Origin of the sequence: Polynucleobacter sp. AP-Sving-400A-A2 (genome assembly GCF_018688155.1) — a bacterium.
In the GTDB taxonomy this organism is placed as follows: domain Bacteria; phylum Pseudomonadota; class Gammaproteobacteria; order Burkholderiales; family Burkholderiaceae; genus Polynucleobacter.
This window is the reverse complement of record NZ_CP061312.1, coordinates 1-57,671: the sequence shown is the minus strand read 5'-3', so window position 1 is coordinate 57,671 and position 57,671 is coordinate 1. Positions and strand designations below refer to the sequence as shown.

Below are 57,671 nucleotides of genomic sequence, written 5' to 3'. Positions count from 1 at the left end.
ACTTTTTTGTATTGAACTAAAGCTAATGGATCAGCGTGCTGTGGCTCACATACAGCAACCTTATGCAAGTTGCGTGATGCCAAATACAAATTCTCGCTAACCTGATCAACGATGATCAAGACTGAATCCAAGCCCATTGCTTTAACTTTGTCAGCTAAAACTTTAGTTTTTGGAGCATCAAGAGTAAATTGGTCTACAACATTCAAACGACCTTCGCGAGCTAACTGAGACAAAATAGATCTCATACCGGCGCGGTACATTTTCTTGTTTACTTTTTGGCTGAAATTTTCTTCAGGTGAATTCGGGAATATACGACCACCTCCACGCCACAGCGGGGAAGAGCTCATACCAGCACGTGCACGACCAGTACCCTTTTGACGCCAAGGTTTTTTGGTTGTGTGCTTAACTTGCTCACGGTCTTTTTGTGCACGGTTACCGCTACGTGCATTCGCTTGGTAAGCCACAACAACTTGATGTACCAATGCTTCGTTATATTCGCGCTCGAATACTTCTGGTGAGGCTTGAACGCCTGCGCCTAAAGTTCCGTTGTCTTGGAGAAGCTTAAGTTCCATATTCGCTCTCCTTATTTCTTCTTCAACGGTGTCTTCACCGCTGGAGTAACAATCACTTTACCGCCTGGGGCACCTGGAATAGCGCCTTTAACCATGATGAGATTGCGTTCTGCATCAATGCGTGCGATGACTAAATTTTGAACAGTACGAGTTTCGTCACCAAGGTGGCCTGTCATGCGCTTACCTGGGAAAACACGACCTGGATCTTGCGCCATACCGATAGAACCTGGCACGTTATGTGAACGTGAGTTACCGTGTGACGCACGACCTGAAGCGAAGTGGTGGCGCTTGATGGTACCGGCGTAGCCTTTACCAATCGTTACACCTTGTACATCCACTTTTTGGCCAGCAGCAAATGCAGTGTCAGCAGGAATTACTTGTCCTGGTGCCATTTCTACGATTTTTGCAGCATCTAATTGGAATTCGTTGAGACCGTTACCAGCCATCACACCCGCTTTAGCGAAGTGACCAGCCATTGCTTTGGTAACGCGAGTAGCTCTACGTGTGCCATGTGCCAACTGGATAGCATCATAGCCATCAGTTGCCTGGGTCTTGATTTGAGCGATTCTGTTGTCGCTCACGTCAATTACGGTGACAGGAATTGCTTCCCCATCGTCCGTAAATAGACGGGTCATGCCGATCTTGCGACCGATTAAGCCTAAGCTCATATTCATGCTCCACGCCGACTTCGATTGGTCGGCAAAATTAATTTAAGTGATTTACAAGTAAAAGTACTTCTAAATCAATAAGTTACAACGTTTTTATTGCTGATAAAACCTTTAAATTCGCCCAAATAATTGAGCGAAGCCTTAGATTCTATCCCGAAAGGTCAGTCTTGGCAAGCGCTAAGACTGAAAATACTAAATTACTGCAACTTAATTTCGACGTCCACACCTGCTGGAAGATCTAATTTCATCAAGGCATCCACTGTTTTCTCTGTAGGATCCACGATATCCATCAAACGCAGATGGGTACGAATCTCTAACTGGTCACGTGAAGTCTTGTTTACGTGTGGTGAACGCAGAATGTCAAAGCGCTCGATACGGGTTGGCAAAGGTACTGGACCCTTAACAACTGCACCAGTGCGCTTAGCTGTATCAACGATTTCAGCTGCAGACTGGTCGATCAAACGGTAATCAAATGCTTTAAGACGAATACGAATTTTTTGGTTTTGCATATTAATTCCAAAGAGCGTTGTGGTGCTGCCACGTTATATTTCTAAAGAGCTCGGTGACATCAGCAGCACTGATGTCACCGGTTAGCAAACCGCTAAATAATATTTACTTCTACCGCTTTAAATCTATTAAGCCAAAATCTTAGCAACCACACCGGCGCCAACAGTACGGCCACCTTCGCGGATCGCAAAACGTAAACCTTCTTCCATCGCGATTGGCGCGATGAGTTTGACGGTAATCGTGACGTTATCACCAGGCATGACCATTTCTTTGTCTTTTGGCAACTCGATTGAACCAGTGACGTCCGTAGTGCGGAAGTAAAACTGGGGACGATAGTTGTTAAAGAATGGTGTATGACGACCACCTTCATCTTTACCCAAGATATACACCTCGGCTGTAAAGTGAGTATGTGGGGTGATTGAACCTGGCTTAGCCAATACTTGGCCGCGCTCAACTTCTTCACGTTTTGTACCGCGTAACAAGATACCGACGTTATCGCCTGCTTGACCTTGGTCGAGCAATTTGCGGAACATTTCAACACCAGTACAAGTGGTCTTGAGGGTTGGCTTGATACCGATAATTTCAATCTCTTCACCAACCTTAACGATACCGCGCTCGATACGGCCTGTTACAACAGTACCGCGACCGGAGATAGAGAACACGTCCTCTACTGGCATCAAGAACGCACCGTCAATTGCACGCTCTGGAGTTGGGATATAAGTATCTAATGCTTCAGCCAATTTCATGATGGCTTCTTTACCCATTGGGCCTTCGTCGCCTTCAAGCGCTAACTTAGCAGAACCTTGAATGATTGGGGTGTCATCGCCTGGGAAGTCATACTTAGATAAAAGCTCACGCACTTCCATTTCAACGAGCTCTAACAATTCAGCATCATCAACCATATCGCATTTGTTCAAGAACACCACGATGTAAGGAACACCTACTTGGCGTGCCAAGAGGATGTGCTCACGCGTTTGTGGCATTGGGCCGTCAGCTGCAGAGCAAACCAAAATAGCGCCGTCCATTTGAGCTGCGCCCGTAATCATGTTCTTGACGTAGTCAGCATGTCCTGGGCAATCAACGTGTGCGTAGTGACGATTGGCAGTCTCATACTCCACGTGCGCTGTATTAATCGTAATACCGCGTGCTTTTTCTTCTGGAGCAGCATCGATCTGATCGTATGCTTTTGCTTCGCCACCGAACTGCTTAGAGAGCACGGTTGCAATTGCAGCTGTCAAGGTAGTTTTACCGTGGTCAACGTGACCGATTGTGCCAACGTTTACGTGCGGTTTTGTCCGCTCAAACTTTTCTTTTGCCATTTTTTTGTCTGCCTTCTTTAGCTAGTCAATATTCAAAATAATGTGGATTAATTACTTCGCTTTAGCAGCCATGACTGCTTCAGCTACGTTTTTAGGTGCTTCTGTGTAATGCTTAAATTCCATGGTGTAGGTAGCGCGACCTTGGGTTAAGGAGCGCAAGCCAGTTGAGTAGCCAAACATCTCTGCTAACGGCACTTCAGCACGTACTATCTTGCCACCGCCTGGGATGTCATCCATACCCTGCAAAATACCGCGACGGGATGAAAGATCGCCCATGACGTTACCCATGAAATCTTCTGGTGTTTCCACTTCTACAGCCATCATTGGCTCAAGCAACACTGGTGCTGCTTTACGCATACCGTCTTTAAATGCCATCGAACCCGCCATCTTGAAAGCGTTTTCGTTGGAATCAACATCATGGTATGAGCCAAAGAACAATGTAGCCTTGATATCTACAACTGGGTAGCCAGCCAAAATGCCTGAGTTCAAGGTCTCACGAATTCCTTTTTCTACTGCAGGAATGTATTCACGTGGAACTACACCACCCTTAATAGCGTCAATGAATTCAAATCCTTTACCTGGTGCTTGTGGCTCAAGCTTCAATACCACGTGTCCATACTGACCACGACCACCAGACTGCTTAACAAACTTACCTTCGATTTCTTCGCAAACCTTACGAATGGTTTCGCGGTAAGCCACTTGTGGCTTACCAACAGTTGCCTCAACGCCAAACTCGCGACGCATACGATCAACCAAAATCTCTAAGTGGAGCTCGCCCATTCCAGAAATAATAGTTTGACCCGACTCTTCATCCGTTTTAACGCGGAATGATGGGTCTTCTTGTGCCAAGCGATTCAAAGCAAGGCCCATTTTTTCTTGGTCAGGCTTTGTTTTAGGCTCAACAGCTTGTGAAATCACTGGCTCTGGGAATACCATGCGCTCCAAAATAACAATGCTATCTGGATCACACAAGGTTTCACCAGTAGTTGCGTCTTTTAGGCCAACTGCTGCAGCGATATCACCTGCGTAGACTTCTTTAATTTCTTCACGTTGATTTGCATGCATCTGCAGCAAGCGCCCAACACGTTCTTTCTTGCCCTTGATTGGGTTGTAGATCGTATCGCCAGATTTCATCATGCCTGAATAAACGCGGAAGAAGATAAGCTGACCTACGAATGGATCAGTCATGATCTTAAATGCCAATGCCGAGAATTTTTCCTTATCGGAAGCTTCACGTGTTGTAGGCGTACCGTCTTCCAATTCACAAGGAACTGGCGGAACATCTAATGGTGATGGCAACAATTCAACAACTGCGTCCAACATCGCCTGAACACCTTTATTTTTGAAAGCTGTTCCACACATCATTGGAATGATTTCATTGGCGATTGTGCGTTGACGCAATGCTGCTTTAATTTCTTCCTCGGTCAATGCTTCACCGCCAAGGTATTTTTCCATCAACTCTTCTGAGCTTTCAGCAGCGGCTTCAAGCAACTTCTCACGCCACTCTTCAGCGGATGCTTGTAACTCAGCAGGAATTTCTTCGTAGGTAAATTTAGTACCTTGTGATTCCTCGTCCCAATAGATGGCCTTCATTTTGACCAAGTCCACAACGCCCTTGAAGTTTTCTTCAGCGCCGATAGGGATTTGGATCAAGATAGGGTTAGCCTTCAAGCGCAATTTCATCTGGTCATAGACCTTAAAGAAATTCGCGCCTGTGCGGTCCATCTTGTTAACGAATGCTAAACGTGGAACTTGATATTTATTAGCTTGACGCCAAACAGTTTCAGATTGTGGCTGTACACCACCTACGGCACAGTAGACCATGCAAGCGCCATCCAAAACGCGCATTGAACGCTCAACTTCAATCGTGAAGTCTACGTGTCCTGGGGTATCAATAATATTGATGCGGTGCTCTGGAAAATTACCAGCCATGCCCTTCCAGAATGTTGTAGTAGCAGCAGAAGTAATCGTGATACCACGCTCTTGCTCTTGCTCCATCCAGTCCATGGTTGCAGCGCCATCATGTACTTCACCAATTTTGTGATTAACACCGGTGTAGAACAAAACACGTTCTGTTGTTGTTGTCTTACCTGCGTCAATATGCGCAGAAATACCGATGTTGCGGTATCTTTCGATAGGGGTTTTACGTGCCACTGTTGGTACCTTTTCTTTGCTGTGCGATTAGAAGCGGAAATGTGAGAAAGCTTTATTAGCTTCTGCCATACGGTGAACTTCTTCACGCTTCTTCATTGCTCCGCCGCGACCTTCTGCAGCTTCTAATAATTCGTTGGCTAAACGTTGGGCCATAGATTTTTCACCGCGCTTTTTAGCGGCTTCGCGCACCCAGCGCATTGCCAAAGCTGAACGGCGTGATGGGCGAACTTCAACAGGAACCTGGTAGTTAGCGCCACCAACACGACGGCTCTTCACCTCAACCATTGGCTTAACGTTGCCCATAGCTGTTGAGAAAATTTCGAGTGGTTCTTTATTTGCTTTTTTCTCGATGTGATCAAAGGCGCCGTAAACGATACGCTCTGCAACCGATTTCTTGCCATCCAACATCAGGACGTTCATGAATTTTGCTACTTCTACATTGCCGAATTTTGGATCAGGCAGGATTTCCCGTTTGGGAACTTCACGACGACGTGGCATAACTACTCCTTCAGTTCAGTTAGGGGTGGCCCACATGGATCACCCGCTCCGGTTGTCCTACTATTTAGCGGTTGAAATACATCAACTTCTAAACGGAACAACCACTTACTTGTCTTTTGAGTCTGACAAACAATGACTTAATACAAAAAACTACTGCTTAATTCTTAAAAATTAAGCAGCTTTTTTGGCGCGCTTAGCACCGTACTTGGAACGTGACTGCTTACGGTCTTTAACACCTTGCAAGTCAAGTGAGCCACGAACGATGTGGTAACGAACACCCGGCAAATCCTTTACACGACCACCGCGGATCAACACAACTGAGTGTTCCTGGAGGTTATGGCCTTCACCGCCAATGTATGAAATGACTTCAAAACCATTGGTTAAGCGAACTTTAGCTACTTTACGTAGAGCAGAGTTAGGCTTCTTAGGAGTGGTTGTGTACACACGTGTACATACACCACGGCGCTGCGGGCTGTTTTGCAACGCAGGGCTCTTACTTTTAACGGTCAGCCGTGTTCTTGGCTTACGTAATAATTGATTAATTGTTGGCATAAAATAGCTCGGTTAGTACTTCTTTGTTGCTTTCTTCAAGAAAATCAATGACTTAGATAATTTCTAGGTCAAAAAGACCCTCTTCTGAATCAGTAGAACTCAGCATTCTAGCTTGGCCAGCCTTTTCCGTCAACCAAATGGGGAAAAAACTGGCCATTTATGACCAGAATTACCAAATTAGCTCGGATCAGCCTCACCAGCAGGAACAATCACTTCAGCCTCTATTTCTACAGGCATATCAGCCATTGCTTCCTCTTCGGCGGCAATCATTTGAGCGCGATCACGCTCGAATTGCTCCCTCACCTTGCGTGCACGGCGGTAAGACAAGCCGGTACCAGCAGGAATCAGGCGGCCAATAATGACGTTTTCCTTGAGGCCACGGAGTGTATCGGTCTTGCCCATAATCGCGGCTTCGGTCAATACACGGGTGGTTTCTTGGAAAGAAGCCGCTGAAATGAAGCTGTCTGTCGACAAGGATGCCTTAGTAATACCGAGCAACACATTCTCGAACTGGGCTGGGCGCTTACCTTGAGCAATCACAGCATCGTTTGCGTCATACAACTTAGAGCGCTCAACTTGCTCACCAGTGATGTAGGCAGTATCGCCACCATCAGTAATTTGCACGCGACGCAACATTTGACGCACGATCACTTCAATGTGCTTGTCATTAATCTTCACGCCTTGCAAACGGTAAACGTCTTGAACTTCGTCCACGATGTAAATCGCCAACTCTTCAATACCTCTGAGTGTCAAGATATCGTGTGGATCGGCAGGGCCTTCCACAATCATCTCGCCCTTGTTCACAACTTGACCGTCATGAACGAGAACTTGTTTCTCTTTAGGAATCAAGAATTCATTAGCTTCGCCGTCCATATCAGTAATCACTAAACGCTGCTTACCCTTGGTTTCTTTACCGAAGGAAACAGTTCCAGTGACTTTAGCCAATACAGCAGCATCTTTTGGTGAACGTGCTTCAAACAATTCAGCAACACGTGGCAAACCGCCGGTAATGTCGCGAGTCTTCTGTGATTCGATTGGAATACGCGCCAATACTTCACCAACTTCAACTTTTTGACCATCTTTAACAGTGATCAAAGCGCCAACTTGCAAGCCGATGTTTACTGGGTGATCTGTACCCGCAATCATCACTTCGCCACCTTTGGCATCAACTAAGTTGATCATTGGGCGAACGCCTTTGCTAGCAGCACTACGACGCTTGCCGTCAATCACCACCAAAGTGGACAGGCCAGTTACTTCGTCAACCTGCTTAGCTACAGTAACGCCTTCTTCAACGTTGTCAAAGCGAGCAATACCAGCGTACTCAGAAATAATTGGACGTGTTAACGGATCCCATGTAGCTAAGCTTGCGCCGGCCTTAACTGCTGCATCTTCTTTAAACAAGAGAGTTGCACCGTAAGGCACTTTATGACGCTCACGCTCACGACCGTTATCGTCAATGATGACTGCTTCGCCAGAACGTGAAATCACGATCTGCTCACCTTTAGCGTTCTTCACAACACGCATCGTGCCGGAGAACTTCAAGGCGCCGTTAGACTTGGCTTCAATATTGCTTGCAACCAATGCACGTGACGCTGCGCCACCAATGTGGAAGGTACGCATAGTCAACTGTGTACCTGGCTCACCGATGGACTGAGCAGCGATCACGCCAACTGCTTCACCCACGTTCACCAAGCCACCGCGACCTAAATCACGTCCGTAGCACTTAGCGCACAAGCCAAAGCGAGTTAAGCATGACAACACTGTGCGAACTTTTACTTCATCGATACCTAAGGCAACGATTTGATCAACGTGATCTTCGTCGAGCAAGGTGTCGTGTGGAACGATGACTTCTTGTGTGTCAGGATGAACGACGTCATCAATACATACACGACCCAAAATACGGTCACGCAATGCTTCGATAATTTCGCCGCCCTCAACAAGCGCCTTCATCGTTACGCCAGAGGTTGCTCCGCAATCATCCTCAATGACAACGAGGTCTTGAGTAACGTCACACAAACGACGTGTCAAGTAACCTGAGTTCGCCGTCTTCAGCGCAGTATCAGCCAAACCTTTACGTGCGCCATGGGTTGAGATGAAGTACTGCAATACATTCAAACCTTCACGGAAGTTCGCAGTAATTGGGGTTTCAATAATGGAGCCATCAGGCTTGGCCATCAAACCACGCATACCAGCTAACTGACGAATCTGCGCTGCAGATCCACGCGCACCAGAATCCGCCATCATGTAGATGGAGTTGAAGGATTCTTGGCGCACAGTTTTACCGTTACGGTCGATTACGTCAACGTGTGACAACTCGTCCATCATCGCCTTACCAACTTGGTCACCAGCAGCGCCCCAAATATCAACCACGTTGTTATAACGCTCTTGATTGGTTACGAGACCTGACATGAACTGCTTGTCATATTCCTTAACCTTAGTTGAAGCTTCAGTGATGATGCGCTCTTTAGAGCTAGGAATCAGCATATCGTCGATTGCAACCGAGATACCGGCGTTAGTCGCCAAACGGAAACCGGACTGTAAGAGACGGTCAGCAAAAATCACCGTTTCACGAAGACCGCACTTACGGAATGAAGTGTTGATCAAGCGTGAGATTTCTTTTTTCTTCAGAGGCTTATTGATTTCCTCAAAAGTCATACCCTTAGGTAAGATTTCTGACAAGATTGCACGACCAACTGAGGTTTGATAAATCGAAGTCTTTTCAGCAAAACGGGAATCGCCCTCTGCCTTTTTGTCCACGATCTCAAATTCGGTAATACGTACAGCAACGCGGGAGGCTAATTCAACCTGGCCAGCATCATAGGCACGCATTACTTCAGTAATGTTGGCGAAAACCATACCTTCGCCTTTACCGTTGATCTTGTCACGAGTAGCATAGTACAGACCCAAGACCACGTCCTGAGACGGAACGATGGATGGTTCGCCGTTAGCTGGGAACAATACGTTGTTCGAAGCCAACATCAAGGTACGTGCTTCCATTTGCGCTTCGAGCGACAAAGGAACGTGAACCGCCATTTGGTCACCGTCAAAGTCGGCATTAAATGCCGCGCAGACTAATGGATGCAATTGGATCGCCTTACCTTCAATCAGCATTGGCTCGAAAGCCTGAATACCAAGACGGTGCAAAGTAGGCGCACGATTCAACATGATCGGATGTTCACGAATCACTTCTTCGAGAATGTCCCAAACGATTGGAGTCTGGCTTTCAACTTCTTTCTTCGCAGCCTTAATCGTAGTTGCGATTCCTAAAGTCTCAAGCTTGTTGAAAATAAACGGTTTAAACAATTCCAAGGCCATCAATTTTGGCAAGCCGCACTGATGCAATTTCAATGTTGGGCCAACTACGATGACTGAACGACCCGAGTAGTCAACACGTTTACCCAACAAGTTTTGACGGAAACGACCGCTCTTACCTTTAATCATCTCAGCCAAGGACTTGAGAGGACGCTTGTTAGCGCCAGTCATAGCCTTACCGCGACGACCGTTGTCGAGCAATGAGTCAACCGCTTCTTGCAACATCCGTTTTTCGTTGCGAACGATGATTTCTGGTGCGCGCAACTCTAACAAACGCTTTAAACGGTTATTACGGTTAATCACACGACGATAAAGATCGTTCAAATCGGAGGTAGCAAAGCGACCGCCATCCAATGGCACCAATGGGCGCAATTCGGGTGGCAATACTGGCAATACTTCCATGATCATCCAGTCAGGCTTAATACCTGAAGTCTGGAACGCCTCGAGCACTTTTAAGCGCTTAGCGTATTTCTTGATCTTGGCATCACTACCAGTAGCTTTTAAGTCGGCACGAATGGTCTCTACTTCACGATCGATATCAATCGAGCGCAAGAGATCACGAATACCTTCAGCGCCCATGATGGCAGTAAACGCACCGTCACCATACTCTTCAGTCTTGGCAATGTACTCGTCTTCGGACATGATCTGGCCGCGCTTCATGGCGCCTTCAGGAGTCATACCAGGATCAACAATGACATAGGCTTCGAAGTAAAGAACGCGTTCGATATCCCGAAGGGTCATATCGAGAACCATACCCAAACGGGATGGCAAGGACTTCAAGAACCAGATGTGCGCTACAGGGGCTGCCAACTCAATGTGGCCCATGCGCTCACGACGTACCTTAGCGAGCGTAACTTCAACGCCGCACTTCTCACAGATAACGCCGCGGAACTTTAAACGCTTGTACTTACCGCATAAGCACTCGTAGTCTTTGGTTGGTCCAAAAATCTTGGCGCAGAACAAACCATCACGCTCGGGCTTAAAAGTCCGGTAGTTGATGGTTTCTGGTTTGCGTACTTCACCAAAAGACCATGAGCGGATTTTCTCAGGGGATGCAAGACCAATCTTGATGACATCAAACTGCTCATCACCCTGCGTTTGCTTAAATAAATCGAGCAATGCTTTCATATCAGTTGCGCTCCATGTCAATGTCAATACCCAACGAGCGGATTTCTTTTACCAACACGTTGAAGGATTCGGGCATGCCAGCATCAATTGTGTGCTCGCCCTTGACGATGTTTTCGTAAACCTTGGTACGGCCTGCGACGTCATCGGACTTCACTGTCAGCATTTCCTGCAAGACATATGAAGCACCGTATGCTTCGAGGGCCCAAACTTCCATTTCACCAAAGCGCTGTCCACCAAACTGAGCTTTACCGCCCAGTGGCTGTTGCGTTACTAACGAGTAAGGTCCGGTTGAACGTGCGTGCATCTTGTCATCGACCAAATGGTGGAGTTTCAAAACGTGCATTACGCCAACGGTTACTGGACGCTCAAACTGATCGCCAGTACGACCATCGCACAGAATCATTTGCTGACGTGATGGCGTCATCTTCAAAGAAGTAGCCACTTCTTCTGGATATGCCAACTCGAGCATGCGGCTGATTTCTGCTTCAGTTGCACCATCAAACACTGGAGTAGCAAATGGCAAGCCTTGGCGTAAATTCTCAGCCAAAACATTGATCTGCTCATCAGTGAAGTTATCGATATCTTCGATACGACCGGTTTCGTTGTAAAGCTGCTTCATGAACTTACGGAGTTCAGCTTGTTTAGCCTGCTGACGAACCATCTCATCAATACGCTTACCAATACCTTGAGCTGCCCAACCTAAGTGGGTTTCCAAGATCTGACCTACGTTCATACGGGAGGGAACGCCCAATGGGTTCAAGACGATGTCAACAGGGCGTCCGTCAGCCATAAATGGCATGTCTTCCGCAGGGGCAATTTTAGAAACCACACCCTTGTTACCGTGACGACCGGCCATCTTGTCACCAGGCTGTAAGCGACGCTTAACGGCCAAGTACACCTTAACCATCTTGGTTACGCCAGGCTGCAAATCATCGCCTTGGGTAAGCTTGGTGCGCTTCTCTTCGAAGGCCTCATCAAACTGCTTACGTTTCGCTTCGATAGAAGATTTAATTGCTTCAACTTGTGAGGCAACTTCATCATCCGCTGGACGAACATCAAACCAATGGTATTTGTCTAAGTCAGCAAGGTATTCCTTGTCGATCTTTGTGCCTTTAGCTAATTTCTTAGGGCCGCCGTTAGCTACTTTGCCAATCAACAGCTTTTCTAAACGCATGAAGGCATCGCCTTCAACAATACGCAACTGGTCGTTTAAGTCCAAACGATAGCGTTGTAATTCTTCTTGAATAATGGCTTGTGCACGCGCATCGCGCTCAATACCTTCACGAGTGAAGACTTGAACGTCAATAACGGTACCAATCATTCCAGATGGAACGCGCAAAGAAGTATCTTTAACGTCTGATGCTTTTTCACCGAAGATCGCACGCAGTAACTTCTCTTCTGGAGTGAGAGTAGTCTCACCCTTTGGAGTTACCTTACCAACCAACACGTCACCAGCTTCAACTTCAGCACCGATGTAAACAATACCGCTTTCGTCCAAACGGGAGAGTTGTGACTCAGCCAAATTGGAGATATCGCGCGTAATTTCTTCTGAACCCAGTTTGGTGTCACGAGCAACAACCGATAACTCTTCAATATGAATAGAGGTGTAACGGTCGTCAGCAACCACTTTCTCAGAGATCAAGATTGAATCTTCGAAGTTGTAACCGTTCCATGGCATAAATGCCACAGTCATGTTTTGACCCAAAGCCAATTCACCCAAATCGGTAGATGCACCGTCAGCAACTACGTCGCCGCGGACAACACGATCACCAGCCTGAACGATAGGACGTTGGTTGATGTTGGTGTTTTGGTTTGAACGTGTGTACTTGATAAGGTTATAAATATCCACACCAACTTCACCAGCGGCCGTCTCGTCATCGTTTACACGAATCACGACACGGTTTGCGTCAACATAATCAACGATGCCACCGCGGGAAGCCAAAATAACCGTACCTGAGTCAACTGCAACAATGCGCTCTAAACCTGTGCCGACCAATGGCTTATCTGGACGCAAGCAAGGAACCGCTTGACGTTGCATATTTGCACCCATCAACGCACGGTTTGCATCATCGTGCTCCAAGAATGGGACCAATGAAGCGGCAGCAGAAACGATTTGGCTAGGAGCAACGTCAATGAAATCGATACGCTCTGGGCTAACCATCATGGTCTCACCAGCTTGACGCGCTGAAACCAATTCGTCAGCTAACTTACCGTTTTTGTCGATCGTTGCATTTGCCTGGGCAATAACGTATTTCGCCTCTTCGATAGCAGAGAGATACATTACTTCATCGCTTACCTTGCTATTAGCAACCTTGCGATATGGCGTTTCCAAGAATCCATGCTCATTCAAACGCGCAAACAAGGCGAGTGAGTTGATCAGACCAATGTTTGGTCCTTCTGGAGTTTCAATTGGACAAACACGTCCGTAGTGAGTTGGATGCACGTCGCGCACTTCGAAACCTGCGCGCTCGCGTGTCAAACCACCAGGCCCCAATGCAGAAATACGACGCTTGTGCGTGATCTCTGACAATGGGTTTGTTTGGTCCATAAACTGCGACAACTGTGAAGAACCGAAGAACTCACGAATCGCCGAAGAGATTGGCTTGCTGTTAATCAAATCATGCGGCATGAGGTTTTCTGTTTCGGCCTGGCCGAGACGTTCTTTAACCGCACGCTCAACACGTGACAAACCTGCACGGAATTGATTCTCTGCCAACTCACCTACGCAACGTACGCGACGATTGCCTAAGTGATCGATGTCATCGACTTCGCCTTTGCCGTTACGCAAGTCAACTAAAGACTTGATGGTGTCGAGGATATCTTCATCCGACAAAACCATTTTGCCTTCCATCTCAGAACGACCGAGACGGCTGTTTACTTTCATACGACCAACGCGTGATAAATCGTAGCTATCTTCGTTGTAGAACAAGCGCTGGAACAGGGCTTCAACAGCATCTTCTGTTGGCGGCTCACCAGGACGCATCATGCGATAGATGGCAATACGAGCAGCCATTTGATCGGCAGTTTCATCAGTACGCAATGTCTGTGAAATGTATGCACCAGAATCCAAATCATTGGTATAGATGGTTTCCAATTGCTTAATGCCTGCATCGCGCAATGTAGCCAACAACTCCTCAGTAATTTCATCATTAGCATAAGCCAAGATTTCACCGGAGTCTGGATCAATGATGTTACGTGCAACTACGCGACCAACTAAGTAGTCATCTGGAACTACGATGTTTTTAGTCTTAGCGGCTTCGAGCTCACGAATATGCTTTGCATTGATGCGCTTGTCTTTTTGAATGACGACTACGCCATTCTTGTCGAGCACATCAAAGTTAGCCATTTGGCCACGCAAACGCTCTGGTACAAATTCCATTGATGCGCCGTTTGCGCTCAATGCAAAATGGTCAAAGTTAAAGAAGTTTGCAAGGATCTGTTCGTTGTTTAAACCAATTGCTTTAAGCAAAATGGTGACAGGCATCTTGCGACGGCGGTCAACGCGGAAATACAGAATGTCTTTTGGATCAAACTCAAAATCGAGCCATGAACCACGGTAAGGAATGATGCGTGCTGAGAACAGCAACTTACCTGAGCTATGTGTCTTGCCCTTATCGTGTTCGAAGAACACGCCTGGGGAACGGTGTAACTGAGAAACAATAACGCGCTCAGTACCGTTAATAACAAAAGAGCCGTTGTCGGTCATGAGTGGAATTTCACCCATGTAGACTTCGCTCTCTTTTACCTCTTTAACCTTAGTAGGTGCTTCGCGATCATAAATAATCAAGCGAACTTTTGCACGTAAGGCTGAGTGGTATGTGTAGCCACGCTGTTGACATTCTTTAACGTCAAATGGTGGCTGTGCCAATTGATACGACACGTATTCCATACGTGCATAGCCATTATTGGACACAATTGGGAATGCTGATGTAAAGGCAGCCTGAAGTCCCTCTGTAAGACGAGACATAGCTGGCTTTTCAGCCTGTAAAAATTTAGCGTAGGATTCCAGCTGCGTTGCGATCAGGTATGGAACCTGATGATTATTTACTCGCTTAGCAAAGCTTTTACGGACTCGCTTGCGTTCGGTGAAGCTGTAGTTCATTTCATCTCCGAATTCAGCGACTGTACAAAGATTTGGCGATTGGCCACTACCAATCACTGGCGGACAACACTAAATCAAAAGATCTAGTGTCCGACCAAACTTGCATTCTGCAGTCGTATCAGAAGGCAAACCCGATTTCAATCAAAAATGAAATCGGGTTTGACCTCTAAAGATCAAACCCAACGTAACTAACGACTCCTTTTGGGAGGCGTTAGAAAAGTTTGTATTACTTGATTTCTGACTTAGCGCCTGCTTCGTCAAGCTTCTTCTTGGCTTCTTCAGCTGTCTTCTTATCAACAGCTTCTTTGATTGGCTTTGGTGCGCCATCAACTAAGTCTTTAGCTTCTTTCAAGCCAAGGCCAGTGATTTCACGAACAGCCTTAATTACTGAAACTTTATTTGCGCCAGCTTCGAGCAAGTTCACAGTGAATTCTGTTTGCTCTTCAGCAGCAGCGCCGCCAGCGGCACCAGCAGGACCAGCAACAGCCATCGCTGCAGCTGAAACGCCAAACTTCTCTTCGAACGCCTTAACCAAGTCGTTCAAATCCATTACGGACATGCTGCCTACTGCATCAATGATTTCTTCTTTAGTAATCGCCATTTTTAGCTCCTAATACTTAAATAGTTAATCTGTCGCTTATTCAGCGGCAGGGGTTTGCGGTGTTTCTGTTCCAGCTTCTGGGGCTGCGGCTTCAGCAACTACTTCTGCTGGGGCTGCTGCTTCAACTACAGGTGCTGCAACTGGAGCGGGTGCTCCGGCTGATTTTTGCGCTGCTACTGCGCCCAATACGCGAGCCATCGCAGATACTGGTGCCAACATCACACCTAACAACTGAGATAACAACTCGTCGCGGCTTGGAATAGACGCGAGGGATTTAACGCCCGCTACGTCCAACAACTTGCCGTTATATGAGCCAGCAGTAATGACTAGCTTGTCTTGAGTCTTAGCAAAGTTCTGCAATACTTTTGCCGAAGCAATCGGATCAGCAGAGATGCCATAGATCAAGGGGCCAACCATCGAATCAGCAAGAGGCTCAAACTGTGTGCCTTGTGCAGCACGGCGTGCCAATGTGTTCTTCAAAACGCGAAGATATACACCTTGGTCACGTGCGCTAGCACGTAGCTTTGTCAACTGCTCTACTGGAATACCGCGGTATTCAGCGAGCACGACTGTTTGAGCTCCAGCCAATTGAGCGCCGACATCAGCAACAATCGCTTTTTTGTCTTGTACATTCAAAGGCACGGTTTAACTCCTAAAAAACCAACTGTTTCCAGTTGGGGTTACACACCAGCGTCTGATCATTTGTCACAAGGAAATCTTGTGAAATCTTTTCAGGGTCGCCATCTGCGCTGGCCATTACTTTCGTAACGATTAAGAATTATTTCTAAGCTAGCCAATAATCCACCAACGGTCTTTGATGTTCGACTCTCACTCAAAGAGCGGGAGTCGACCCAAAGTTCTTTTTGCTACAAGCGGGTTATGTTTCTTTTTACTGCGCCGCTTGTATCGATGCCTGGTCTACGCGTACGCCTGCACCCATGGTGCTGCTTACGGCAACCTTCTTTAAATAAATACCCTTAGATGCAGGTGGCCTAGCTTTGTTCAAAGCCTCAAGCAATGCGAGCAAGTTGGATTTCAATGCAGCCGGCTCGAATGAACGACGACCAATACTGGCGTGCACAATACCGGCTTTGTCCACACGGAACTGAACTTGACCAGCTTTTGCATTCTTCACTGCAGTAGCAACGTCAGGAGTAACAGTTCCAACCTTTGGATTCGGCATCAAACCACGTGGGCCCAATACCTGACCTAAAGTACCAACGATCTTCATCGTGTCTGGGGATGCGATCAAAATATCGAAATCAATTTTGCCGCCCTTAATCTGCTCAGCAAGCTCTTCCATGCCAACGATTTCAGCACCAGCAGCTTTAGCTTGCTCAGCCTTTTCGCCCTGTGCAAATACCGCTACACGAACATGCTTACCTGTACCAGCTGGGAGCACAACTGCGCCACGCACAACTTGGTCAGATTTCTTCGCATCAATGCCCAGCTGAACTGCAACGTCAATAGATTCATCGAATTTGGCAGTCGCACATTCTTTAACGAGATTTAATGCATCTTCTAATGCATAAAACTTGTTGCGATCTACTTTGGATTCAATTGCTTTTAAACGCTTAGATAACTTAGTCATGATTAGAGACCTTCCACTGTGATGCCCATTGAACGGGCGCTACCAGCGATTGTTCTTACAGCAGCATCCATATCAGCAGCTGTCAAATCTGGCATTTTTGCTTTAGCAATTTCTTCTGCTTGAGCACGTGTAATTTTTCCTACCTTATCGGTATGGGGACGTGGTGAACCTTTTTCGATCTTCGCAGCTTTCTTAATCATGATGGTCGCTGGTGGCGTCTTCATGATGAAAGTGAAGCTCTTATCAGCAAACGCTGTAATCACGACTGGAATTGGCAGGCCCGGTTCCATGCTCTGAGTTTGAGCATTAAACGCCTTACAGAATTCCATAATATTGAGGCCGCGTTGACCCAGTGCTGGACCTACGGGAGGTGATGGATTTGCTTTACCTGCAGGGATCTGCAGCTTGATAAAGCCAATGATCTTCTTTGCCATTGATTGCTCCTAAAAGCGCGCCTAACCTCATTAGGTAAGACCGCTGTTGAGTAAACGCTTCACTAGTTTTTGGCTTTCTAGATCCGCTCCTCGGTTATTACTAACCACTTAACACCACTTCTTTTGCTACAAAACACCCTTGAATTGGGTATTTTTTTACATCTTTTCTACCTGGCCGAACTCTAGCTCAACTGGAGTACCGCGGCCAAAAATTGTAACAGAAACGCGCAATCTTGACTTCTCATAGTTCACTTCTTCAATATTGCCGTTAAAGTCAACAAATGGGCCTTCTTTAACACGAACAATTTCGCCCACTTCAAATAACGTCTTAGGCTTTGGTTTGTCCACCCCAGCTTGCATTTGATCCATGATTTTGGCTACTTCTGCCGTAGAAATAGGGCTTGGGCGGTTACGAACACCACCTACGAAACCAGTCACTTTTGGCGTATTTTTCACCAAATGCCAGCTCTCGTCAGTCATTTCCATCTCAATTAGGACGTATCCTGGGAAAAAACGACGCTCAGATACCGATTTTGCGCCTGACTTGATTTCTACAACCTCTTCGGATGGAACCAAGATACGGCCAAATTTCTCTGGCATGCCAGAGCGAGCAATGCGCTCTTCTAAGCCTCTTTTAACGCTTTTTTCCATACCTGAATAAGCATGAATAACGTACCAGCGCATATTGCCGGTAGCTTGTGGGTTTGAGACTAATTCAGCATCAATCATTTTTTACTCACTTCCAGCCCAAAAAGGCTGAAAAAACTAGCCATTCAATTAATTTGTCTGCAAGCCACAAAAACAAGGACATGATCACGACAAAGCCAAATACGACTAGAGTCATTTGAGTCGTCTCTTTGCGAGTCGGCCAAACAACCTTTTTTACTTCATACCAAGAATCTTTAGCGTAGGCGATAAAACGGCGCCCATCTGCTGACATCGCCACAATCAAAACTGCGACAGCTATGCCACCAAACAAAACAGCTAAACGAATCAATAAAGATTGATCCGCCAACGTGTAGTAAAGAACTAACGCTGCAACGACGATTAAAGCAGCGAGTCCGGAGACCCAGCTGCTCTTTTCTTCAGAGTGACTTGCTGTTTGTTGAGACATATAACTTTCAGTTTAAATCGTGGCAGGGGCGGAGGGCATCGAACCCCCAACCTTTGGTTTTGGAGACCAACGCTCTGCCAATTGAGCTACACCCCTTTATTAAATCTATTAAGCCAAAATCTTAGCAACCACACCGGCGCCAACAGTACGGCCACCTTCGCGGATCGCAAAACGTAAACCTTCTTCCATCGCGATTGGCGCGATGAGTTTGACGGTAATCGTGACGTTATCACCAGGCATGACCATTTCTTTGTCTTTTGGCAACTCGATTGAACCAGTGACGTCCGTAGTGCGGAAGTAAAACTGGGGACGATAGTTGTTAAAGAATGGTGTATGACGACCACCTTCATCTTTACCCAAGATATACACCTCGGCTGTAAAGTGAGTATGTGGGGTGATTGAACCTGGCTTAGCCAATACTTGGCCGCGCTCAACTTCTTCACGTTTTGTACCGCGTAACAAGATACCGACGTTATCGCCTGCTTGACCTTGGTCGAGCAATTTGCGGAACATTTCAACACCAGTACAAGTGGTCTTGAGGGTTGGCTTGATACCGATAATTTCAATCTCTTCACCAACCTTAACGATACCGCGCTCGATACGGCCTGTTACAACAGTACCGCGACCGGAGATAGAGAACACGTCCTCTACTGGCATCAAGAACGCACCGTCAATTGCACGCTCTGGAGTTGGGATATAAGTATCTAATGCTTCAGCCAATTTCATGATGGCTTCTTTACCCATTGGGCCTTCGTCGCCTTCAAGCGCTAACTTAGCAGAACCTTGAATGATTGGGGTGTCATCGCCTGGGAAGTCATACTTAGATAAAAGCTCACGCACTTCCATTTCAACGAGCTCTAACAATTCAGCATCATCAACCATATCGCATTTGTTCAAGAACACCACGATGTAAGGAACACCTACTTGGCGTGCCAAGAGGATGTGCTCACGCGTTTGTGGCATTGGGCCGTCAGCTGCAGAGCAAACCAAAATAGCGCCGTCCATTTGAGCTGCGCCCGTAATCATGTTCTTGACGTAGTCAGCATGTCCTGGGCAATCAACGTGTGCGTAGTGACGATTGGCAGTCTCATACTCCACGTGCGCTGTATTAATCGTAATACCGCGTGCTTTTTCTTCTGGAGCAGCATCGATCTGATCGTATGCTTTTGCTTCGCCACCGAACTGCTTAGAGAGCACGGTTGCAATTGCAGCTGTCAAGGTAGTTTTACCGTGGTCAACGTGACCGATTGTGCCAACGTTTACGTGCGGTTTTGTCCGCTCAAACTTTTCTTTTGCCATTTTTTTGTCTGCCTTTAGTTAACTCTTAAACCAACACACGAAATTAAATTTATTTACTATACAAGCCATGGTGCCCATGGGCAGGATCGAACTGCCGACCTCTCCCTTACCAAGGGAGTGCTCTACCACTGAGCCACATGGGCAAATACAAATACTGCTAAAACTGGAGCGGGATAAGAGAATCGAACTCTTGACCGAAGATTGGAAATCTGCTGTTTTACCATTAAACTAATCCCGCACATCTCTGGTGGAGGGGGTAGGATTCGAACCTACGTAGGCATAGCCAACAGATTTACAGTCTGCCTCCTTTAGCCGCTCGGACACCCCTCCGCGAACCCAATATTCTGACTCCTAATGGAGTTATTGTCAATCTCTTAAACCTCAAAACGCTTTGCACAAGTAAAAACGCCCAGACCTAAGAGGGTCTGGGCGTCGCATTGGTGCCCGGCAGTTACCTACTTTCACACGGGTAATCCGCACTATCATCGGCGTAAAGTCGTTTCACTGTCCTGTTCGGGATGGGAAGGAGTGGTTCCAACTTGCTATGGTCACCGGGCGTAGAGGGTCGAGTTGCTGATAAATCATCAACAACTCTATTTGAGTAAGCATGTAATTAAGGATGCAGATTAAATCTGGCAAACATCCAACACAATAGTGCTGGTTATAGGATCAAGCCTAACGGGCAATTAGTATCAGTTAGCTTAACGCATTACTGCGCTTCCACACCTGACCTATCAACGTTGTGGTCTGCAACGACCCTTTATGTAGGTTAAACCTACGGGAGATCTCATCTTCAGGCAAGTTTCCCGCTTAGATGCTTTCAGCGGTTATCTCTTCCGTACATAGCTACCCTGCGATGCTTCTGGCGAAACAACAGGTACACCAGCGGTACGTCCACTCCGGTCCTCTCGTACTAGGAGCAGCCCCCGTCAAATCTCCAACGCCCATGGCAGATAGGGACCAAACTGTCTCACGACGTTTTAAACCCAGCTCACGTACCTCTTTAAATGGCGAACAGCCATACCCTTGGGACCGGCTACAGCCCCAGGATGAGATGAGCCGACATCGAGGTGCCAAACACCGCCGTCGATATGAACTCTTGGGCGGTATCAGCCTGTTATCCCCAGAGTACCTTTTATCCGTTGAGCGATGGCCCTTCCATACAGAACCACCGGATCACTATGACCTGCTTTCGCACCTGCTCGACTTGTCGGTCTCGCAGTTAAGCACGCTTTTGCCATTGCACTTTAGGTACGATGTCCGACCGTACCAAGCGTACCTTCGTACTCCTCCGTTACACTTTGGGAGGAGACCGCCCCAGTCAAACTGCCTACCATGCACTGTTCCCGACCCAGATAATGGGCCAAGGTTAGAACCTCAAACAAACCAGGGTGGTATTTCAAGGTTGGCTCCAGCGGAACTAGCATCCCGCTTTCAACGCCTCCCACCTATCCTACACAGACCGGTTCAAAGTCCAATGCAAAGCTACAGTAAAGGTTCATGGGGTCTTTCCGTCTAGCCACGGGTAGATTGCATCATCACAAACATTTCAACTTCGCTGAGTCTCAGGAGGAGACAGTGTGGCCATCGTTACGCCATTCGTGCAGGTCGGAACTTACCCGACAAGGAATTTCGCTACCTTAGGACCGTTATAGTTACGGCCGCCGTTTACTGGGACTTCAATCAAGAGCTTGCACCCCATCATTTAATCTTCCAGCACCGGGCAGGCGTCACACCCTATACGTCCACTTTCGTGTTTGCAGAGTGCTGTGTTTTTATTAAACAGTCGCAGCCACCTTTTTATTGCAACCCTTTCGTCCTCCCCTTGTACAGAGTCAAACTACCAGGGCGTACCTTATCCCGAAGTTACGGTACAAATTTGCCGAGTTCCTTCTCCTGAGTTCTCTCAAGCGCCTTAGAATACTCATCTCGCCCACCTGTGTCGGTTTGCGGTACGGTCTTGTTAGACTGAAGCTTAGAGGCTTTTCTTGGAACCACTTCCAATTGCTTCGCGAATAAATTCGCTCGTCTCACGCCCTTGAATTACGCTACCGGATTTACCTAATAGCCATCTCCAACGCAAGAACCGGGACTTCCAACACCCGGACAACTTTCCGCGATCCGTCCCCCCATCGCATCTAACAATGGTCAAGGAATATTAACCTTGTTCCCATCAGCTACGCATCTCTGCCTCGCCTTAGGGGCCGACTCACCCTGTTCCGATGAACGTTGAACAGGAAACCTTGGGCTTACGGCGAGGGGGCTTTTCACCCCCTTTATCGCTACTCATGTCAGCATTCGCACTTCTGATACCTCCAGCATCCTTTACAAGACACCTTCACAGGCTTACAGAACGCTCTCCTACCATCACATTGCTGTGATCCGCAGCTTCGGTTATATGCTTAGCCCCGTTACATCTTCCGCGCAGGACGACTCGATCAGTGAGCTATTACGCTTTCTTTAAAGGATGGCTGCTTCTAAGCCAACCTCCTGACTGTTTTAGCCTTCCCACTTCGTTTCCCACTTAGCATATATTAGGGACCTTAGCTGGCGGTCTGGGTTGTTTCCCTCTTGACACCGGACGTTAGCACCCGATGTCTGTCTCCCGTGATTGCACTTGTAGGTATTCGGAGTTTGCTATGGCGCAGTAATCCGCAATGGACCCCACTACCATGACAGTGCTCTACCCCCTACAGTGATACACGAGGCACTACCTAAATAGTTTTCGGAGAGAACCAGCTATTTCCAGTTTTGTTTAGCCTTTCACCCCTATCCACAGCTCATCCCCTAACTTTTCAACGTTAGTGGGTTCGGTCCTCCAGTACGTGTTACCGCACCTTCAACCTGGCCATGGATAGATCAACTGGTTTCGGGTCTACACCCAGCAACTAGCGCCCTATTCGGACTCGCTTTCGCTACGCCTTCCCTATTCGGTTAAGCTTGCTACTGAATGTAAGTCGCTGACCCATTATACAAAAGGTACGCAGTCACCCCTTACGAGGCTCCTACTGTTTGTATGCACACAATTTCAGGATCTATTTCACTCCCCTCCCGGGGTTCTTTTCGCCTTTCCCTCACGGTACTTGTTCACTATCGGTCGATTACGAGTATTTAGCCTTGGAGGATGGTCCCCCCATATTCAGACAGGATTTCACGTGTCCCGCCCTACTTGTCTCTAGCCTAGTACCACCCAATAATTTTCACATACGGGACTATCACCCTTTATTGTCGGACTTTCCATTCCGTTCTGTTAATTACTGAGATATCACTAGAAGGCTGTTCCCATTTCGCTCGCCACTACTCTGGGAATCTCGGTTGATGTCTTTTCCTCTTGCTACTTAGATGTTTCAGTTCACAAGGTTCGCTTCTCATACCCTATGTATTCAGGTATGGATACCACAAAAGTGGTGGGTTTCCCCATTCAGAAATCCCCGGATCAAAGCTTATTTACCAGCTCCCCGGGGCTTATCGCAGGTTATAACGTCTTTCGTCGCCTGTAATCGCCAAGGCATCCATCATGTGCACTTATTCACTTGATCCTATAACGAGCACCATTGCTGGCACCTGTTACAGGTTTATTTCTACTTCTGACATGTTTGCCGTAATCCAAACTGTAAGTACTTGTTAAAGAACTTGGTAAAACTCGTTTGTATTACTGATTGATGATTCAATCTTTACCCTTATTACATTGTCAAATGTCCTCTCAAAGAAACATTTGACACTTTGCTTACTCAAATTTTTAAAGAACAGCCATAAATGGCAAAACTAAACGATTAAGTCTTCGCTTAGTTTTGACATTTAGATGATGGTGGAGGATGACGGGATCGAACCGACGACCCCCTGCTTGCAAAGCAGGTGCTCTCCCAGCTGAGCTAATCCCCCAACGTCCCACTAAGTCTTGTTTCTGGCTGGTGGTGGGTCTGGTAGGACTTGAACCTACGACCCCTGCGTTATCAACACAGTGCTCTAACCAGCTGAGCTACAGACCCGTGGCTTTTATTGTCAACCGATAAGTGTGGGCACTAGGATTCAGCATCTTTCTCTAGAAAGGAGGTGATCCAGCCGCACCTTCCGATACGGCTACCTTGTTACGACTTTACCCCAGTCATGAACCCTGCCGTGGCAGTCGCCCTCCTTGCGGTTAGGCTAACGGCTTCTGGCAAAACCCACTCCCATGGTATGACGGGCGGTGTGTACAAGACCCGGGAACGTATTCACCGCGACATTCTGATCCGCGATTACTAGCGATTCCAGCTTCACGTAGTCGAGTTGCAGACTACGATCCGGACTACGATGCATTTTCTGAGATTAGCTCCCCCTCGCGGGTTGGCAACCCTCTGTATGCACCATTGTATGACGTGTGAAGCCCTACCCATAAGGGCCATGAGGACTTGACGTCATCCCCACCTTCCTCCGGTTTGTCACCGGCAGTCTCTTTAGAGTGCTCTTGCGTAGCAACTAAAGACAAGGGTTGCGCTCGTTGCGGGACTTAACCCAACATCTCACGACACGAGCTGACGACAGCCATGCAGCACCTGTGTTCACTTTCCCTTACGGGCACCTAATGTATCTCTACTTCGTTAGTGACATGTCAAGGGTAGGTAAGGTTTTTCGCGTTGCATCGAATTAATCCACATCATCCACCGCTTGTGCGGGTCCCCGTCAATTCCTTTGAGTTTTAATCTTGCGACCGTACTCCCCAGGCGGCTGACTTCACGCGTTAGCTACGTTACTCAGAATGTAAATTCCGAACAACTAGTCAGCATCGTTTAGGGCGTGGACTACCAGGGTATCTAATCCTGTTTGCTCCCCACGCTTTCGTGCATGAGCGTCAGTGTTATCCCAGGGGGCTGCCTTCGCCATTGGTATTCCTCCACATATCTACGCATTTCACTGCTACACGTGGAATTCTACCCCCCTCTGACACACTCTAGCTATACAGTCACAGGCGCCATTCCCAGGTTAAGCCCGGGGATTTCACGCCTGTCTTGTATAACCGCCTGCGCACGCTTTACGCCCAGTAATTCCGATTAACGCTTGCACCCTACGTATTACCGCGGCTGCTGGCACGTAGTTAGCCGGTGCTTATTCTTCAGGTACCGTCATTCCCGGACTGTGTTAGAGCCGGTGTTTCTTCCCTGACAAAAGAGCTTTACAACCCGAAGGCCTTCTTCACTCACGCGGCATTGCTGGATCAGGGTTTCCCCCATTGTCCAAAATTCCCCACTGCTGCCTCCCGTAGGAGTCTGGGCCGTGTCTCAGTCCCAGTGTGGCTGATCGTCCTCTCAGACCAGCTACTGATCGTCGCCTTGGTGGGCTTTTACCCCACCAACAAGCTAATCAGGCATCGGCCGCTCTAATCGCGCGAGGTCTTTCGATCCCCCGCTTTCCCCCTCAGGGCGTATGCGGTATTAGCACAGCTTTCGCTGCGTTATCCCCCACGATAAGGTACGTTCCGATGTATTACTCACCCGTTCGCCACTCGCCACCAGGTACAAGTACCCGTGCTGCCGTTCGACTTGCATGTGTAAGGCATGCCGCCAGCGTTCAATCTGAGCCAGGATCAAACTCTTCAGTTTAATTCCTGTGATCCTTGCGGATCGTCGCACTCATTCAAAAGAAATTGACTTGGTAATAAAACCAAATCTTTTTACTGTCTATGAGTACTATTTATTTACATCTGTCCCGAAGGACTTGATGCTTTCACTTAGTACCCACAATTATCGGTTGACTAATTTTTAAAGAGGGCTGCGCGCTTTGAAATTCATAAAACGTTGCAGCAGAGAGATGAGACTTTATACCCCTTTTGAGGGTCCGTCAACACCTTTCGTAGTCTTTTTCTATAAAAAAGCGATGTTTTTTCCTACTTTTTAAATAAACCCATGTAGAACAAGGGGATGGAGGGCGAAAATATTTTCAACTTTTTTTAAAATATACGGGTTTTTATGGATAAGGCGGAGAATTTGAGGCAAGCGTTTAGTTTTTACTCCCTTTATTTCTCTTTTATGTCTGTATCCCTCTATGCCTAGGGAAAACCCTGTAATAAGCTGCTGTTTCTGCTAGTATGTTGCTATGCACAATAAATTAGCGAACAGTCACTTACCCAGCAAGCCCTATGCGGCTGGCTCAACTGTGCCTGTTCGTGAATTACATGCGGCCCATAGAGAGCGCATTCTTCAGCATCTTTTGCTGCTGAATGAAGAAGATCGTCGTCTTCGCTTCGGCACTCAAACCCCTGATGAGGTTATTCATCGCTATGTAGAGGGGCTTGATTTCCAGAGAGATGCGATATTTGGCAGCTTTGACTCCCAGCTAAACCTGATTGGCATGGCTCATTTAGCGTATCTACCCGAAATAAAAGGTCAGCCACTGGCTGCCGAGTTTGGTGTATCAGTTCTACCTAATGGCCGAGGGCAGGGCATTGGTAGCGCTTTATTGGCCCGCGCATCGGTGCACTCACGCAATACCCGTATCGAAACCTTATTCGTGCATTGCCTAGCAAATAACCGGGCGATGATGCATCTTGCGCAAAAGGCGGGCATGCTTGTTGAGTACGCCCATGGAGATGCTGATGCTTACCTGAAATTACCGCCTGCAAATTCAGGCACGATTGTTGAAGAGGCTGCCAATGAGCAGTGGGCTGACTTTGACTATGCACTTAAACAAAACTTTAAGCGCTCAAATGATGTGTGGTCCTGGTTTATTGGAAAGCCAGTAATTCGCCCCACTTAATTTGCGCTAGGCGCTCCGCGCAAAATCCAGCCAGCCAATAAAGATACATCGGCATCACTCAACTTTGCATTTGCTGGCATTGGTACAACACCCCAAGATCCCGAGCCACCTTTAATAATTTTGTTTTTTAGAAATACAATTGCGCCAGGGTCATTTGCGTATTTTTTTGCAACGGCTTGAAAGCCAGGGCCCACAATTTTTTTATCAAGCGCATGACATCCCAGGCAAGCATTTTGCTTTGCAAGTAAAGCCGCCTTTGTATCATCACTAGATGCCCTTGCACTTAGCGAACATAGTAATAAGACGGTAGTGAGTACAAAAGATTTCAGGTGTTGCATAGATAAATTCATTACTCACTTTACATCAAACAACCTTACTGCTTTGGCATTGAGTTTGGCTGCGATTCGTCTGCCTTACCTTGTTTTTCTAGACGCGTTTTTTCTGCATCAGAAATAATATCGAAGTAGACGTACACATCTTTTACACCATCAACATTACTAGCAACTTTCTTAGCAATCGCTGCCTCATTTTGCGTCAGGATACCCATCAAGTAAACACTACTGCCTTCAGCAACAATTCCCATTGAATTCGATGGCAGCTTATCTGTAAAAATCATTTGGGTTTTGATTTTGGATTCGAGGTAAGAGTCATTCGCACGAGCTGTAAAGGTGCTATTTGGTCCAATGACTAATTCATTAAAGACAGAGCGGGCGTTTTTCATTGCCTTCACAAAGGTGCCGGCCTGGCCCTTAATATCGGCATCTTTCACCTCACCGGTTAACAATACCTTTTGATTGAATGATGTCACGTTAATGTGCGCATTATCACCATAGCGCTTGGCTAGAGCATTGCCGGCCTCTAACTCAATACCCTTATCAATTGCCTGCACAGCTGGAGAACGGCGATCAGCTAATACGCTTGCACCTGCCACAACGCCGCCAACAGCTAGTACGCCACAACCAGATAGGAAGGAGGAAATCAACATCGCGGTAAGTAATTTGATGATGAGAGTATTTCGCATATACGTACCTTTTTATTAATGAATTTATTAATCGAGCAATAAATGATCTACGCCATCGCATAAGGCATGAAGTAAAACTAAATGTGTTTCTTGAATACGAGCAGTGCGAGTGGAGGGCGCGCAGAGATGAATGTCATTAGCGTCTAATAAGCCGGCAATCTTTCCACCACCGTTACCAGTCAAGGCAACAATCTGAATCCCCATTTTTTTTGCAGCCTCAATTGCTCTCACTACGTTTTTTGAATTTCCTGAAGTGGAGATGCCAATTAAGATGTCACCTTTTTTTCCGAGACCGCGCACTTGCTTAGCAAAGATTTCGTCATAGCTGTAGTCATTTCCTACAGCAGTCAAAATGGATGTGTCTGTAGTCAGTGCAATCGCAGCCAACTCTTGTCGCTCTCTCTCAAAGCGACCAATCAGCTCAGCAGCGAAATGCTGCGCATCAGCAGCTGATCCGCCATTACCGCAAGCCATTACCTTTCCGCCAGCGCGTAGACAATTTGTCATGGCGACTATGCCGAGAGCAATCTGCTCAGGAAGTATTTTTTCAGCGGCTTGCTTTACAGCAATGCTGTCTAGAAAATGTTGGGATGCGCGAGCGCGCAAACGTTCGAGAGTATCTTTATCCATCACATGATTATGCGCCATAGTTCAGACAACCTGCCTACGCTACCCATGATTTCAAAAGCAACGTATTCTCTTACTTATTAATACTATTTTGCAAAAGATTGCCCACATGGAATTAAGCTCCTTTGACTTTTTAAAACAACAGGATCTGCCAGCTGGTGCTCTATACATGGTTGCCACGCCAATTGGCAATTTGGGTGACATTACCTTGCGTGCACTGCATGTGCTTAATTCAGTAGACGGTATTGCCTGTGAAGATACGAGGCATAGCGCACCTCTGCTCCAACATTTTGGCATTCAGAAGAAATGTGTCGCTTTGCATGAGCACAATGAAATTACTGGTGCGCAAACCATTATTGAGCGCCTCGCTCAAAATGAACGCTGGGCTTACATTTCAGATGCCGGTACACCCGGAGTATCAGATCCTGGCGCAAGACTAGTGAACGCAGTAGAAAAGGCTGGCTTTCGCATTATTCCTATTCCTGGTGCAAGCGCGGTTTCTACTGCTATTTCTGCTAGTGGCTCTGTCATGCTGCCATCAGAAGGGCGCTTTCAGTTTCTTGGCTTCTGGCCAAATAAAGCAAAAGAGCGGATTGCCCTTATCCAAGATATTCGCAGCAATTCAAAAACGAGCATCTTTTTTGAATCACCACATCAAATACGCGAGACCCTGATAACGCTAAGCAAAGAACTAGAGGCCGAGCGACGGGTAATAGTAGGCAGAGAGCTGACCAAAAAATTTGAGCAGCTGGTGACACTTACTGCTACAGATATTCCGGGGTGGCTTGAAAAAGCAGAGAGCCTCAGGGGTGAATTTATTATCTTAGTGGCTGGCCGCCAAGCCAACGCGGACGAGGCTCCTGAACATTCGGCGCTCTTGCTATGGGCTAATGCCCTAAGCCCTTACTTAGGCAGCAAAGAAATTGCTGCCGTGCTCGCTCAAACGCTTGGGCTGAGCAAAAAAGAGGCGTACCAAGTTGCACTAGATGCAAAAGGTCAAAACGAAGAGTAATAAAAAGCTGGCATCTAGCCAGCTTTATCGAGAGCGTTAAACCTTATTTAGTCGCTGGGGCAGCCTCTTTGGACTCCGCTGGAGCGCTAGCATCCTGGTAATTCAGTTGTGCAACAGGTTTAATCAACTGCTCAGCAGAAGCAGCGGCATCGGTACGTTTACCGTTATTTACATATACCAATAGCAACAAAATGATGATCAATGGCACAAAAAAGGTGGCAAACACCGTAATGATCAGCTGTTTAGGGGTTTTAATGATGCTGCCGTGCGCTTCGCTCATAGGACTTTTATAGTTTGACGGGTTTTAGGATGATTCTGAAGGGATTATAACGAGAGCCTAAGGATATAGGCACTTACAATGGCGTAGTTAACGAATTTTATACAGGCGCCCGTAGCTCAGTGGATAGAGTATTGGCCTCCGAAGCCAAGGGTCGCAGGTTCGATTCCTGCCGGGCGCACCAAAACAGAGGGGGTTTTGACCTACATCATGCGTGAATTCGTGAAAAAGGCTATCATTTCTCCCTAACTTATTGATTCTTATCATGTCAAATCATTTAAATTCTGCTCTATCCGAACCATCTATGGCTAATCCTTTGGCTCCAGATCTTCCATTGCCGCACCGAAAAATTATTCGTGGCTGGTTGATCCCCATGGCTCAAGGTGAAACAGCAAAAGCAATTGCCTTACTAGCAGTGGATGCTGTTTTATGGCTTGCCTGTATCGCTGGAACTATTTTCATTGAGAGCGTGTTGATCAAAATTGCATTGGGCTTAGTTGCCGGTTTTGTCACTGGTCGCATCTTTATCTTAGGTCATGATGCTTGCCATCAAAGCTACACACCGCACCGCGAACTTAATAAAGTGCTTGGTCGCATTGCATTCTTACCGTCTCTAACCCCATATAGCTTATGGGATGTAGGCCACAACGTTGTTCACCATGGCCAGACTAACCTCAAGGGCTTTGACTTTGTTTGGGCTCCATTATCAAAAGCAGAATTTGATGCACTTCCTGCTTGGCGCAAAGCCGTAGAGCGCCTCTACCGTAGTGGCTGGGGCCCTGTTTTCTACTACCTCATTGAGATCTGGTGGAGACGTGAGTACTTCCCGAATGCAAAAAACAAACCTGGCGACCGTCCAATTTTCTTAAAAGACAACTTACTAGTGACTGGCTTTGCCATTATCTGGATTGCTTGTCTCATTGCCGGCGCTCTCGCTACTGGTCAATCTGTTTGGCTTGGCCTCATCACTGGTTTTGCTCTTCCCTTCCTTTTCTGGAATGGAATGATTGGTTTCGTGGTCTATGTTCACCATACCCACACCTCAGTCTCTTGGTATGACAAGAAGTCTGAGTGGTTGCGTGCCCAGCCTTTTGTATCTACCACAGTGCATTTGACCTTTAATTGGATTTGGGGCTCTTTAATGCACCACATCATGGAGCACACAGCCCATCACGTAGACATGAGTGTGCCCCTATATCGCCTTCAGGAGGCCCAAAATACCCTGGAAACCATCCTTCCAGAGCGTATTTTTATCCAAAAGTTCTCTTGGGCATGGTATTTCGAGACGGCTCGTAAGTGCAAGCTCTATGATTTTGAAAATAAGGCTTGGCTCGATTTTGATGGCAATAAAACAGCCGATTCGGTACGAGTTGTTTTGAGCCCAGCCCCAGCGGGACAAAACGGGTAAAATAGAGTCTCTGTACAAGATTAGAATTGCCCGGATTGCCCATGACTACTTCGACTCCAGCTGCTACCCAAGAAACTTCACAGAGCCTTAAGTTCTGCTCCTCATGCAGTCGCGAAAAGCGTCTGGAAGGTGGCACCTGGATCCCAACAAGCAATCGCAAGCAGCGCTGGATTTGCGCAAGCTGTTTATACAACCGTACACACCGTACGGGCTCAGCAAAAACCTAAAACTTAACTCCGCTTTAACAGCTCGGGATTGATCAATGCCCGACATAGAGATTAGTTTGGCACTCTGTACAAAATGTCGACTTAGGTTATTGGCTGGGAACAATCGCCACGTCGTCACCTACATAGTCCACAGGATACATAATGAAAACTCAAGACACATTTAAATTCGCAGAAACACATGAGTGGGCTAGCATCGAAGATGATGGATTAGTTTGGGTGGGCATTAGCAATCACGCGCAAGAAGCTTTGGGTGATGTCATGTTTTTCCAAGCCCCAAAAATAGGCCAACAAGTAAAGCAGGGCGAAGCTATTGCTGCGATAGAGTCCGTTAAAGCGGCGAGCGATATTCATGCTCCCATCAGCGGTGAAATTGTTGCCCTCAATGGAGAGGTAGATATCAGCCCTGAGGTGGTGAATACTCAGCCGTATGCAGTTTGGTTATTTAAAATTAAACCAACATCTCCTGAGATGCTGAGTACTAACCTAAGTGACTTAATGTCGCTCACACAATACGAGTCTAGCGCTGGTACTTAGATGGCAATCGGATCGCGCTCTACCAACCATCGAATACGTGATGTTTTACTAATTCTTCCCGTGGAATCTTGGCGTAACTCTTGATCAATTATTTCAAGCGTTTCTTGTAATAGTTTGCGATTGCCTGACTCGATTAATAATTGGGCACGCTCTGCACCCGCCACTCGCATGACTGGCTTAGGCACTGGGTCATACACCTTGAGCTCTCTCGTAATCAGACCCCGAGTTTTTATACGCGCCTTGAGTTCATTTAAAAACTGAATCGCTTGATCTAGGTTTTTACCTTCGGCATGAATGAGTGCTTGATATGAGTAGGGCGGTAGTTTTGCCTCTTCGCGCTCTTTAGCAGTAAATGCTAAAAATCCATCAACATCGTGTCTTAATAAATACTGAAATACAGGTGCCTCTGGGTATTGCGTCTCGATATAAATATCTCCCCCAGCCTCACCTTTGATGCCCGATCTTCCTGCACGCCCGGCTACTTGAACTAACTGCGCAAACAATCTTTCGGCCGCTCTAAAGTCTGCCGAATAGAGTCGACTATCTGCGTCTAACACGGCGACTAATCCAATGTTTTGATAGTCATGCCCTTTAGCAATCATTTGTGTACCAACGACGATGTCAACATTGCCATCATGTATTTCTGCAAAGAGCGCTTCTGCTCCTTTACTCTTTCTGCTTGAGTCTGTATCGACCCGCAGCACTCTCGCTTGTGGCCACATTTCTTCAATGGCATCTTCTAATTTTTGAGTCCCATGACCAAGCGTTTTAAGATCTGCATTTCCACAATCAGGGCAAAACTGTGGAATGGGTTTTACCAATCCACAGTGGTGACAATTCAATACTGATCTTTTACTTAAAGCGCCGGCCTTATGCATTACCGTATAGGTAGAGCATTGCGTACATTTTGATAGCCAATTACATGCTGAGCAACTCAGTACCGGAGCATAGCCGCGCCTATTAATCAAAATCAAACTTTGTTTTTTTTCTGCAAGTGCCCTGCTAATAGCATTTGCAAGTGTTTTTGTAATCAGACTTTTTTGCTTGGGCACACCTACATCGCCTGGGCTAAATTGATTTTGTGGATCACGCGTATTAATTAAGTGCACGCTAGGTAGGGCTGCACCCTGAGCGCGCTGATCAAGTCGAATATTTTCATAGCGCCCTGATTGAGCGGCTAACCAAGTTTCTAGCGAGGGCGTGGCAGAAGACAAGAGGATGGGAATTTTTTGATCATGCGCTCGCCAGATTGCTAAATCTCTTGCCGAATATCGAGTCCCATCTTGCTGCTTATAAGATGGGTCGTGCTCTTCATCCACCACGATGGCGCGTAAATTAGGTATTGGCGTCAAGGCCGCTAGCCTGGTTCCTAAAATAATTTGCGCCTTGCCTGTCATTGCATCATACCAAGCGGCGCCTCGTTTCTTTTCGCTGACACCGCTATGTAACACCGCCATTTTTTTATCTGGGAAGTAGGCTCTCACGCGTCTTTCTAGTTGTGGAGTTAAGTTAATTTCTGGCACTAGTAAAAGTACTTGTGCACCCTCTTCTTTAAGTGTGTTTGTAAGCCAATTTAGAAAGACAGCTGTCTTGCCACTCCCCGTTTGGCCTTGTAATAAGATCGCCCTGAATTGTTTTTCTTTTTTACCATCTGCTAGTAGTTGACATAGGGCGACCTTTTGATCGGAATTCAATTGCTCTACCGTGATCAAGCCTTCCGCCACTGCTACAAGCTTTTTTTTACCTTTTTTGTCTGCAGATTCTATTTTTTTCGGTATTTTTTCCCATTCATCTGCTTTTTTCCACATCTGCGGTATGACCGGCAATGCGGTTTCCCCTAAAGCGTGGATGTAATACTGACTGGTAAAACTCATTAATCGCAATAAAGCGGGGTCCAATACTGGAATTGGCGCAAGGCGATCTACGTATTTGAGCCTTCCTATCTCATAATCGGAGTGATTACTAACTCTTACTATCAACCCAATTTCTTTTGACCTAGCAAAGGGCACCTCAACCACGTTACCAATTTCAGGTAATTTGCCCAACTTTTCAATATCCCATAGGTAGTCAAAGCCCTGCACTAAAGGCTTATCTACTACTACCTGTACTACGATAGGCCGAGGATCATTTACTAAAATTTGTTATTACACCCTGTGGATAAGTCTGTGGATATCATTTGTTGCTTTACGTTTCTATAGACATTTTATAGGAATGCCATCTTGGGCAGAAAATCAATATTTTATTAATTTCCAATATAAATCAATAACTTACAGATGTTTAATAAAGTAAAGTTTGATAATTCGTATGAATCTCACTGTATTTTTAATTTTGCACATTTCTGTGCATAACTTTTACCAAAATACTGGCCTAAGTTAGCAATTACTTATAGCTATTGCTATGTGCGCAAGGCTTTTGAGTGATTGATTACGGCTTCGGAAAGCGCCGCCACATTTTCGGGTGGGGTAAATTGGTTAATGCCGTGCCCCAGATTAAAAATATGGCCATCGAGGGGATGCAGTCCGGGCTTTAACGCAGGGGCACTCGCTAAGTCATTCAACAGGCCCTCAGCAGCAGCTGTAACTTGTTTTGGTTCTGAGAACAAAATTAGTGGATCTAGATTACCTTGCAAAGCCAGTGGTTTGTTGATGTCTAAAAGCTGCTGACGAGCGTGACTTAAGCGCATTGTCCAGTCGATTGCAATGACATCTGCCCCAATTTGCGCCATGTCATTTAACCAAATACCACCACCTTTTGTGAACATAATGATTGGAATCTTGCGTCCCTCATGTTCACGAGGTAACAGTGCAATCACTTTTTGCATAGCGGCCAAAGACATGCGCTGATACCAACCGTCGGGAAGCAAGCCACCCCAGGTATCAAAGATCATTAGCGCTTGTGCACCCGCCTTTACCTGCTCAACTAAATAAGCAGCCACCGACTGCACATTAATCTCCAGAATATGCTCAAGCAAATCTGGGCGGCTAAACATCATAGTCTTGGCATGACGAAAATCGTCAGAGCCTGAACCATCAATCATGTAGCAAGCCAATGTCCATGGGCTTCCAGAAAAACCGATCAGCGGTACCCGCTGTTTGCCATCCTGAATCAGTGCCTTGCGAATTTCTGATACAGCATCAAAAACATATTTGAGCTGATCCATATCCGCAACGCGTAATTTTTTTACAGCTTCTTCCGTACGAAGGGGGTGATCAAAGCTGGGGCCTTCACCTGCTGTAAATTTCAGACCCAAACCCATTGCATCTGGAATGGTCAAAATATCTGAAAACAAAATCGCCGCATCTAATGGGTAGCGATCTAGTGGCTGGAGTGTTACTTCAGTTGCATAGGCTGGATTTTTAGCTAGGCCAAGAAAGCTTCCAGCTCTTGCGCGGGTGGCGTTGTACTCTGGCAGGTAGCGACCAGCTTGGCGCATGAGCCAAAGCGGGGTTTGATCAACCGCTTCGCCCAGGCAAGCTTTTAAAAATCGGTCATTTACCAGCAAGGAAATGTCCGACTCTTACTTTTTACGACGAAAACGTGCAATAGCAGCCAGCTGGGCCGCTGCCATAGCAAACTCTGATTGAGCTAAGGCCAAATCAAAGTCCGTACCACGATTTCGCATTGCTTCTTCAGCGCGCTTCTTGGCTTCGTTTGCTTTAGCCTCATCTAAATCATGACCGCGAATAGCAGTGTTTGCCAATACAGTGACATGATCAGGCTGAACTTCTAAATAGCCACCTGCAACGAATACAAACTCTTCGTCACCATCAGCTTTTTCAATACGAACTGAACCTGGGCGAATGCGTGTAATCAAAGGAGTGTGGCCGCGTAAGATACCGAGCTCACCATTTTCTCCAGGAAGCGCTACAAACTTGGCTTCACCGCTGAAAATAGATTGCTCAGCACTCACTACATCGACGCGTATGGTTGACATAATTTCCCTAGATGAATTCGATTAAAGCTTCTTAGCTTTCTCGATGGCTTCATCAATTGAACCCACCATGTAGAACGCTTGCTCTGGCAAGTGATCCAATTCTCCGCTGCAAATCATTTTGAAACCACGGATAGTTTCTTTCAATGGAACGTATTTTCCTGGTGAACCAGTAAATACCTCAGCAACGTGGAAAGGCTGGGACAAGAAACGTTGTATCTTACGTGCACGTGAGACAGCTAATTTGTCTTCTGGTGACAACTCGTCCATGCCCAAAATAGCAATAATGTCGCGCAACTCTTTGTAACGCTGCAGAGTCATCTGAACTTCACGAGCGACATCATAGTGCTCTTGACCAACTACTTGTGGGTCAAGCTGACGGCTGGTTGAGTCCAGCGGATCAACCGCTGGGTAAATACCCAAAGCAGCAATATCACGTGACAACACTACTGTGGAGTCCAAGTGTAAGAAGGTTGTAGCTGGCGATGGATCGGTCAAGTCATCCGCAGGAACGTAAACGGCCTGAATAGATGTAACGGAACCGGTCTTTGTTGAAGTAATGCGCTCTTGCAACTTACCCATCTCTTCAGCCAGTGTTGGCTGGTAACCCACAGCAGATGGCATACGACCGAGCAGGGCCGATACTTCAGTACCGGCGAGTGTGTAACGATAAATATTGTCAACGAAAAACAAAATGTCACGGCCTTCGTCACGGAAAGCTTCGGCCATTGTCAAACCAGTCAAAGCAACGCGCAGACGGTTGCCAGGAGGCTCGTTCATCTGACCAAACACCATCGCCACTTTATCTACAACATTAGATTCCTTCATCTCGTGGTAGAAGTCATTGCCTTCACGAGTACGCTCACCAACACCGGCGAACACAGATAAGCCTGAGTGCTGCTTAGCAATGTTGTTAATCAATTCCATCATGTTCACGGTCTTACCAACACCTGCACCGCCGAATAAACCAACCTTACCGCCTTTAGCAAACGGGCAAACTAAGTCAATAACCTTAATACCGGTTTCCAATAAGTCAACGGATGGTGAGAGTTCATCAAACTTTGGTGCTGGCTGGTGAATGGCACGACGCTCTTGGGTAGCAATAGGACCTGCATCGTCAATTGGGCGACCTAAAACGTCCATAATGCGGCCCAGTGTAGCTGGACCAACAGGAACAGAAATTGGAGCGCCAGTCGATTTCACTTGCATACCGCGACGCAATCCATCGCTAGCACCCATAGCAATTGCGCGAACTACGCCATCACCAATTTGTTGCTGAACTTCAAAGGTCAAACCTTTTTCAGCAAATGATTTTTCTCCGCTCTCAACTAATGTCAAGGCCTCATAAATGTTTGGCATGTTGTCACGTGGGAACTGAATGTCCACCACTGGACCGATACACTGCACGATATTTCCGTTACTCATCGCATTTCTCCGCTTTTAATTCCTGAATTCTTTCGTATTCCTAAACGCTGACCGCTTAAACCGCAGCCGCTCCGCCAACAATCTCTGACAACTCTTTAGTAATAGCAGCCTGTCGTGTTTTGTTGTAAACCAACTGTAATTCACCAATCACATTCTTCGCATTATCTGAAGCGGCCTTCATTGAGACCATTCGTGCAGATTGTTCTGAAGCCATGTTTTCAGCAACAGCTTGATAAATCATTGCTTCTACATAACGCTTGAGCAAGCCATTCAAGACGGACTCCGCATCAGGTTCGTAGATGTAATCCCAAGAATTTCCCGCCTTCTCTTCTGGAGTCAATGCAACTGGTTCCAGCGGCAAGAGTTTTTCTAAAACAGGCTCTTGTTTCATTGCATTCACAAAGCGGTTATATGCCAAATAAACGGCATCAATTTCACCGCGCTCAAACGCTTCTAACTGGACAGTAATTGCGCCAATCAACACATCCATGTGAGGTGTATCGCCAATTTGAGTTGTTTGAGAAATCAGCTTTGCTTTGGAACGATTCAAAAACTGGAGGCCTTTTGAGCCGATGGCAGTGTATTCAATATCAATATTGCTGCCTTGCATATCGCGCGCTTGGTTTGCAATCAAACGCAATACGTTGGTGTTTAGTCCACCGCATAAACCTTTGTCTGTTGTAACCAAAATCGTGCCAATTTTCTTTACATCACGAGTTGCCATGTAAGGAGGGCGGAACTCAGGATTTGCTTTTGAAAGATTGGCAACAATCTCACGAATTTTTTCGGCATAAGGGCGCGCATTACGCATGCGCTCTTGGGCGCGACGCATCTTGGATGCAGCGACCATTTCCATTGCCTTCGTGATCTTGCGCGTATTTTGTACGCTCTTGATCTTAGATCGTATCTCTTTTGTACTTGCCATGATTTATGCGAGCCCTCTTAGAAAGAGGCTGAACGCTTGTAATCCTCAATCGCGGAACGCAAAGCAGCTTCATCCTCTTTGCTCAAGTCTTTGGTCTCTTCAATACGGCCAATTAAATCAGCGTATTTTGATTTCAAATGATCTTGCAAGCCTTTTTCAAATGCTAGTACATGCTTTACTTCAAGATCATCAAAGTAGCCGTTGTTCATGGCATAAAGTGAGGCAGCCATTTCCCAAACCTGCAAAGGCCTGTACTGCGCCTGCTTACACAACTCAGTAACACGCTTACCACGCTCAAGTTGCTTACGCGTTGCATCATCAAGATCAGATGCAAACTGAGCAAACGCTGCTAATTCACGATACTGAGCTAAGTCGGTACGAATACCGCCAGACAATTTCTTAATCACTTTAGTTTGAGCTGCACCACCAACGCGTGACACAGAAATACCGGCGTTAATCGCAGGACGTACACCAGCGTTAAACAAGTCGGTTTCCAAGAAGATCTGGCCGTCAGTAATCGAAATCACGTTGGTTGGAACGAACGCAGAAACGTCACCAGCCTGAGTCTCAATAATTGGCAGTGCAGTCAATGAGCCTGTCTTACCTTTTACTGAACCGTTTGTAAATTTCTCAACATATTCAGCATTTACACGAGCAGCGCGCTCAAGTAAACGTGAGTGGAGATAGAACACATCGCCAGGGTAAGCTTCGCGGCCTGGTGGGCGACGCAAGAGCAAAGAAATCTGACGGTATGCAACAGCTTGTTTTGTTAAATCGTCATACACGATCAATGCATCTTCGCCACGATCGCGGAAGTATTCGCCCATTGTGCAACCTGCGTATGCTGAGAGGTACTGCATCGCTGCAGACTCAGAGGCACTAGCCGCTACAACGACGGTGTATTCCATTGCGCCTAGCTCTGTGAGCTTACGAACTACGTTAGCAATCGTAGAAGCTTTTTGACCGATCGCCACGTAAACGCAATAAACGCCTTTACCTTTTTGGTTAATGATCGCGTCAACCGCAACTGCTGTCTTACCTGTTTGACGGTCACCAATGATCAATTCGCGCTGGCCACGGCCGATTGGAACCATTGCATCAATCGCCTTCAAACCAGTTTGAACTGGCTGGCTAACAGATTGACGTGCAATCACGCCTGGTGCCACTTTTTCGATAAAGTCAGTTAACTTGGTATTGATTGGTCCTTTGCCATCAATCGGCTGACCCAGTGCATTTACAACGCGGCCGAGCAACTCTGGGCCAACTGGAACTTCCAAAATACGGCCAGTACATTTAACTGAGTCGCCTTCTTTAATGTGGGTGTACTCACCCAACACCACTGCACCAACTGAATCACGCTCAAGGTTCAGTGCGAGGCCGATTGTGTTATTGGGGAACTCCAACATCTCGCCCTGCATAACACCAGATAAGCCGTGTACGCGGCAAATACCGTCGGTCACTGAAATTACAGTGCCTTCGTTGCGAAGTTGGGAATCAACACCCATTTCGCTAATTCGGCTTTTGATCAGTTCGCTGATCTCGGAAGGGTTGAGTTGCATTACTTACTCCTGGGTCTTATTTCGTATGTTCTTAATAGGGATAACTTATGCGCCAAGACTTGCTTGCATTTGAGCTAACTGTGCCTTAACTGAACTATCCATTACCTCATCTCCAACTTGAATGCGAACTCCGCCAATCAACTCTGGATCTACTTGAATAGTTGGGCGCAATTCTTTGCCCCCAAAGCGCTTCTTCAAACTTGACAACAAATCATTTAACGCAGAACCCTCTAACGGGAATGCGCTAGTAATCATTACTTCTGCTGCACCTTCGCTCTGATTCTTCATTGCCTCAAACTGAAGAGCAATTTCAGGCATAGCTGATAGGCGATGGCTTTGGTTTACAAGACTTAAAAAACTGGCGACTTTGCTATCCAGCTTAGTCTTCACCATGCCGGAGAGCAATTTGCTGACGTCGTCTGCTGATACTTTTGGATTGTTTGATAAAGCAGCAACTTCTGGCAATGCAGCAAGCTGCGCTAGTTCATTCAGCTGCTCTAAACAAGTAGCAAACTCAGCAGGCTGAGCACTTTGAAAAAGTGCTTCAGCATAAGGGCGTGCAATCGTGGCTAATTCAGCCATATCAAAGTTCTGCCTTTAGTTGATCCAGCAATGTGCCGTGGGCTTTTGCATCCACCTCACGACGCAAAATTTGCTCTGCGCCTTTCACAGCCAACACAGCGACTTCAGCGCGCAATACTTCGCGGGCACGAGTGACCTGTTGATCTGCGTCTTGCTTAGCTTGAGAAATAATGCGGGCTGCTTCTGCTTGTGCATTTGCGCGAATTTCTTCAGCGGACATTTGTGCACGTTTTTCTGCTTCTGCAACACGCTGCACACCTTCTTGGCGTGCTTTAGATAATTCTTGCTCTGCTTCATTGCTTGCTAATGCGAGTGCTTCTTTACCGCGCTCGGCGGCAGCTAAGCCGTCAGCAATTTTGCTTGAACGCTCATCTAACGCCTTAACTAGCGGTGGCCACACAAAACGTGCAACAACCCACCATAAGACGAAGAAAACGATCATTTGCGCGAATAGGGTCGCGTTCAGATTCACGATATTCCTTTCAGTATTGTTGAGAACGGTTGGATGACCCGGTGGTCATCCACGCCAAAACAATTACTTAATAACTGCGAGCAGTGGGTTTGCGAAAGCAAACAACATTGCAACGCCAACGCCGATCAAGAATGCAGCGTCAATCAAACCTGCCAAAAGGAACATCTTGGTTTGTAATTCATTGATCAATTCTGGCTGACGGGCAGCGCCCTCAATGAACTTACCGCCCATTAGGCCAATGCCCAAACAGGCTCCCAATGCGCCGAGGCCGATGATGAGGCCGATACCGATAGCGGTTAGTCCTTGGATGTTGGCTAAGAATGCTTGCATGTTTACTCCTAAGTATTGAAAGTGAGGTTAAAAATAAAAAAAATTAATGGTGACTGTGGGCTTGCCCAATGTAAACCAAGGTCAACATCATGAAAATAAATGCTTGCAACAGAATAACTAGGATGTGAAAGATTGCCCACGCGGAGCCTGCAATCACATTGCCGACGAAACCAAGCATGTATAAATCTAGGTTAAAGGTCCACATGCTTCCCAGGAGGGCGATGAGCAAAAATAATAGCTCGCCCGCATACATGTTGCCGAACAGTCGCATGCCAAGGGATACGCCCTTAGCGATATATTCAATGATGTTCAAAATCAGATTGAAAGGCGCCAGGTACCACTTTGCACCAAAGGGTGCCGAAACCAGTTCATGCAAAAAGCCTCCGAGGCCTTTGACTTTGAAGCTGTAGAAGAACACCAACAGGAGAACTGAAAAAGATAGGCCGAAGGTGGCATTTAAATCAGTGGTAGGTACTATCTTGTGATGAGGAACATGAACTCCGAAACCACCGATGAATTGGTTAACCCCGAAGATCCAATCTACCGGCACCAAATCCAAGGTATTTAAAAGAATAATCCAGCAAAAAACAAACAGGGCCAGAGGAGCAATAAAGCTTCTATCGCCATGAACAATGCTTTTGGTCTGGTTATCAACCATCTCTACCAGCATCTCGATCAAACATTGAAAGCGGCCAGGAACGCCAGGCGATGCCCTTCGCGCGGCAATCAACAGCAGAAAAACTGTGATCAACCCCATTACCGAGACCCAAAAGATGGTGTCTAAATTAATGATGCTGAAATCAATAACTGAGGTTTGCGGCCCGCCAATATTATTGAGGTTTTGTAAGTGCTCAGCAATATAAGCAGTCGGTGTAAGCGGTTCGCTGGCCACTTGATGGGCCGCCCCTGCTGCTGCGTTGACTTCGCTAGACATCTCTAAACTTGTCCTTATATATATTTACCACCTGTTACTTCCAAAACCACACTAGCAAATAACATTTGAGCGTAGCCAAATAAGTGACAAGCAATGGAATCCATTTCAAATCAGGCTGCTTCAAGGCAAAGCCAATAAACAGGAGAACGGTTGCTAGAATTTTTATAAATTCGCCAGAAACCACTGCTGCTAAATATCCGCCAGGGCTTGATTTTACATTTTTTTTTGCCGCCTCTAAGCGCACCAAAAATAATGCTGAGGGTAAAAACCCAATCAAACCGCCTACTAAAGCCGAATAAGTATAAACGCTTTTGTCAGCCTGGTTAGAAAAAACAAAGCAGGCAGAAGCAATCATCAAGGTTAGCACTACCTGACTTAAAACAATCCACCAAGAATTCATTGACCTAAAATTCTGCGGCTTTGCCTTACGCAATACATCCATTTCCTCTTTGCTCAGGGCTTTATAGGAGTCATTATCGATTTCATCCCATTGATACCCTGGAGTTGGCTGTTCTTTTTTCACAAAATTCATTTCTCGAGGCGAACTAAAAGGGCTTTAGTCTGCCCGAATACCCAATTTTTTTAAGAGGGAATCCAACTCATCAAATTGGCTAAAGCGGATTCTAAGCTCGCCACCTTTATCCTTAAACTTAAATTCTGCACTTAAGCCTATCAAATCAGCAATTTCTTGAGTTAAGCGACGCATATCTGGATCGCGGCTTGGTGCGCCGCCCTCCGCCTTGGTTTTGGCTTTTTTATCCCCAATTTGGCCGCCAGCAAGCGCTAGGGCAGTAGCCATTCTTTCGGCCTCACGAACGGATAGGCCCTGGGCAGCGATTCTTTGCGCCAAGGCAACTTGGCTTGCCCCGGGCAAAGGCAATAAAGCGCGGGCGTGACCCATATCAATGTCGCCCGCCAAGAGCATGGCCTGCACTGGTTTTGCCAATTGATTTAAACGCAATAAATTGCTTACAGCGCTACGTGACTTACCCACCGCTTTCGCCGCTTGCTCATGCGTAAAACCAAACTCTTCAATCAACCTAGCAAGACCTTGAGACTCTTCAAGCGGATTCAAATCTTCGCGCTGCATATTCTCAACTAAAGCCATTGCAGCGGCAGCCTGATCATTGGCGCCAGAAACTAATACAGGCACCTCTTGTAAACCGGCCAAAGTGGCCGCACGAAAGCGACGTTCGCCTGCAATGATTTCGTATTTACCAGGCGCAACCAAGCGCACCAACAAGGGCTGCATCACACCTTGCTCACGAATACTTTCGGCCAACTCTTGCAATGCACCTGCTTCCATTTTTTGACGTGGCTGATATTTACCAGCCTGCAATGCGCTTAATGGCAAACGATTAATTTCAGTTGTAGTTTCTTTTTGTGCCTTATCGCCGAGAAGCGCCTCTAAGCCACGACCCAAACCTTTTTTCTTGATTGCAACCATAATATTTTTATTGTTCCTAGGTTTTACATTTGCTTAATGCGCTCAATCATCTCAGCGCCAAACTCTAAATAGGCTTTGGAGCCCCGTGATGTCTTATCAAACGCCACCCCAGGAAGACCATAGGACGGGGCTTCGGCCAGGCGGACGTTGCGGGGAATGATGCTCTTAAATACTTTATCGCCAAAGTGCTCAAGTAGTTGATCAGAAACTTGTTGTTGCAAAGTCATGCGCGGATCAAACATCACGCGCAATAAACCAATAATCACTAAATCAGGATTTAAGTTTGCGTGAACTTGCTTAATCGTGTTCACTAAATCCGACAGGCCTTCTAATGCAAAGTATTCACATTGCATTGGTACGATCACGCCATTCGCTGCACACAATCCATTGAGCGTTAACAAAGATAGTGCTGGGGGGCAGTCAATCAAAATAAAGTCATAGTCATTCGCAACAAGAGCAAGCGCATCTTTCAATCTTTGTTCGCGCGAATCTAAATCTACCAACTCAATTTCTGCGCCTGCCAAATCGCGATTTGCTGGCAACACATCGTAGCCAGAACTCTCGCAGGGCACTGCAGATTCTTTTACTGTCGAAAGACCAATCAAGACTTGATACACGGTACTGCTAAGATCTGCTTTTTCAATTCCTGAGCCCATCGTCGCATTACCTTGTGGATCTAAGTCCACCAACAGGACACGTTGCTGGTGTCCAGCTAAACCAGCAGCCAAATTGACAGCGGTAGTGGTTTTACCAACACCGCCTTTTTGATTTGCAATACAGAATATTTTGGCCATAATTTTTCTTAAAAAATGTCGTGCTTTAAAGGGATAATTTTCTCACGGGGGATAAGACCAAAAGTCGGCGCTCCACCGCTAAATTCGGGATCTTTAGGGGCTCATCGGCCACCAGTCGCCATTCGTCCATGCAAACGTCCTGCAACTCTTCATCTGCGCGCTTAGCCTTCATGGCAAATACGAAGCCATTGGGCCTGAGCAGGGGCAAGGACAACTCTAAAAAATGGGCAAGATTGGTAAATGCCCTAGAAATCACCGCATCAAACTGCCCTGGCTGTGATTTGGCCACCGCTTCAACGCGCTCACTCAAGACCTGAATGTTTTTTAAACCCAGCTTACCGCGCACATGCTGCAAAAATGCCGTCTTTTTACGTATAGCCTCAATCAAAGTCAAATGCCACTCCGGCTGCAAAATAGCAATCGGGATTGCAGGCAGGCCACCGCCCGACCCAAGGTCCGCGATTTTGGGGTTTGGTAAACCCAGAAAACGGCGCATTACTGGTAAAACTGTAATAGAATCAATAAGGTGCAAATGAACAGAGTTCTTCTCGCCCTCAATTGCAGTCAAATTATGCACCTGGTTCCAGCGGCCCATTTCCTGCAAGAAAAGCTCTAAATCCGCGATATTGCCAGAGCTGAGATTAAGACCTAAACCCTCAATCCCCAAAGAGACCAGATCATTACTCATGAACTTCTTCTTGGGTGCGGCCTAGGCCTTTTTTAAGGTGGACCAACAATAGAGAGAGGGCTGCAGGCGTAACTCCAGATATCCTACCAGCCTGACCCAAGGTGCCCGGCTTATGCAGGTTGAGTTTTTGCTGCACCTCTTTAGATAGACCGACTACTTGGGTGTAATCTAAGTTTTCTGGCAGCGGAAAGGTCTCATTGTGCTCTTGCCGAGCAATCTCCACTGCCTGCCTCTCTATATAGCCTTGATATTTAATCGAAACTTCAACCTGATCACTAATTTGCTGCGCTAAACCTAAATCATCATCTAGCGTTCCTGGCGACCAAAGGCCCCCAGACAGGCTGGTAACTGCCTCATAAGTTATGCCCGGACGCCTTAAAAGGTCTGCCAAACTACACTCATGGGACAAATCTTGACCCAAAAGCTCAGAAACAGCCTTAGCTGACCCATGTTTTGGGCCAATCCAAATGTCTTGTAAGCGAGATGTTTCACGTGAAACAGCCTCTTGTTTCCTGCAAAACGTATCCCAGCGGTAATCATCTACTAAGCCCAGTTCACGACCAATAGTAGTAAGGCGCAGATCCGCATTGTCCTCTCGCAGGCTCAGACGATATTCTGCACGGCTAGTAAACATACGGTAGGGCTCTTGGACGCCCAAGGTAATCAGATCATCAACTAAAACGCCAATATAGGACTCGCTCCGCTTAGGCAACCAAGGCTCTTTACCTTGCGCCGCCAAACCAGCGTTAATGCCAGCAAGCATGCCTTGGGCAGCAGCTTCTTCATAGCCTGTTGTGCCATTTATCTGGCCAGCAAAGTACAGGCCTGCAATTGCCTTGGTCTCCAGGCTATGGCGCAAATGGCGCGGATCAAAGAAATCGTACTCAATAGCATAGCCAGGGCGCACAATTACCGCAGACTCTAGACCACGAATACTGCGCACCAAATTCCACTGAACATCAAAGGGCAGGCTGGTAGAAATACCATTGGGGTAAAACTCGTTCGTTGTTAGGCCCTCAGGCTCTAAAAAGATTTGGTGGCTATTTCTGGAGGCAAAACGGTGGATCTTGTCCTCAATAGAAGGGCAATAGCGTGGGCCAACCCCTTCAATAAGGCCGGTGTACATCGGGGAGCGGTCTAAACCACCCCGAATAATGTCGTGTGTTTGTTCATTTGTATGGGAGATCCAGCACGGCACTTGCCTCGGATGCTGCTCAGGTCGACCCAAATAAGAGAAGACTGGCACCGGATCCAAGTCTCCTGGCTGCTCCAGCATCACTGAAAAATCAATGGTGCGCCCATCAATCCGGGGCGGGGTACCAGTCTTTAATCTTCCCTGAGGAAGCTTCAACTCTTTCAGTCTAGCCGACAAAGAAACAGCGGCCGGGTCACCAGCTCGACCCCCAGCATGGTTATTTAAACCAACATGGATCTTTCCATCCAAGAATGTGCCAGCAGTTAGCACCACCTTTTTGGCCATAAACTTAAGGCCCATTTGCGTAACCACTCCCTGAACCTCATCACCCTGAACCAGCAGATCATCTACGGCGGCTTGGAAAAGGGTCAGGTTTTCTTGATTTTCAAGACGACGACGGATCGCCGCCTTATATAAAACACGGTCACCCTGTGCGCGGGTTGCACGAACGGCAGGGCCCTTACTTGAATTCAAGATCCGAAACTGAATACCCGCCTCATCAGTGGCTGCCGCCATAGCGCCACCCATAGCATCAATCTCTTTAACTAAGTGGCCTTTGCCAATTCCGCCGATTGAAGGGTTGCAGCTCATAGCACCCAAACTCTCAATACTATGGGTTACGAGAAGGGTATCGCATCCCATGCGCGCAGCCGCAAGGGCGGCCTCGGTTCCGGCGTGACCGCCGCCAACCACAATGACATCAAAGTTCTTTGAATAGCGCATGATTTGCCTCAGATAGGGCGATGATCATAGCATTTTGTAGGTTTCACGTGAAACAAATCCATATCTAAATAACAATATGCAGAATCATTATTATGTAAACTATTGATTTAATTGAATATTTATATAATGGGGGTCAAAATACACAGCGCCCAAATAAGCGCCTCACTTAGAGTAGAAAACGGAGGATCTTAAATGAGTACGGCGCCGAAGCGCCGCACTAAAAACTCATTAGACAAAAGCAGGCTTAGTTCTTGTTCTTAAAAAAGTGGGTGATTTCGCCAACAACACCACGACGGAAGGCCAAAACACAAATCACAAAAATGAATCCGGTTGCAATAGTGCTCCAGGATCCAATATTGGCTAGATAGTTTTGCAAACCAACCACAATGCCCGCGCCGACCACTGGACCAAGAATGGTTCCCATGCCGCCCAACAGAGTCATTAAAACAACCTCTCCCGACATATGCCAATGGACATCAGTCAATGTTGCCAACTGAAAGACTAGGGTTTTCAAAGAACCCGCGAGGCCCGCGAGCGCTGCTGAAATTACAAAAGAAATGAGTTTGAAACGATCAACGTCATAACCTAAAGAAACTGCGCGAGGTTCGTTTTCACGAATCGCTTTTAAGACCTGGCCAAATGGAGAGTGCACAGTTCGAACAATCAAAGCAAATCCGAGCAAGAAAATAACCAGAACAAAGTAATACATATTGACGTCGTCTTTCAAGTCAATCAAACCAAACAATAAGCCGCGTGGCACCCCTTGAATGCCGTCCTCGCCACCGGTGAATGGAAGTTGTACAGCCAAGAAGTAAACCATTTGGGAGAGCGCCAATGTCACCATCGCAAAATAAATTCCTTGCCGACGAATTGCTAAAGAGCCAATCAAAAAACCCAAAATACCCGAGCTCAGCACGCCAAACACAATTCCAAGCTCAGGAGACAAGCCAGCCTCTTTGCAAAGGTAGGCGGTGATATAGGCAGATGTTCCGAAAAATGCAGCGTGACCAAAAGAAAGAAGTCCCGTAAAGCCTAGTAATAAATTAAAAGCACAAGCGAAAAGCGCGAAACACAAGACCTTCATGGCAAAGACTAAATAGATGAAGTCCTGAAAAGGCATCAGCAAAGCAATTAAAACCAAAATGCCATAAAGCAATTTTATTTTTGAGCTCACTTATTTCTCCCGGCCGAAAAGTCCAGCAGGACGAATGAGCAACACAATTGCCATAATCACAAAAATAACCACACCAGATGCTTCTGGATAAAACACTTTGGTTAAGCCCTCAATCAAACCTAAGGCAAGGCCAGTCAAGATGGAGCCCATGATGGAGCCCATGCCGCCAATCACGACTACTGCAAAAACCACAATAATTAGATTCGAACCCATCAGTGGGTTAACTTGAAAAATAGGTGCAGCCAAAACACCAGCAAAACCAGCCAGGCCAACACCATAGGCATAGGCCAAAGAAATCATTAAAGGTACGTTAATGCCAAATGCCTGAAGTAGTTTTGGATTTTCAGTTCCAGCGCGAAGATAAGAGCCCAGCTTCGTTCTCTCAATTACATACCAAGTAAAGAAACAAACCACTAAAGAGGCAACTACTACCCACAAGCGATATTTAGGCAAAATAATGCCAATCGACTCTAATGGAATAACGCCTTGTAGTAATTCAGGGGCTGGATAACTCTCACCAGAAATTCCATACCAATGGCGGAACATGCCCTCAATAATCAGGGCCAAACCAAAAGTTAACAACAAACCATAAAGGTGATCAAGATGGTATAAGCGCTTGAGCATTGTGCGCTCGAGAATTAAACCAAAACCCGCCATCACCAAGGGCACCAAAATTAATGCAAACCAATAGTTAATTGAGAACTCAGGAAAGCCAAGCCATTGGCCAATTTGAGTCAAACCAATCCACGCAACAAAAGCTCCCATAGTGTACTGAGCACCATGCGAAAAATTAATGATGTTGAGTAAGCCAAAAATAATAGCAAGGCCCAAGCTCAAAATGGCATAGAAAGAGCCATTAATAAGCCCCACTAAGAGCTGGGCAACCAGCCCTTGTGGGGTAATTCCAAGAAGTTCAAACATGCTAATTAAAAAACTAATTACTTGTTAGTAACCAGCTTGCATCGTGACAATGAAAGTGGTTGTGTTGCCTCAGCAGCTGGAATCACAGCTTTGACGTTGTAATAATCCCAAGGGCTGGTAGATTCAGATGGCTTCTTCACTTCTAGCAAGTACATGTCATGCTCAAACTTACCGTCAGCACGAATTTTTCCTTTAAACAAACCGTCGTCAATATTGGTGGATTTCAAAACCTTCATTACCGCTTGAGTATCATCAGAGCCCGCCTTCTGAACTGCAGCCAAGTAAGCAAGGACCGAAGAATAAACACCGGCTTGAACGCTGGTCGGCATACGCTTATGTTGCAGAATAAAACGTTTGGCGAACGCACGTGTCTTGTCATCTTTATCCCAATAGAAACCTTCGGTTAAGTACATACCTTGAGCAGCATTCAAACCCAAAGAATGAACATCTGAAATAAACATCAACAAAGGTACAACGGTTTGCTTTTTGTTGATGCCAAACTCGGAAGCCTGCTTAACAGAGTTAATTGTGTCTTGGCCCGCATTTGCCAAGGCAACAACATCTGCGCCACTTGCTTGGGCTTTTAGGAGATATGAAGAGAAGTCGCTATTCGGAAATGGGTGCTTACTGGTTCCCAATACCTTGCCACCGTTAGCATTAATAACGTTCGTCGCGTCTCTCTCCAAGGCGGCACCAAAAGCATAGTCAGCAGAAAGGAAGTACCAATTCTTTTTACCCTGCTTTACAACAGCCTTGGCAGTGCCGTTTGAAAGCGCATAAGTGTCATAGGTCCAGTGCACGTTATTAGCAGTACATTTTTCATTAGTGATTGGCAAAGAAGCTGCGCCAGACACCAAAGTGATCTTGTTCTTTTGTTCTGCTACTTCCATTACGGCGAGCGCAACGTTGGTGGATACCAATTCAACAATCACATCCACACCATCTTTGTCGTACCACTCACGCGCTTTGTTAGCAGCAATATCCGCCTTATTTTGATGATCAGCACTAAGCAACTCAATCTTCTTACCAATAACCGTGCCATCCTTTGAAAAATCGGCAATAGCCATTTTTGCTGCAATCACAGCACCGGGGCCGGCGAGATCAGAGTAGATTGAAGATAGGTCGGTCAAAACACCAATCTTGACTACGTCACCACTGACTTTAGCGGTTTGTGAAAATGCTGGGTTTGAACCAAAAAAGGTTGCCGCCACCAGGCATGCGGTAATTTGCTTTAACTTCATTTATGTCTCCTATAAATAGCCACTAAACACCAAGATACTCATTTAATAAACTTGCTTTTTCCGTAAGCTCATTTTGATTGACAACCTCAACTACATTGCCGTGCTCAACCACATAATGCCGATCAGCCAAAGGGGCGGCGAAGCGGAAGTTTTGCTCCACCAACACAATCGTGAAACCCTTGTTCCGCAAATTGGTAACCACCTCTCCCAACTTTTGAACAATCACTGGCGCCAAACCTTCGGTAATCTCATCCAACAACAACAGTTTTGCGCCCGTTCTCAGAATGCGTGCCATTGCGAGCATTTGCTGCTCACCACCCGACAGCCTTGTGCCAGGGCTGTTGCGTCGCTCGTACAAGTTAGGAAACATTTCATAAATTTCATCTAAGCCCATGCCGCCAGAAGCAATGTCTGGCAAGAGCAACAAATTCTCCTCAGCACTTAGGCTGGCAAAGATACCACGCTCTTCCGGGCAATAACCAGCACCCAAGCGGGCAATTTTGTAGGTTGGCATTGCAATGGTTTGGTTGCCATAAATTTCTACCGAACCCGTTCTTTTACTAGTCAGGCCCAAAATGGTTTTTAAGATAGTGCTGCGACCAGCACCATTGCGACCCAGAAGAGTAACCACCTCACCATCACGAACAGCAAAATTCACACCATGAAGAATGTGGGACTCACCATACCAAGACTCGAGGTTTTTAACCTCCAACGCCATCGTACTCATGTGCCATCACTCCCATGACTGCCCATGTAAGCCTCAACTACTAAGGGGTTATTGGAAACCTCTTGGTAGGAACCTTCAGCCAGCACAGACCCTCGCTGCAATACTGTGATGCGGTCTGCTATAGAGGAAACGACCTTCATATTGTGCTCAACCATCAAAATGGTGCGGCCTTTAGCAACCCGATCGATTAGCTCGGTAACGCGCTCAACATCCTCGTGCCCCATGCCCTGTGTTGGCTCATCCAACAACATTAATTCGGGCTCCATTGCCATGGTGGTGGCAATCTCTAAAGCTCTTTTGCGACCATAGGCTAGGTTTAGCGTTTCTTCGTGGGCAAAGTCTGCCAAACCGACCTCTAACAAAAGCTGTTCAGCGCGCTCATTGAGCACGTTTAGCGAGTTTCCAGACTTCCAAAAGTGAAATTCGGTGCCCAATCCTCGCTGCAGTGCAACACGAACATTCTCTAAAACGGTAAGGTGTGGAAAAACAGCTGAAATTTGGAATGAGCGGACAACCCCACGACGCGCAATTTGGGCTGGTCGTTCTTTGGTAATGTCGAAGCCATTAAATAAAATCTGGCCACTGGAGGGCTCTAAAAACTTGGTAAGGAGGTTAAAACAAGTTGTTTTGCCGGCACCATTGGGCCCAATAAGGGCGTGAATGGTTCCCCGAGCAACATCTAGGTTGACATCGCTTACCGCGGAAAAGCCTTTGAACGTCTTTCCAAGGCCAATTGTTTTTAATATTGTTTCTTGCAAACTCAAATCCTTATACCCATCCATAGGCAAGAGTTTGAGAATACCCTAAGCGAGGGCCGACTAATATAGCGATAACCCTAAAAACATTCAGGGCGTAATGATTAATTCGTCTAGGTATTGTTTAAAAACTTTTGGATTGCCAATCTTGCCATCTCATCCAAAACATCCACAGGAACCCTTTGCGCCCCCTGAACAATCATAAGAGCATATGGCTTAGCAAGAGCGGCAGCCTCTGGACACAAGTGAAGCTCTTCACCAATTGCGGGCGATTGGCTGCGCCAATAATTAATGGCAGCCTCTAAATCCTGAATGGTAATGAACAGCATATTGAAAAAAGAATTTACTTCTTATCGAGAGACAACATGGTGCCTCGACATTTTTTGGCGCCACAACGGCACTCATAATCTTTTTTCATTTGTTTGGTAAGGCGACCATCAACCCCAAGGGAGTAGTCATAAAAAAGCTCCTCACCCACCTTAAGGTCTCTTTTGGCGTAGATAAACACACGGGGCTCGCCACCGAAGCTATCCTCCTGAGTTTCACAAATTGGCTTACATGAATGGTTAATCCAGCGAGCAGCGTTTCCACCATACTTCGCATCAATACAGCGGCCATCTTCTAGTGAAAAGTAAAAGGTGTGGTTTGGGTCTTTTGGGTTGTGCGGGTGGCGCTTTTCTGCCAACTTCCAACTAATTATCTCGCCTTTGTACTCAATGATCGCATCGCCCTTTTTAATCGGCTTCGCAACAAAAACACCTTTTCCATGAATTGGTGAAGACTTAACAACAATGCGTGAGCGATCAATTTTTGGGACTGCTAATTTCTTTTTACCCATTTAAATCAAACATCCAAATTGCGCGCAATTAAGGCATTTTTTTCAATAAAGGCGCGGCGCGGCTCAACCTCATCACCCATTAGGGTAGTGAAGACCTGGTCGGCAGTAATCGCATCTTCAATTTTGACTTGGAGTAAGGTGCGTGATCCTGCGTCCATTGTGGTTTCCCACAACTGCGAGGGATTCATCTCGCCAAGGCCTTTATAGCGCTGACGACTAAGAACGCGCTCAGCCTCAGAAAGTAGCCACGCAAAGGCAGTCCTAAAGTTTTGAGTCGATTGCTCTTTTTGGTTTTTGTCTGGGTCTCCGCGGCGCACCTTCGAGCCCGGCAACACCTTGCCAGATAAAACCGCAGCCGCATTGGCCAAGCTTTGATAGTCATCTCCATGAACAAAATCGGAGTTAATAGCCGATAGTTTCAGATTGCCATGAATCCGGCGAGATAAAAGCAACTTGTAGCGATCTGTGCGCTCTTCTTTTTGAACAGTGATTTCAGGTGGAAGCGCTAGTGGGTTTAAGGATTCTGCGAGCGCAACGCGCAAGCGCTCAGCAGATTCTTGGGCTGACTTTTCTGTATCTAAATTTAATTGGGTGCCAGAGGCAATGGCGCGCAAAGCGTCTTCGTCAATAGTTCGTGATAGGCGATCAACAATAGACTGAATCACTTGATAGTGTTTGGCCAACTCGTCCAATGCGGCGCCCTCAATGATTTCACCCGTGGGGGTTTGGAGTGATGCTGACTCAAGGGCAATTTTCAAAAGCAATTGGTTGAGTTCGGCGTCATCTTTAATATATTGCTCATTCTTGCCAAACTTGACCTTGTATAAAGGTGGTTGAGCAATATAGATGTGGCCTCGTTCAATTAACTCTGGCATCTGTCTATAGAAGAAGGTGAGTAAAAGCGTACGTATGTGGCTTCCATCTACGTCCGCGTCGGTCATGATGATAATGCGGTGATAACGGAGTTTGTCGGCCTTATATTCTTCAGCGCCGATGCCGGTCCCAAGCACAGTAATTAAAGTAACCACCTCTTGGCTTGCCAGCATTTTGTCGAAGCGCGCCTTCTCCACATTCAAGATTTTTCCTTTGAGAGGAAGAATCGCCTGGAAGCGACGATCTCGTCCCTGCTTTGCAGAGCCGCCCGCGGAATCTCCCTCGACAATAAACAACTCTGATTTTGTGGGGTCCTTTTCTTGGCAATCTGCCAACTTTCCAGGGAGCCCCAGGCCATCTAAAACACCTTTGCGACGAGTCATATCGCGAGCTTTGCGGGCTGCTTCGCGAGCGCGCGCAGCATCTACAATTTTTCCGCACAAAATCTTAGCGTCAGCTGGGCGCTCTTGTAAATACGCGCTCAGAGCCTCAGCAACAATCTCCTCTACTGGGCCACGAACCTCACTAGACACCAACTTGTCTTTTGTTTGGCTTGAGAACTTTGGCTCTGGGACTTTGACAGACAATACGCAAGCAAGGCCTTCACGCATATCGTCGCCAGAAATTTCTACCTTCGCTTTTTTTGCAACCTCGTGCTCATCAATGTATTTGTTGATCACGCGTGTCATGGCTGCACGCAATCCTGTTAAGTGGGTACCGCCGTCACGTTGAGGGATGTTATTGGTAAAACACAAAACTTGCTCACTAAAACTATCGTTCCATTGCATTGATACTTCAGCCGTGATGTTGCCACCCAAATCTGATGGGCGGATACCTTCGGCGTAAAAAATATTAGGGTGCAAAACGTTTTTTGTTTGGTTGATGTATTCAACAAAGCCCTTTACACCACCAGAAAACGCAAAATCTTCTTCTTGACCAGAGCGTTGATCAATTAGTTTGATGTGAACGCCATTATTTAAAAACGAAAGTTCGCGGATACGCTTAACCAGTATTTCATAATGAAACTCGACGTTTCCAAAAATAGTTTCGTCGGCTAAAAAGTGAACCTCTGTGCCAGACAGGGTTGTGTCACCAATAACAGTGATTGGCGATGTAGCAACCCCATTTTCTTCTTGAATGTTGCGATTTTGAATAACGCCACGCGCGAACTCCATGTAATGCGCTTTGCCATCGCGACGAATGGTCAGCTTTAGCCATTTAGAGAGTGCGTTTACGCAACTAACACCTACGCCATGTAAACCACCGGAAACCTTATAACTATTTTGATCAAACTTACCACCGGCATGCAACTCCGTCATCACAATTTCTGCAGCACTTCTTTTTGGCTTGTGCTTGTCGTCGTATTTAATGCCTGTTGGAACACCACGGCCGTTATCGACTATAGAAATGGAATTGTCAGTTTGAATGACAACGGTAATTTCAGAACAATAGCCCGCAAGCGCTTCATCAATCGAGTTATCTAAAACCTCAAAAACTAAGTGGTGTAAGCCTGTGCCATCAGAGGTGTCTCCAATGTACATTCCTGGACGTTTGCGAACAGCCTCAAGACCTTCTAAGATTTGAATTGATGATGCACCATACTGCTCTACTACTTTTTTTTCTTCAGTCATTTTTTTCTAAATTAAATACGCATCGGCATCACAACATACTTAAAGTCCTCAGAACCAGGCAAAGTAATAACCGCACTACTATTGGCATCACCTAAACTAATTTGAATTTTTTCATTCTTCAAGTTTGACAAAACATCTAACAAATAACTTACATTAAAGCCAATTTCAACCTCATCACCACTGTATTCAGTTTCAATCTCTTCTTGCGCCTCTTCTTGCTCAGCGTTGGTTGATTGAACCGTGATTCGGTTTGGTGATAAAGAAAAACGTACGCCTTTAAATTTATCAGTTGTTAAAATTGCGGCGCGCTGTAGTGCGGATTGCAAAACATCTCGCCCAACAACCAGTGAGTTTTTGTGGCCCTTGGGTATTACTCTTTGAAAGTCAGGAAATTTTCCTTCGACTAGTTTTGAAATTAACTCGATATCGCCGAAAATAAATTTCACTTGATTGGATGTAAGGCTCATTTCCAGCATCTCATCCGAATCTTCTAGCAGGTGCTGACACTCAAGAATAGTTTTACGAGGAATGATGATTTCTTGTCTTTGCCCAGAACCTACTGGAGCCTCTGACAGCTCAACTTGAGAGTACGCCAAACGATGACCATCAGTAGCCACAGCAATTACTTGTTTGCCATCAATAACCAACAACATCCCATTAAGGTAATAACGAATATCTTGTTGAGCCATGGCGAAATGAACCTGACTAACCAGCTGGCGAAAGCTCTTTTGAGTCATCCTCCAACTCGCCGTTACCTCACCAACGCTCTGCATAACAGGAAACTCGGATGCAGAGAGGGTTTGTAAAGAAAAGCGGCTTTTACCACTCTGTACAACCATTTTATTGTCTTTAAGGTTTAAGGCTACAGGCCCTTCTGGAAGTGCTCGCAAAATATCAAGTAGTTTTCTTGCGGCTACCGTTGTTGTCACGTCTTCTGCACCAACACCAAAACTGGCGTTAGTTGTAATTTGAATCTCTATGTCAGTTGAGATGAACGACACCTTGTCACCCTGTTTTTTAAATAACAAGTTTGCCAAGATCGGCAAAGTGTGTCGACGTTCAACAATGCCACTAACAACCTGAAGTGGTTTTAATAAACTATCCCTTGAAGTGTTTACGAGTTGCATTGCTTTTAAATCCTTGTATATATCTTATTAGTAATAGTAATAAGGCTTGTTATTTTGGTGGATAAGTCAAAAACCTTATATAAAACAACCCATTAAGACGAAAAAATCCTGTGGAAAACCCCTGTATAAACCGTGCATAAATCTTGGATAACTTTTTATGAACATCCTATTTTTGCATGAACCGCCATCTTTCCACAATTTATCCACACACAATCCACAAACTTATTCAATGAGCTATCCACAACCTTATCCACAGGCAAAAAACCTAAGACTTTAGGGTTTGCTCAATAACGTGGATTTCATGGTTAAGTTGTCCGTCGTGTGAGCGCTCTTCGCCAATCTTCCGAACGGCGTGTAAAACGGTTGTATGGTCCCGCCCCCCAAATAACTCACCAATTTCCGGGAGACTTTTTTGGGTCAACTCTTTTGCCATAAACATAGCGATTTGCCTTGGGCGAGCTATGTTTGCTGGACGCTTTTTTGAATACATGTCGGCAACTTTGATGCTGTAAAAGTCGGCCACTGCTTTTTGTATATTGTCGACTGAAATTTGCCGATTTTGTATTGACAAAAGATCTTTTAAGGCCACGCGAGCCACCTCAATCGTGACCTCTTTGCCGTGGAAACGAACAAATGCCAATATCTTCCTTAGCGCCCCTTCCAGCTCCCTCACATTAGATCTAAGGTGTTTGGCAACAAAAAAAGCAACATCTTCACTCATTGGGATGCCTTCGCTCAGGGCCTTTTTCATTAAGATGGCAACCCGCATTTCTAGCTCTGGCGGTTCAATGGCCACTGTTAAGCCGGAATCAAATCGGGAAATAAGGCGGTCATCAATCCCAGCCATCTCCTTTGGGTAGGTGTCGCTTGTGATGATGACCTGAGCTTTGTTGCCCAAAAGCGCCTCAAAGGCGTAAAAAAACTCTTCTTGAGTCCTAGATTTGCCGCTAAAAAATTGAATGTCATCAATCAGTAGCAAGTCTAGGGAGTGGTAGTAGCGCTTGAAGCGATCAAAAGCCTTTTGTTGATAAGCTCTAACCACATCAGAGACATACTGCTCGGCGTGAATATATCGAATCCGGGCGCCAGGCTTTTCTTTTAGAAGGTGGTTCCCAATTGCATGAATTAGGTGGGTTTTACCCAAACCCACCCCACCATATAAAAACATGGGGTTATAGGAGGTTCCCGGGTTGTGGGCAACCTGGATCGATGCAGCCCTAGCCAATTGATTTGCCTTACCAGTAACAAACGTATCAAAGGTAAGGTTGGGGTTCAGTTTAGAGTGATCTTCAATCTCAAAAGCCTGCTCCTCAGTGGAGTTGTTGTCCGCGATCACTTTAGGCTCTGGCTGCACTGGCAGTTCCCGGCTTGTGTTGGGCGGCACTGTTTGGGCGCCCAACCCCTCAACACTGAGCACAAAACTGAGGTTGATTGGATGACCAAAATATTGGTCTGCCAACTCTTGAAGGCGATCAGAAAAGGTTTTCTTAATCCAGTCTAGTTTAAATCTATTCGGCGCTCCCACGACGAGTGATTGCTCACTTTCATCGAAAGAAACCAAGCTCAGGGGTTGGATCCAGGTTTTAAATTGTTGGGGGGAAAGCTCGCGAGCAAGCGCGCCAAGCGCGCCGTCCCAAAACCCCAGTGGGCTGAGTGAATTCAAAGTAATAGGGTTCTGTAGGTTGCTCAT

General features: G+C 46.4%; 50 protein-coding genes, 7 tRNA genes and 3 rRNA genes (1 of these 60 running past the window's edge). 6 read left to right on the top strand and 54 right to left on the bottom strand.

Annotated features, from left to right (window positions below; genetic code table 11):
* From rplD to C2758_RS00180, 25 genes are all read right to left on the bottom strand, one after another.
* Positions 1-572 carry the 5' portion of a 50S ribosomal protein L4 gene (rplD, locus tag C2758_RS00300; RefSeq protein WP_215328351.1) on the bottom strand. Its footprint begins 49 nt before the window's first position, so the window shows 572 of its 621 coding nt (coding positions 1-572); its start codon is at positions 570-572; its stop codon lies off the left edge, out of view.
* A gap of 11 nt (positions 573-583) precedes the next feature.
* Positions 584-1,240, bottom strand: a complete 657-nt coding sequence (gene rplC, locus C2758_RS00295; protein WP_215329970.1) for a 50S ribosomal protein L3 — start codon at positions 1,238-1,240, stop codon at positions 584-586.
* Between the two features lie 197 nt (positions 1,241-1,437).
* Positions 1,438-1,749, bottom strand: a complete 312-nt coding sequence (gene rpsJ / locus C2758_RS00290) for a 30S ribosomal protein S10 (RefSeq protein WP_011901899.1) — start codon at positions 1,747-1,749, stop codon at positions 1,438-1,440.
* Between the two features lie 126 nt (positions 1,750-1,875).
* Positions 1,876-3,066 (bottom strand): elongation factor Tu, encoded by a 1,191-nt coding sequence (gene tuf / locus C2758_RS00285; RefSeq protein WP_215328337.1) that lies wholly within the window; start codon positions 3,064-3,066, stop codon positions 1,876-1,878.
* Positions 3,067-3,117: 51 nt separating this feature from the next.
* Positions 3,118-5,220 (bottom strand): elongation factor G, encoded by a 2,103-nt coding sequence (gene fusA, locus C2758_RS00280; protein ID WP_215328350.1) that lies wholly within the window; start codon positions 5,218-5,220, stop codon positions 3,118-3,120.
* A 27-nt stretch (positions 5,221-5,247) separates the two neighbouring features.
* On the bottom strand, positions 5,248-5,718 hold the full coding sequence (gene rpsG, locus C2758_RS00275) for a 30S ribosomal protein S7 (RefSeq protein WP_011901897.1): 471 nt from the start codon (positions 5,716-5,718) through the stop codon (positions 5,248-5,250).
* A 171-nt stretch (positions 5,719-5,889) separates the two neighbouring features.
* Complete coding sequence (gene rpsL / locus C2758_RS00270) at positions 5,890-6,270, bottom strand: 30S ribosomal protein S12 (RefSeq protein ID WP_041484791.1); 381 nt, start codon at positions 6,268-6,270, stop codon at positions 5,890-5,892.
* 177 nt (positions 6,271-6,447) lie between these two features.
* On the bottom strand, positions 6,448-10,710 hold the full coding sequence (gene rpoC / locus C2758_RS00265; protein WP_215328348.1) for a DNA-directed RNA polymerase subunit beta': 4,263 nt from the start codon (positions 10,708-10,710) through the stop codon (positions 6,448-6,450).
* Between the two features lies 1 nt (position 10,711).
* Positions 10,712-14,812, bottom strand: coding sequence for a DNA-directed RNA polymerase subunit beta (gene rpoB, locus C2758_RS00260; RefSeq protein ID WP_215328347.1), 4,101 nt, complete (start codon positions 14,810-14,812; stop codon positions 10,712-10,714).
* Positions 14,813-15,038: 226 nt separating this feature from the next.
* The gene (gene rplL / locus C2758_RS00255) at positions 15,039-15,413 is read right to left on the bottom strand and encodes a 50S ribosomal protein L7/L12 (protein ID WP_173941805.1); all 375 of its coding nucleotides are present in this window, start codon (positions 15,411-15,413) and stop codon (positions 15,039-15,041) included.
* Between the two features lie 36 nt (positions 15,414-15,449).
* Positions 15,450-16,055, bottom strand: a complete 606-nt coding sequence (gene rplJ, locus C2758_RS00250; RefSeq protein ID WP_215328346.1) for a 50S ribosomal protein L10 — start codon at positions 16,053-16,055, stop codon at positions 15,450-15,452.
* A 247-nt stretch (positions 16,056-16,302) separates the two neighbouring features.
* Positions 16,303-17,004, bottom strand: a complete 702-nt coding sequence (gene rplA / locus C2758_RS00245) for a 50S ribosomal protein L1 (RefSeq protein WP_215328344.1) — start codon at positions 17,002-17,004, stop codon at positions 16,303-16,305.
* A 2-nt stretch (positions 17,005-17,006) separates the two neighbouring features.
* Complete coding sequence (rplK, locus tag C2758_RS00240) at positions 17,007-17,438, bottom strand: 50S ribosomal protein L11 (RefSeq protein ID WP_011901890.1); 432 nt, start codon at positions 17,436-17,438, stop codon at positions 17,007-17,009.
* A 156-nt stretch (positions 17,439-17,594) separates the two neighbouring features.
* Complete coding sequence (gene nusG / locus C2758_RS00235; RefSeq protein ID WP_046329370.1) at positions 17,595-18,167, bottom strand: transcription termination/antitermination protein NusG; 573 nt, start codon at positions 18,165-18,167, stop codon at positions 17,595-17,597.
* Positions 18,168-18,174: 7 nt separating this feature from the next.
* Entirely contained in the window at positions 18,175-18,552 is a 378-nt protein-coding gene (secE, locus tag C2758_RS00230; protein WP_215328338.1) for a preprotein translocase subunit SecE, read from the bottom strand.
* Positions 18,553-18,572: 20 nt separating this feature from the next.
* Positions 18,573-18,648, bottom strand: a tRNA-Trp gene (locus tag C2758_RS00225).
* 12 nt (positions 18,649-18,660) lie between these two features.
* Positions 18,661-19,851 carry an elongation factor Tu gene (tuf, locus tag C2758_RS00220; protein WP_215328337.1) on the bottom strand — a complete coding sequence of 397 codons (1,191 nt, stop codon included), beginning with the start codon at positions 19,849-19,851 and terminating at the stop codon, positions 18,661-18,663.
* Between the two features lie 68 nt (positions 19,852-19,919).
* Positions 19,920-19,994: transfer RNA gene (locus C2758_RS00215), tRNA-Thr, on the bottom strand.
* A 21-nt stretch (positions 19,995-20,015) separates the two neighbouring features.
* Positions 20,016-20,089: transfer RNA gene (locus C2758_RS00210), tRNA-Gly, on the bottom strand.
* A 7-nt stretch (positions 20,090-20,096) separates the two neighbouring features.
* A tRNA-Tyr gene (locus tag C2758_RS00205) sits at positions 20,097-20,181 on the bottom strand.
* A gap of 112 nt (positions 20,182-20,293) precedes the next feature.
* Positions 20,294-20,407, bottom strand: a 5S ribosomal RNA gene (rrf, locus tag C2758_RS00200).
* Between the two features lie 109 nt (positions 20,408-20,516).
* Positions 20,517-23,390 (bottom strand): 23S ribosomal RNA (locus tag C2758_RS00195).
* A gap of 267 nt (positions 23,391-23,657) precedes the next feature.
* A tRNA-Ala gene (locus C2758_RS00190) sits at positions 23,658-23,733 on the bottom strand.
* Between the two features lie 30 nt (positions 23,734-23,763).
* Positions 23,764-23,840 (bottom strand) — tRNA-Ile (locus C2758_RS00185).
* A gap of 57 nt (positions 23,841-23,897) precedes the next feature.
* Positions 23,898-25,430: ribosomal RNA gene (locus C2758_RS00180) — 16S ribosomal RNA — on the bottom strand.
* Together the 16S, 23S and 5S rRNA genes with 5 tRNA genes alongside form the textbook arrangement of a ribosomal RNA operon.
* Before the next feature lie 493 nt (positions 25,431-25,923).
* On the opposite strand from C2758_RS00180, the gene C2758_RS00175 reads away from it, so the two are divergent.
* Positions 25,924-26,583 (top strand): GNAT family N-acetyltransferase, encoded by a 660-nt coding sequence (locus tag C2758_RS00175; RefSeq protein ID WP_215328336.1) that lies wholly within the window; start codon positions 25,924-25,926, stop codon positions 26,581-26,583.
* Here the strand turns inward: C2758_RS00175 and C2758_RS00170 are convergent.
* Genes C2758_RS00170 through C2758_RS00160 form a run of 3 tightly spaced genes read right to left on the bottom strand, consistent with a single transcriptional unit; the run spans position 26,580 to position 28,234 of the window.
* Positions 26,580-26,921, bottom strand: a complete 342-nt coding sequence (locus C2758_RS00170) for a c-type cytochrome (RefSeq protein WP_371817702.1) — start codon at positions 26,919-26,921, stop codon at positions 26,580-26,582. The genes C2758_RS00175 and C2758_RS00170 overlap by 4 nt on opposite strands.
* Positions 26,922-26,956: 35 nt before the next feature.
* Complete coding sequence (locus C2758_RS00165; protein ID WP_215328335.1) at positions 26,957-27,604, bottom strand: BON domain-containing protein; 648 nt, start codon at positions 27,602-27,604, stop codon at positions 26,957-26,959.
* Positions 27,605-27,631: 27 nt separating this feature from the next.
* Positions 27,632-28,234, bottom strand: a complete 603-nt coding sequence (locus tag C2758_RS00160; RefSeq protein WP_215328334.1) for a phosphoheptose isomerase — start codon at positions 28,232-28,234, stop codon at positions 27,632-27,634.
* 106 nt (positions 28,235-28,340) lie between these two features.
* Here C2758_RS00160 and rsmI point away from each other — a divergent pair, with 106 nt between their 5' ends.
* Positions 28,341-29,243 carry a 16S rRNA (cytidine(1402)-2'-O)-methyltransferase gene (rsmI, locus tag C2758_RS00155; protein WP_215328333.1) on the top strand — a complete coding sequence of 301 codons (903 nt, stop codon included), beginning with the start codon at positions 28,341-28,343 and terminating at the stop codon, positions 29,241-29,243.
* A gap of 43 nt (positions 29,244-29,286) precedes the next feature.
* Here rsmI and C2758_RS00150 read toward each other — a convergent pair whose 3' ends face one another.
* A complete protein-coding gene (locus C2758_RS00150; protein WP_251369207.1) occupies positions 29,287-29,523 on the bottom strand; it encodes a hypothetical protein in 237 nt (78 codons plus the stop codon).
* A gap of 105 nt (positions 29,524-29,628) precedes the next feature.
* On the opposite strand from C2758_RS00150, the gene C2758_RS00145 reads away from it, so the two are divergent.
* The 4 genes from C2758_RS00145 to gcvH all read left to right on the top strand — a co-directional run bounded on the left by C2758_RS00145 (position 29,629) and on the right by gcvH (position 31,689).
* A tRNA-Arg gene (locus C2758_RS00145) sits at positions 29,629-29,704 on the top strand.
* Positions 29,705-29,785: 81 nt separating this feature from the next.
* Entirely contained in the window at positions 29,786-30,928 is a 1,143-nt protein-coding gene (locus C2758_RS00140) for a fatty acid desaturase (protein ID WP_251369206.1), read from the top strand.
* A 41-nt stretch (positions 30,929-30,969) separates the two neighbouring features.
* Complete coding sequence (locus C2758_RS00135; protein WP_041396810.1) at positions 30,970-31,155, top strand: hypothetical protein; 186 nt, start codon at positions 30,970-30,972, stop codon at positions 31,153-31,155.
* A 138-nt stretch (positions 31,156-31,293) separates the two neighbouring features.
* The gene (gene gcvH, locus C2758_RS00130; protein WP_371817724.1) at positions 31,294-31,689 is read left to right on the top strand and encodes a glycine cleavage system protein GcvH; all 396 of its coding nucleotides are present in this window, start codon (positions 31,294-31,296) and stop codon (positions 31,687-31,689) included.
* Here the strand turns inward: gcvH and priA are convergent.
* The 25 genes from priA to dnaA form a co-directional block, all read right to left on the bottom strand.
* Positions 31,686-33,803, bottom strand: coding sequence for a primosomal protein N' (priA, locus tag C2758_RS00125; protein ID WP_256441923.1), 2,118 nt, complete (start codon positions 33,801-33,803; stop codon positions 31,686-31,688). The two genes, gcvH and priA, sit on opposite strands and share 4 nt — an antisense overlap.
* Positions 33,804-34,084: 281 nt before the next feature.
* A complete protein-coding gene (gene hemE / locus C2758_RS00120; protein ID WP_215329962.1) occupies positions 34,085-35,197 on the bottom strand; it encodes a uroporphyrinogen decarboxylase in 1,113 nt (370 codons plus the stop codon).
* A gap of 9 nt (positions 35,198-35,206) precedes the next feature.
* Positions 35,207-35,623, bottom strand: a complete 417-nt coding sequence (locus tag C2758_RS00115; protein WP_215328331.1) for a F0F1 ATP synthase subunit epsilon — start codon at positions 35,621-35,623, stop codon at positions 35,207-35,209.
* Positions 35,624-35,644: 21 nt separating this feature from the next.
* Positions 35,645-37,045 (bottom strand): F0F1 ATP synthase subunit beta, encoded by a 1,401-nt coding sequence (gene atpD, locus C2758_RS00110; protein WP_215305618.1) that lies wholly within the window; start codon positions 37,043-37,045, stop codon positions 35,645-35,647.
* 55 nt (positions 37,046-37,100) lie between these two features.
* Positions 37,101-37,970: a F0F1 ATP synthase subunit gamma gene (gene atpG / locus C2758_RS00105; RefSeq protein WP_215328329.1), complete on the bottom strand. Its 870-nt coding sequence runs from the start codon at positions 37,968-37,970 to the stop codon at positions 37,101-37,103.
* A gap of 17 nt (positions 37,971-37,987) precedes the next feature.
* Positions 37,988-39,529 carry a F0F1 ATP synthase subunit alpha gene (gene atpA, locus C2758_RS00100; protein ID WP_215328327.1) on the bottom strand — a complete coding sequence of 514 codons (1,542 nt, stop codon included), beginning with the start codon at positions 39,527-39,529 and terminating at the stop codon, positions 37,988-37,990.
* A 45-nt stretch (positions 39,530-39,574) separates the two neighbouring features.
* The gene (locus C2758_RS00095; protein ID WP_215328325.1) at positions 39,575-40,111 is read right to left on the bottom strand and encodes a F0F1 ATP synthase subunit delta; all 537 of its coding nucleotides are present in this window, start codon (positions 40,109-40,111) and stop codon (positions 39,575-39,577) included.
* 1 nt (position 40,112) lies between these two features.
* A complete protein-coding gene (locus C2758_RS00090; protein ID WP_215328323.1) occupies positions 40,113-40,583 on the bottom strand; it encodes a F0F1 ATP synthase subunit B in 471 nt (156 codons plus the stop codon).
* Positions 40,584-40,646: 63 nt separating this feature from the next.
* Entirely contained in the window at positions 40,647-40,913 is a 267-nt protein-coding gene (gene atpE, locus C2758_RS00085; protein ID WP_028818346.1) for a F0F1 ATP synthase subunit C, read from the bottom strand.
* Between the two features lie 43 nt (positions 40,914-40,956).
* Positions 40,957-41,847 (bottom strand): F0F1 ATP synthase subunit A, encoded by an 891-nt coding sequence (gene atpB / locus C2758_RS00080; protein ID WP_215328322.1) that lies wholly within the window; start codon positions 41,845-41,847, stop codon positions 40,957-40,959.
* Positions 41,848-41,881: 34 nt separating this feature from the next.
* Positions 41,882-42,370, bottom strand: a complete 489-nt coding sequence (locus tag C2758_RS00075) for an ATP synthase subunit I (RefSeq protein WP_215328320.1) — start codon at positions 42,368-42,370, stop codon at positions 41,882-41,884.
* 33 nt (positions 42,371-42,403) lie between these two features.
* Positions 42,404-43,294 carry a ParB/RepB/Spo0J family partition protein gene (locus C2758_RS00070; RefSeq protein WP_215328319.1) on the bottom strand — a complete coding sequence of 297 codons (891 nt, stop codon included), beginning with the start codon at positions 43,292-43,294 and terminating at the stop codon, positions 42,404-42,406.
* A gap of 23 nt (positions 43,295-43,317) precedes the next feature.
* Positions 43,318-44,088: a ParA family protein gene (locus C2758_RS00065; protein ID WP_215328318.1), complete on the bottom strand. Its 771-nt coding sequence runs from the start codon at positions 44,086-44,088 to the stop codon at positions 43,318-43,320.
* A 25-nt stretch (positions 44,089-44,113) separates the two neighbouring features.
* Positions 44,114-44,776, bottom strand: coding sequence for a 16S rRNA (guanine(527)-N(7))-methyltransferase RsmG (gene rsmG / locus C2758_RS00060; protein WP_215328316.1), 663 nt, complete (start codon positions 44,774-44,776; stop codon positions 44,114-44,116).
* Positions 44,769-46,694: a tRNA uridine-5-carboxymethylaminomethyl(34) synthesis enzyme MnmG gene (gene mnmG, locus C2758_RS00055; RefSeq protein ID WP_215328312.1), complete on the bottom strand. Its 1,926-nt coding sequence runs from the start codon at positions 46,692-46,694 to the stop codon at positions 44,769-44,771. Before mnmG ends, rsmG begins: the two co-directional genes overlap by 8 nt.
* A gap of 244 nt (positions 46,695-46,938) precedes the next feature.
* Positions 46,939-47,868: a branched-chain amino acid ABC transporter permease gene (locus C2758_RS00050; RefSeq protein ID WP_371817701.1), complete on the bottom strand. Its 930-nt coding sequence runs from the start codon at positions 47,866-47,868 to the stop codon at positions 46,939-46,941.
* Positions 47,869-48,789 carry a branched-chain amino acid ABC transporter permease gene (locus C2758_RS00045; RefSeq protein ID WP_215328310.1) on the bottom strand — a complete coding sequence of 307 codons (921 nt, stop codon included), beginning with the start codon at positions 48,787-48,789 and terminating at the stop codon, positions 47,869-47,871.
* 17 nt (positions 48,790-48,806) lie between these two features.
* Positions 48,807-50,030: an ABC transporter substrate-binding protein gene (locus C2758_RS00040; protein ID WP_215328309.1), complete on the bottom strand. Its 1,224-nt coding sequence runs from the start codon at positions 50,028-50,030 to the stop codon at positions 48,807-48,809.
* Between the two features lie 22 nt (positions 50,031-50,052).
* A complete protein-coding gene (locus C2758_RS00035) occupies positions 50,053-50,757 on the bottom strand; it encodes an ABC transporter ATP-binding protein (RefSeq protein WP_215328308.1) in 705 nt (234 codons plus the stop codon).
* On the bottom strand, positions 50,754-51,539 hold the full coding sequence (locus tag C2758_RS00030; RefSeq protein WP_215328307.1) for an ABC transporter ATP-binding protein: 786 nt from the start codon (positions 51,537-51,539) through the stop codon (positions 50,754-50,756). Before C2758_RS00030 ends, C2758_RS00035 begins: the two co-directional genes overlap by 4 nt.
* 86 nt (positions 51,540-51,625) lie before the next feature.
* The gene (locus C2758_RS00025; RefSeq protein WP_215328305.1) at positions 51,626-51,841 is read right to left on the bottom strand and encodes a DUF3717 domain-containing protein; all 216 of its coding nucleotides are present in this window, start codon (positions 51,839-51,841) and stop codon (positions 51,626-51,628) included.
* Between the two features lie 14 nt (positions 51,842-51,855).
* On the bottom strand, positions 51,856-52,350 hold the full coding sequence (locus C2758_RS00020; RefSeq protein ID WP_215328303.1) for an SET domain-containing protein: 495 nt from the start codon (positions 52,348-52,350) through the stop codon (positions 51,856-51,858).
* Between the two features lie 5 nt (positions 52,351-52,355).
* Complete coding sequence (gene gyrB / locus C2758_RS00015) at positions 52,356-54,854, bottom strand: DNA topoisomerase (ATP-hydrolyzing) subunit B (RefSeq protein WP_215328302.1); 2,499 nt, start codon at positions 54,852-54,854, stop codon at positions 52,356-52,358.
* Between the two features lie 11 nt (positions 54,855-54,865).
* Positions 54,866-55,981, bottom strand: a complete 1,116-nt coding sequence (dnaN, locus tag C2758_RS00010) for a DNA polymerase III subunit beta (protein ID WP_215328301.1) — start codon at positions 55,979-55,981, stop codon at positions 54,866-54,868.
* A 265-nt stretch (positions 55,982-56,246) separates the two neighbouring features.
* Positions 56,247-57,671 carry a chromosomal replication initiator protein DnaA gene (dnaA, locus tag C2758_RS00005; RefSeq protein ID WP_215328300.1) on the bottom strand — a complete coding sequence of 475 codons (1,425 nt, stop codon included), beginning with the start codon at positions 57,669-57,671 and terminating at the stop codon, positions 56,247-56,249.

What these genes read in the sequence shown, in the direction of transcription:
- rplC (WP_215329970.1), bottom strand. Translation starts at nt 1,240, where the DNA reads ATGAGCTTAGGCTTAATCGGTCGCAAGATCGGCATGACCCGTCTATTT.
- rpsJ (WP_011901899.1), bottom strand. Translation starts at nt 1,749, where the DNA reads ATGCAAAACCAAAAAATTCGTATTCGTCTTAAAGCATTTGATTACCGT.
- tuf (WP_215328337.1), bottom strand. Translation starts at nt 3,066, where the DNA reads ATGGCAAAAGAAAAGTTTGAGCGGACAAAACCGCACGTAAACGTTGGC.
- rpsG (WP_011901897.1), bottom strand. Translation starts at nt 5,718, where the DNA reads ATGCCACGTCGTCGTGAAGTTCCCAAACGGGAAATCCTGCCTGATCCA.
- rpsL (WP_041484791.1), bottom strand. Translation starts at nt 6,270, where the DNA reads ATGCCAACAATTAATCAATTATTACGTAAGCCAAGAACACGGCTGACC.
- rpoC (WP_215328348.1), bottom strand. Translation starts at nt 10,710, where the DNA reads ATGAAAGCATTGCTCGATTTATTTAAGCAAACGCAGGGTGATGAGCAG.
- rpoB (WP_215328347.1), bottom strand. Translation starts at nt 14,812, where the DNA reads ATGAACTACAGCTTCACCGAACGCAAGCGAGTCCGTAAAAGCTTTGCT.
- rplL (WP_173941805.1), bottom strand. Translation starts at nt 15,413, where the DNA reads ATGGCGATTACTAAAGAAGAAATCATTGATGCAGTAGGCAGCATGTCC.
- rplA (WP_215328344.1), bottom strand. Translation starts at nt 17,004, where the DNA reads ATGACTAAGTTATCTAAGCGTTTAAAAGCAATTGAATCCAAAGTAGAT.
- rplK (WP_011901890.1), bottom strand. Translation starts at nt 17,438, where the DNA reads ATGGCAAAGAAGATCATTGGCTTTATCAAGCTGCAGATCCCTGCAGGT.
- nusG (WP_046329370.1), bottom strand. Translation starts at nt 18,167, where the DNA reads ATGATTGATGCTGAATTAGTCTCAAACCCACAAGCTACCGGCAATATG.
- secE (WP_215328338.1), bottom strand. Translation starts at nt 18,552, where the DNA reads ATGTCTCAACAAACAGCAAGTCACTCTGAAGAAAAGAGCAGCTGGGTC.
- tuf (WP_215328337.1), bottom strand. Translation starts at nt 19,851, where the DNA reads ATGGCAAAAGAAAAGTTTGAGCGGACAAAACCGCACGTAAACGTTGGC.
- C2758_RS00175 (WP_215328336.1), top strand. Translation starts at nt 25,924, where the DNA reads ATGCACAATAAATTAGCGAACAGTCACTTACCCAGCAAGCCCTATGCG.
- C2758_RS00170 (WP_371817702.1), bottom strand. Translation starts at nt 26,921, where the DNA reads ATGCAACACCTGAAATCTTTTGTACTCACTACCGTCTTATTACTATGT.
- C2758_RS00165 (WP_215328335.1), bottom strand. Translation starts at nt 27,604, where the DNA reads ATGCGAAATACTCTCATCATCAAATTACTTACCGCGATGTTGATTTCC.
- C2758_RS00160 (WP_215328334.1), bottom strand. Translation starts at nt 28,234, where the DNA reads ATGGATAAAGATACTCTCGAACGTTTGCGCGCTCGCGCATCCCAACAT.
- rsmI (WP_215328333.1), top strand. Translation starts at nt 28,341, where the DNA reads ATGGAATTAAGCTCCTTTGACTTTTTAAAACAACAGGATCTGCCAGCT.
- C2758_RS00150 (WP_251369207.1), bottom strand. Translation starts at nt 29,523, where the DNA reads ATGAGCGAAGCGCACGGCAGCATCATTAAAACCCCTAAACAGCTGATC.
- C2758_RS00140 (WP_251369206.1), top strand. Translation starts at nt 29,786, where the DNA reads ATGTCAAATCATTTAAATTCTGCTCTATCCGAACCATCTATGGCTAAT.
- C2758_RS00135 (WP_041396810.1), top strand. Translation starts at nt 30,970, where the DNA reads ATGACTACTTCGACTCCAGCTGCTACCCAAGAAACTTCACAGAGCCTT.
- C2758_RS00115 (WP_215328331.1), bottom strand. Translation starts at nt 35,623, where the DNA reads ATGTCAACCATACGCGTCGATGTAGTGAGTGCTGAGCAATCTATTTTC.
- atpD (WP_215305618.1), bottom strand. Translation starts at nt 37,045, where the DNA reads ATGAGTAACGGAAATATCGTGCAGTGTATCGGTCCAGTGGTGGACATT.
- atpG (WP_215328329.1), bottom strand. Translation starts at nt 37,970, where the DNA reads ATGGCAAGTACAAAAGAGATACGATCTAAGATCAAGAGCGTACAAAAT.
- atpA (WP_215328327.1), bottom strand. Translation starts at nt 39,529, where the DNA reads ATGCAACTCAACCCTTCCGAGATCAGCGAACTGATCAAAAGCCGAATT.
- C2758_RS00095 (WP_215328325.1), bottom strand. Translation starts at nt 40,111, where the DNA reads ATGGCTGAATTAGCCACGATTGCACGCCCTTATGCTGAAGCACTTTTT.
- atpE (WP_028818346.1), bottom strand. Translation starts at nt 40,913, where the DNA reads ATGCAAGCATTCTTAGCCAACATCCAAGGACTAACCGCTATCGGTATC.
- atpB (WP_215328322.1), bottom strand. Translation starts at nt 41,847, where the DNA reads ATGTCTAGCGAAGTCAACGCAGCAGCAGGGGCGGCCCATCAAGTGGCC.
- C2758_RS00070 (WP_215328319.1), bottom strand. Translation starts at nt 43,294, where the DNA reads ATGGTTGCAATCAAGAAAAAAGGTTTGGGTCGTGGCTTAGAGGCGCTT.
- C2758_RS00065 (WP_215328318.1), bottom strand. Translation starts at nt 44,088, where the DNA reads ATGGCCAAAATATTCTGTATTGCAAATCAAAAAGGCGGTGTTGGTAAA.
- rsmG (WP_215328316.1), bottom strand. Translation starts at nt 44,776, where the DNA reads ATGAGTAATGATCTGGTCTCTTTGGGGATTGAGGGTTTAGGTCTTAAT.
- mnmG (WP_215328312.1), bottom strand. Translation starts at nt 46,694, where the DNA reads ATGCGCTATTCAAAGAACTTTGATGTCATTGTGGTTGGCGGCGGTCAC.
- C2758_RS00045 (WP_215328310.1), bottom strand. Translation starts at nt 48,789, where the DNA reads ATGTTTGAACTTCTTGGAATTACCCCACAAGGGCTGGTTGCCCAGCTC.
- C2758_RS00040 (WP_215328309.1), bottom strand. Translation starts at nt 50,030, where the DNA reads ATGAAGTTAAAGCAAATTACCGCATGCCTGGTGGCGGCAACCTTTTTT.
- C2758_RS00035 (WP_215328308.1), bottom strand. Translation starts at nt 50,757, where the DNA reads ATGAGTACGATGGCGTTGGAGGTTAAAAACCTCGAGTCTTGGTATGGT.
- C2758_RS00030 (WP_215328307.1), bottom strand. Translation starts at nt 51,539, where the DNA reads ATGGATGGGTATAAGGATTTGAGTTTGCAAGAAACAATATTAAAAACA.
- C2758_RS00025 (WP_215328305.1), bottom strand. Translation starts at nt 51,841, where the DNA reads ATGCTGTTCATTACCATTCAGGATTTAGAGGCTGCCATTAATTATTGG.
- C2758_RS00020 (WP_215328303.1), bottom strand. Translation starts at nt 52,350, where the DNA reads ATGGGTAAAAAGAAATTAGCAGTCCCAAAAATTGATCGCTCACGCATT.
- gyrB (WP_215328302.1), bottom strand. Translation starts at nt 54,854, where the DNA reads ATGACTGAAGAAAAAAAAGTAGTAGAGCAGTATGGTGCATCATCAATT.
- dnaN (WP_215328301.1), bottom strand. Translation starts at nt 55,981, where the DNA reads ATGCAACTCGTAAACACTTCAAGGGATAGTTTATTAAAACCACTTCAG.
- dnaA (WP_215328300.1), bottom strand. Translation starts at nt 57,671, where the DNA reads ATGAGCAACCTACAGAACCCTATTACTTTGAATTCACTCAGCCCACTG.